The organism is Catenulispora subtropica (assembly GCF_039531675.1).
In the GTDB taxonomy this organism is placed as follows: domain Bacteria; phylum Actinomycetota; class Actinomycetes; order Streptomycetales; family Catenulisporaceae; genus Catenulispora; species Catenulispora subtropica.
In genome coordinates this window covers 1-55,459 of record NZ_BAAAQM010000060.1, presented here as the reverse complement: position 1 = coordinate 55,459, position 55,459 = coordinate 1, and the positions used below count along the sequence as shown (strand labels likewise).

General features: G+C 71.5%; 55 protein-coding genes and 3 tRNA genes (1 of these 58 cut by a window edge). 33 read left to right on the top strand and 25 right to left on the bottom strand.

All coding sequences use genetic code 11. The features are described 5' to 3' along the window. Positions 1-331: the beginning of an NAD(P)/FAD-dependent oxidoreductase gene (locus tag ABD466_RS36440; RefSeq protein WP_344661820.1), read on the bottom strand. The gene continues 935 nt to the left of window position 1, outside the view; 331 of the gene's 1,266 nt are visible here — the first part of the coding sequence; it begins with the start codon at positions 329-331; its stop codon lies off the left edge, out of view. A gap of 78 nt (positions 332-409) precedes the next feature. On the opposite strand from ABD466_RS36440, the gene mnmA reads away from it, so the two are divergent. Continuing rightward, a complete protein-coding gene (gene mnmA / locus ABD466_RS36435; RefSeq protein WP_344661819.1) occupies positions 410-1,486 on the top strand; it encodes a tRNA 2-thiouridine(34) synthase MnmA in 1,077 nt (358 codons plus the stop codon). Between the two features lie 151 nt (positions 1,487-1,637). Next, complete coding sequence (locus ABD466_RS36430) at positions 1,638-3,389, top strand: penicillin-binding transpeptidase domain-containing protein (RefSeq protein WP_344661818.1); 1,752 nt, start codon at positions 1,638-1,640, stop codon at positions 3,387-3,389. Between the two features lie 186 nt (positions 3,390-3,575). Here the strand turns inward: ABD466_RS36430 and ABD466_RS36425 are convergent, their stop codons facing one another. Together ABD466_RS36425 and ABD466_RS36420 are read right to left on the bottom strand one after the other, a co-directional pair. Next, positions 3,576-4,496 (bottom strand): GNAT family N-acetyltransferase, encoded by a 921-nt coding sequence (locus ABD466_RS36425; RefSeq protein WP_344661817.1) that lies wholly within the window; start codon positions 4,494-4,496, stop codon positions 3,576-3,578. Between the two features lie 80 nt (positions 4,497-4,576). Continuing rightward, positions 4,577-5,029 carry a hypothetical protein gene (locus ABD466_RS36420; RefSeq protein WP_344661816.1) on the bottom strand — a complete coding sequence of 151 codons (453 nt, stop codon included), beginning with the start codon at positions 5,027-5,029 and terminating at the stop codon, positions 4,577-4,579. Positions 5,030-5,270: 241 nt separating this feature from the next. Between ABD466_RS36420 and ABD466_RS36415 the strand changes: the two genes are divergently transcribed. The 10 genes from ABD466_RS36415 (at position 5,271) to ABD466_RS36370 (ending at position 17,483) form a co-directional block, all read left to right on the top strand. Beyond that, the gene (locus tag ABD466_RS36415) at positions 5,271-6,287 is read left to right on the top strand and encodes a methionine synthase (RefSeq protein ID WP_344661815.1); all 1,017 of its coding nucleotides are present in this window, start codon (positions 5,271-5,273) and stop codon (positions 6,285-6,287) included. Between the two features lie 79 nt (positions 6,288-6,366). Continuing rightward, the gene (gene ligA / locus ABD466_RS36410; RefSeq protein ID WP_344661814.1) at positions 6,367-8,538 is read left to right on the top strand and encodes an NAD-dependent DNA ligase LigA; all 2,172 of its coding nucleotides are present in this window, start codon (positions 6,367-6,369) and stop codon (positions 8,536-8,538) included. Positions 8,539-8,683: 145 nt separating this feature from the next. After that, a complete protein-coding gene (locus tag ABD466_RS36405) occupies positions 8,684-10,831 on the top strand; it encodes a putative bifunctional diguanylate cyclase/phosphodiesterase (RefSeq protein WP_344661813.1) in 2,148 nt (715 codons plus the stop codon). Between the two features lie 27 nt (positions 10,832-10,858). After that, a complete protein-coding gene (locus tag ABD466_RS36400; protein ID WP_344661812.1) occupies positions 10,859-11,701 on the top strand; it encodes a PhzF family phenazine biosynthesis protein in 843 nt (280 codons plus the stop codon). Positions 11,702-11,768: 67 nt separating this feature from the next. After that, complete coding sequence (locus ABD466_RS36395) at positions 11,769-13,328, top strand: serine/threonine-protein kinase (RefSeq protein ID WP_344661811.1); 1,560 nt, start codon at positions 11,769-11,771, stop codon at positions 13,326-13,328. Between the two features lie 65 nt (positions 13,329-13,393). After that, on the top strand, positions 13,394-13,705 hold the full coding sequence (gatC, locus tag ABD466_RS36390) for an Asp-tRNA(Asn)/Glu-tRNA(Gln) amidotransferase subunit GatC (protein WP_344661810.1): 312 nt from the start codon (positions 13,394-13,396) through the stop codon (positions 13,703-13,705). Between the two features lies 1 nt (position 13,706). Further along, positions 13,707-15,209: an Asp-tRNA(Asn)/Glu-tRNA(Gln) amidotransferase subunit GatA gene (gene gatA, locus ABD466_RS36385; RefSeq protein ID WP_344661809.1), complete on the top strand. Its 1,503-nt coding sequence runs from the start codon at positions 13,707-13,709 to the stop codon at positions 15,207-15,209. Further along, entirely contained in the window at positions 15,206-15,433 is a 228-nt protein-coding gene (locus ABD466_RS36380; RefSeq protein WP_344661808.1) for a hypothetical protein, read from the top strand. The genes gatA and ABD466_RS36380 overlap by 4 nt, the downstream gene beginning before the upstream one ends. Before the next feature lies 1 nt (position 15,434). Continuing rightward, positions 15,435-16,943 carry an Asp-tRNA(Asn)/Glu-tRNA(Gln) amidotransferase subunit GatB gene (gene gatB, locus ABD466_RS36375; protein ID WP_344661807.1) on the top strand — a complete coding sequence of 503 codons (1,509 nt, stop codon included), beginning with the start codon at positions 15,435-15,437 and terminating at the stop codon, positions 16,941-16,943. Between the two features lie 102 nt (positions 16,944-17,045). Beyond that, positions 17,046-17,483: a DUF5946 family protein gene (locus ABD466_RS36370; RefSeq protein WP_344661806.1), complete on the top strand. Its 438-nt coding sequence runs from the start codon at positions 17,046-17,048 to the stop codon at positions 17,481-17,483. On the opposite strand, the gene ABD466_RS36365 is transcribed toward ABD466_RS36370, so the two are convergent. The 4 genes from ABD466_RS36365 to ABD466_RS36350 all read right to left on the bottom strand — a co-directional run bounded on the left by ABD466_RS36365 (position 17,484) and on the right by ABD466_RS36350 (position 20,932). Further along, positions 17,484-18,626: a hypothetical protein gene (locus ABD466_RS36365; RefSeq protein WP_344661805.1), complete on the bottom strand. Its 1,143-nt coding sequence runs from the start codon at positions 18,624-18,626 to the stop codon at positions 17,484-17,486. Continuing rightward, positions 18,623-19,393 carry a hypothetical protein gene (locus ABD466_RS36360; RefSeq protein WP_344661804.1) on the bottom strand — a complete coding sequence of 257 codons (771 nt, stop codon included), beginning with the start codon at positions 19,391-19,393 and terminating at the stop codon, positions 18,623-18,625. The genes ABD466_RS36365 and ABD466_RS36360 overlap by 4 nt, the downstream gene beginning before the upstream one ends. A 347-nt stretch (positions 19,394-19,740) precedes the next feature. After that, positions 19,741-20,412, bottom strand: a complete 672-nt coding sequence (locus tag ABD466_RS36355; protein WP_344661803.1) for a hypothetical protein — start codon at positions 20,410-20,412, stop codon at positions 19,741-19,743. 4 nt (positions 20,413-20,416) lie between these two features. Next, a complete protein-coding gene (locus tag ABD466_RS36350) occupies positions 20,417-20,932 on the bottom strand; it encodes a hypothetical protein (RefSeq protein WP_344661802.1) in 516 nt (171 codons plus the stop codon). A 1-nt stretch (position 20,933) separates the two neighbouring features. On the opposite strand from ABD466_RS36350, the gene ABD466_RS36345 reads away from it, so the two are divergent. From ABD466_RS36345 to ABD466_RS36300, 10 genes are all read left to right on the top strand, one after another. Continuing rightward, positions 20,934-21,245 (top strand): hypothetical protein, encoded by a 312-nt coding sequence (locus tag ABD466_RS36345; protein WP_344661801.1) that lies wholly within the window; start codon positions 20,934-20,936, stop codon positions 21,243-21,245. Positions 21,246-21,491: 246 nt separating this feature from the next. Next, complete coding sequence (locus ABD466_RS36340; protein WP_344661800.1) at positions 21,492-22,532, top strand: NAD(P)-dependent alcohol dehydrogenase; 1,041 nt, start codon at positions 21,492-21,494, stop codon at positions 22,530-22,532. 102 nt (positions 22,533-22,634) lie between these two features. Beyond that, complete coding sequence (locus ABD466_RS36335; RefSeq protein ID WP_425558832.1) at positions 22,635-23,399, top strand: peptidyl-tRNA hydrolase; 765 nt, start codon at positions 22,635-22,637, stop codon at positions 23,397-23,399. 100 nt (positions 23,400-23,499) lie between these two features. Continuing rightward, positions 23,500-24,267, top strand: a complete 768-nt coding sequence (locus tag ABD466_RS36330) for a peptidylprolyl isomerase (RefSeq protein ID WP_344661798.1) — start codon at positions 23,500-23,502, stop codon at positions 24,265-24,267. Between the two features lie 184 nt (positions 24,268-24,451). Then, positions 24,452-24,535 carry a putative leader peptide gene (locus ABD466_RS36325; RefSeq protein WP_344661828.1) on the top strand — a complete coding sequence of 28 codons (84 nt, stop codon included), beginning with the start codon at positions 24,452-24,454 and terminating at the stop codon, positions 24,533-24,535. A 107-nt stretch (positions 24,536-24,642) separates the two neighbouring features. Then, positions 24,643-25,230 carry an NADPH-dependent FMN reductase gene (gene ssuE, locus ABD466_RS36320; protein WP_344661797.1) on the top strand — a complete coding sequence of 196 codons (588 nt, stop codon included), beginning with the start codon at positions 24,643-24,645 and terminating at the stop codon, positions 25,228-25,230. Then, positions 25,227-26,246 carry an ABC transporter substrate-binding protein gene (locus ABD466_RS36315; protein ID WP_344661796.1) on the top strand — a complete coding sequence of 340 codons (1,020 nt, stop codon included), beginning with the start codon at positions 25,227-25,229 and terminating at the stop codon, positions 26,244-26,246. Before ssuE ends, ABD466_RS36315 begins: the two co-directional genes overlap by 4 nt. Position 26,247: 1 nt before the next feature. Continuing rightward, entirely contained in the window at positions 26,248-27,063 is an 816-nt protein-coding gene (locus ABD466_RS36310; RefSeq protein ID WP_344661795.1) for an ABC transporter ATP-binding protein, read from the top strand. 73 nt (positions 27,064-27,136) lie between these two features. Then, a complete protein-coding gene (locus ABD466_RS36305) occupies positions 27,137-27,946 on the top strand; it encodes an ABC transporter permease (protein ID WP_425558831.1) in 810 nt (269 codons plus the stop codon). Between the two features lie 19 nt (positions 27,947-27,965). Next, complete coding sequence (locus ABD466_RS36300; RefSeq protein ID WP_344661794.1) at positions 27,966-29,318, top strand: LLM class flavin-dependent oxidoreductase; 1,353 nt, start codon at positions 27,966-27,968, stop codon at positions 29,316-29,318. Positions 29,319-29,396: 78 nt separating this feature from the next. Here ABD466_RS36300 and ABD466_RS36295 read toward each other — a convergent pair whose 3' ends face one another. Further along, complete coding sequence (locus tag ABD466_RS36295) at positions 29,397-29,810, bottom strand: MerR family transcriptional regulator (protein WP_344661793.1); 414 nt, start codon at positions 29,808-29,810, stop codon at positions 29,397-29,399. A 66-nt stretch (positions 29,811-29,876) separates the two neighbouring features. On the opposite strand from ABD466_RS36295, the gene ABD466_RS36290 reads away from it, so the two are divergent. Continuing rightward, on the top strand, positions 29,877-30,701 hold the full coding sequence (locus ABD466_RS36290) for an MBL fold metallo-hydrolase (protein ID WP_344661792.1): 825 nt from the start codon (positions 29,877-29,879) through the stop codon (positions 30,699-30,701). A gap of 58 nt (positions 30,702-30,759) precedes the next feature. On the opposite strand, the gene ABD466_RS36285 is transcribed toward ABD466_RS36290, so the two are convergent. After that, entirely contained in the window at positions 30,760-31,248 is a 489-nt protein-coding gene (locus tag ABD466_RS36285; RefSeq protein WP_344661791.1) for a MarR family winged helix-turn-helix transcriptional regulator, read from the bottom strand. 120 nt (positions 31,249-31,368) lie between these two features. Between ABD466_RS36285 and ABD466_RS36280 the strand changes: the two genes are divergently transcribed. Together ABD466_RS36280 and ABD466_RS36275 are read left to right on the top strand one after the other, a co-directional pair. Beyond that, entirely contained in the window at positions 31,369-32,301 is a 933-nt protein-coding gene (locus ABD466_RS36280; protein ID WP_344661790.1) for an NADP-dependent oxidoreductase, read from the top strand. Positions 32,302-32,433: 132 nt separating this feature from the next. Continuing rightward, positions 32,434-32,976, top strand: a complete 543-nt coding sequence (locus tag ABD466_RS36275) for a hypothetical protein (RefSeq protein WP_344661789.1) — start codon at positions 32,434-32,436, stop codon at positions 32,974-32,976. A 69-nt stretch (positions 32,977-33,045) separates the two neighbouring features. On the opposite strand, the gene ABD466_RS36270 is transcribed toward ABD466_RS36275, so the two are convergent. From ABD466_RS36270 to ABD466_RS36240, 7 genes are all read right to left on the bottom strand, one after another. Continuing rightward, positions 33,046-33,118: transfer RNA gene (locus tag ABD466_RS36270), tRNA-Glu, on the bottom strand. 353 nt (positions 33,119-33,471) lie between these two features. Further along, a tRNA-Glu gene (locus ABD466_RS36265) sits at positions 33,472-33,544 on the bottom strand. 149 nt (positions 33,545-33,693) lie between these two features. Then, positions 33,694-34,515 (bottom strand): hypothetical protein, encoded by an 822-nt coding sequence (locus tag ABD466_RS36260; RefSeq protein ID WP_344661788.1) that lies wholly within the window; start codon positions 34,513-34,515, stop codon positions 33,694-33,696. 122 nt (positions 34,516-34,637) lie between these two features. Next, a tRNA-Gln gene (locus ABD466_RS36255) sits at positions 34,638-34,709 on the bottom strand. 125 nt (positions 34,710-34,834) lie between these two features. After that, the gene (gltX, locus tag ABD466_RS36250; RefSeq protein WP_344661787.1) at positions 34,835-36,340 is read right to left on the bottom strand and encodes a glutamate--tRNA ligase; all 1,506 of its coding nucleotides are present in this window, start codon (positions 36,338-36,340) and stop codon (positions 34,835-34,837) included. Next, positions 36,333-37,127 carry a fumarylacetoacetate hydrolase family protein gene (locus ABD466_RS36245; protein WP_344661786.1) on the bottom strand — a complete coding sequence of 265 codons (795 nt, stop codon included), beginning with the start codon at positions 37,125-37,127 and terminating at the stop codon, positions 36,333-36,335. The genes gltX and ABD466_RS36245 overlap by 8 nt, the downstream gene beginning before the upstream one ends. A 16-nt stretch (positions 37,128-37,143) precedes the next feature. Beyond that, positions 37,144-38,355, bottom strand: a complete 1,212-nt coding sequence (locus ABD466_RS36240; RefSeq protein ID WP_344661785.1) for a YeiH family protein — start codon at positions 38,353-38,355, stop codon at positions 37,144-37,146. A gap of 72 nt (positions 38,356-38,427) precedes the next feature. On the opposite strand from ABD466_RS36240, the gene ABD466_RS36235 reads away from it, so the two are divergent. Continuing rightward, the gene (locus ABD466_RS36235) at positions 38,428-39,327 is read left to right on the top strand and encodes a LysR family transcriptional regulator (RefSeq protein WP_344661784.1); all 900 of its coding nucleotides are present in this window, start codon (positions 38,428-38,430) and stop codon (positions 39,325-39,327) included. Between the two features lie 174 nt (positions 39,328-39,501). On the opposite strand, the gene trxA is transcribed toward ABD466_RS36235, so the two are convergent. Genes trxA through ABD466_RS36220 form a run of 3 tightly spaced genes read right to left on the bottom strand, consistent with a single transcriptional unit; the run spans position 39,502 to position 41,368 of the window. Then, complete coding sequence (trxA, locus tag ABD466_RS36230) at positions 39,502-39,897, bottom strand: thioredoxin (RefSeq protein WP_344661783.1); 396 nt, start codon at positions 39,895-39,897, stop codon at positions 39,502-39,504. A 39-nt stretch (positions 39,898-39,936) separates the two neighbouring features. Then, a complete protein-coding gene (locus tag ABD466_RS36225) occupies positions 39,937-40,284 on the bottom strand; it encodes a nucleotide pyrophosphohydrolase (RefSeq protein WP_344661782.1) in 348 nt (115 codons plus the stop codon). Positions 40,285-40,288: 4 nt separating this feature from the next. Continuing rightward, positions 40,289-41,368 (bottom strand): LacI family DNA-binding transcriptional regulator, encoded by a 1,080-nt coding sequence (locus ABD466_RS36220; RefSeq protein ID WP_344661781.1) that lies wholly within the window; start codon positions 41,366-41,368, stop codon positions 40,289-40,291. A gap of 62 nt (positions 41,369-41,430) precedes the next feature. Between ABD466_RS36220 and ABD466_RS36215 the strand changes: the two genes are divergently transcribed. Together ABD466_RS36215 and ABD466_RS36210 are read left to right on the top strand one after the other, a co-directional pair. After that, a complete protein-coding gene (locus ABD466_RS36215; protein WP_344661780.1) occupies positions 41,431-45,813 on the top strand; it encodes a glycoside hydrolase family 38 N-terminal domain-containing protein in 4,383 nt (1,460 codons plus the stop codon). Beyond that, on the top strand, positions 45,810-46,532 hold the full coding sequence (locus tag ABD466_RS36210) for a DUF7158 domain-containing protein (RefSeq protein ID WP_344661779.1): 723 nt from the start codon (positions 45,810-45,812) through the stop codon (positions 46,530-46,532). The genes ABD466_RS36215 and ABD466_RS36210 overlap by 4 nt, the downstream gene beginning before the upstream one ends. Positions 46,533-46,614: 82 nt before the next feature. Here the strand turns inward: ABD466_RS36210 and ABD466_RS36205 are convergent, their stop codons facing one another. From ABD466_RS36205 to ABD466_RS36195, 3 genes are all read right to left on the bottom strand, one after another. Further along, positions 46,615-47,028 (bottom strand): DUF4234 domain-containing protein, encoded by a 414-nt coding sequence (locus ABD466_RS36205; RefSeq protein ID WP_344661778.1) that lies wholly within the window; start codon positions 47,026-47,028, stop codon positions 46,615-46,617. 174 nt (positions 47,029-47,202) lie between these two features. Next, a complete protein-coding gene (locus ABD466_RS36200; RefSeq protein WP_344661777.1) occupies positions 47,203-47,985 on the bottom strand; it encodes a DUF2127 domain-containing protein in 783 nt (260 codons plus the stop codon). A gap of 88 nt (positions 47,986-48,073) precedes the next feature. Continuing rightward, positions 48,074-48,742, bottom strand: coding sequence for a TetR/AcrR family transcriptional regulator (locus tag ABD466_RS36195; protein WP_344661776.1), 669 nt, complete (start codon positions 48,740-48,742; stop codon positions 48,074-48,076). Positions 48,743-48,812: 70 nt separating this feature from the next. Between ABD466_RS36195 and ABD466_RS36190 the strand changes: the two genes are divergently transcribed. Next, on the top strand, positions 48,813-50,168 hold the full coding sequence (locus ABD466_RS36190) for a GH1 family beta-glucosidase (RefSeq protein ID WP_344661775.1): 1,356 nt from the start codon (positions 48,813-48,815) through the stop codon (positions 50,166-50,168). An 80-nt stretch (positions 50,169-50,248) separates the two neighbouring features. Here ABD466_RS36190 and ABD466_RS36185 read toward each other — a convergent pair whose 3' ends face one another. Next, positions 50,249-50,623, bottom strand: coding sequence for a VOC family protein (locus ABD466_RS36185; RefSeq protein WP_344661774.1), 375 nt, complete (start codon positions 50,621-50,623; stop codon positions 50,249-50,251). A 90-nt stretch (positions 50,624-50,713) separates the two neighbouring features. On the opposite strand from ABD466_RS36185, the gene ABD466_RS36180 reads away from it, so the two are divergent. After that, positions 50,714-51,163: a hypothetical protein gene (locus ABD466_RS36180; RefSeq protein WP_344661773.1), complete on the top strand. Its 450-nt coding sequence runs from the start codon at positions 50,714-50,716 to the stop codon at positions 51,161-51,163. On the opposite strand, the gene ABD466_RS36175 is transcribed toward ABD466_RS36180, so the two are convergent. Together ABD466_RS36175 and ABD466_RS36170 are read right to left on the bottom strand one after the other, a co-directional pair. Continuing rightward, positions 51,133-52,008, bottom strand: a complete 876-nt coding sequence (locus ABD466_RS36175) for a TIGR02452 family protein (RefSeq protein ID WP_344661772.1) — start codon at positions 52,006-52,008, stop codon at positions 51,133-51,135. The two genes, ABD466_RS36180 and ABD466_RS36175, sit on opposite strands and share 31 nt — an antisense overlap. A gap of 8 nt (positions 52,009-52,016) precedes the next feature. Continuing rightward, the gene (locus ABD466_RS36170) at positions 52,017-52,703 is read right to left on the bottom strand and encodes a class I SAM-dependent methyltransferase family protein (protein ID WP_344661771.1); all 687 of its coding nucleotides are present in this window, start codon (positions 52,701-52,703) and stop codon (positions 52,017-52,019) included. 9 nt (positions 52,704-52,712) lie between these two features. Between ABD466_RS36170 and pip the strand changes: the two genes are divergently transcribed. From pip to ABD466_RS36155, 3 genes are all read left to right on the top strand, one after another. Continuing rightward, the gene (gene pip / locus ABD466_RS36165) at positions 52,713-53,660 is read left to right on the top strand and encodes a prolyl aminopeptidase (protein ID WP_344661770.1); all 948 of its coding nucleotides are present in this window, start codon (positions 52,713-52,715) and stop codon (positions 53,658-53,660) included. 88 nt (positions 53,661-53,748) lie between these two features. Then, a complete protein-coding gene (kynU, locus tag ABD466_RS36160; RefSeq protein WP_344661769.1) occupies positions 53,749-55,020 on the top strand; it encodes a kynureninase in 1,272 nt (423 codons plus the stop codon). 122 nt (positions 55,021-55,142) lie between these two features. Then, a partial coding sequence (locus tag ABD466_RS36155) for a hypothetical protein (RefSeq protein ID WP_344661768.1) occupies positions 55,143-55,459 on the top strand: 317 nt, incomplete at its 3' end.

Genomic DNA, 55,459 nt, shown 5'->3' with positions numbered 1-55,459 from the left:
GGAGCTTGCCGTACTCCACCTCGGTGCCGTCGTCGAGGCGCACCACGTGCCGCTCCCGGTCCACGGCCACCGCGGTGCGGCCCAGCCGCAGCCCGACGCGGTTCTCCACGTACCAGGCGCCGGACTCGTGGACGAAGACCTTGTCCCGCTCCTCTTTGCCGAGCAGATACCCCTTCGACAGCGGCGGCCGCTCGTAGGGCAGGTCCAGCTCGCTGCCGATCAGCTCGATCGGACCGTCCCAGCCGTCCTCCCGCAGCGCCTGCGCGGCCTTGGCCCCGGCCAGGCTCGCGCCGACGATGACCATGACATCCCTGTCCTCCGCGCCGCTCATGGCGTCCTCCGCTCCTGGTAGCGTTCCCCGCCCGATATGACCCACCTCACAGTCAACCATTGCACGTACCCTGGAGGCATGCGTGTCTTGGCGGCGATGTCCGGTGGTGTCGACTCGGCGGTGGCGGCCGCCCGGGTGCGGGACGCGGGTCACGAGGTGACCGGTGTCCACCTGGCGCTGTCCCGGAACCGCCAAGCCCTGCGCGACGGCGCGCGCGGCTGCTGCACGATCGAGGACTCGCACGACGCCCGCCGCGCCGCCGACATGCTCGGCATCCCCTTCTACATCTGGGACATGTCCGACCGGTTCCACGAGGACGTGATCGACGACTTCGTGGCCGAGTACCGGGCCGGCCGCACCCCGAACCCGTGCCTGCGCTGCAACGAGAAGATCAAGTTCGCGGCGGTGCTGGACAAGGCCCGCGCTCTGGGCTTCGACGCGGTGGCCACCGGCCACTACGCGCGGCTGCTCGACGGCCCGGACGGGCCGGAGCTGCACCGCGCCGCCGATCCGGCGAAGGACCAGTCCTACGTGCTCGGGGTGCTGGACGCCGAGCAGCTGGCGCACTCGATGTTCCCGCTGGGCGGCGACACGAAGACCGCGGTGCGCGCCGAGGCCGCCGAGCGCGGGCTGTACGTGGCCAAGAAGCCGGACAGCCACGACGTGTGCTTCATCCCCGACGGCGACACCAAGGCCTACTTGGCCAAGACCCTGGGCACGACCGCGGGCCCGATCGTCGACAGCGCCGGGCGCACGGTCGGCGAGCACGACGGCGCCTGGGGCTTCACCATCGGCCAGCGCCGCGGGCTGCGCATCGGCGACCCGGCCGGCGACGGCCGCCCGCGCTACGTCCTGGACATCTCGCCGGTGACCAACACGGTGACCGTGGGGACCGCCGAGGAGCTGGACGTCACCGGGCTGTCCGGGATCAAGCTGCGGTGGTGCGGCCCGGAGTTCACCGGGCGGATCACGTGCCACGCCCAGCTGCGGGCGCACGGCGAGGCGGTGCCGGCGACGGCCGAGCGGACCGGGCCCGACGCCGTCGAGGTGGTGCTGCACGAGCCGGTGCGGGGTCTGGCGCCGGGACAGGCGGCTGTTTTGTACGACGGTTCGCGGGTTATCGGGTCCGCGACCGTCGCGAGAACGTCGCGGTGAACCGCGGCCCCGGTGGACCCCACGAACCGCCGGACCGCGGTGAGCTGTGGCGGGAACCTCACCGTGCGTTTGTCAACCATCTGGCCCTCACGCGCGTCGGTTAGGGTCGTAGGCTGAAAAACCCGATCCGACAGAACTGGGGAGGGACCTTATGGGTTCTCGACGCGTGCTCCTGGCGATAGCCGCGACCGCCACTTCGCTCGCCGTGGTCACGGCCGGGTGTTCCGGCGGAGGCTCGAAGCCGAAGCCGGCGGCGAACGGGGCGCAGGGGTCCACGACCGCCGGCGACTCGGGCCCGACCCCGCAGTCGGTGGCCGAGGCGTTCCTGGCGGCCTGGCAGGCCGGCGACTACACGAAGGCCGGCTCCTACACCGACCTGCCGGACAAGGCCGGGCCGCGCCTGAAGCAGGTGATGACGTCGCTCGCGCCGAAGACCGTCGAGCTCAAGCTCGGGGCGCAGGTCAACGCGCCGGCCCCGGCGAACTCGTCGTCGGCGTCGGGCTCGGCCGGCTCCTCCGGCACGCCCGCCGGCGCCACGCCGGGCGCCCCGAGCAGCTCCTCGACGCCGAACCCGCTCGACAACGCGGCGCACTTCAACTTCAGCGTCACCGACACCTTCGACGGCGACCTGAAGTGGCAGTACACCTCGGCGATGGCGGTGCTGCCGGCCAACGGGAACACCCCGCCGCTGGTGCACTTCGCGTCGGCGATCATCAACCCGCAGCTGAGCGCGGCGTCGAACCTGAAGGCGGTGCCACCGTCGGTGCCGGTCGCCGACCGCAACGGCGTGGTCCTGACCGGGCAGGCGCACCCGAGCCTGAGCAGCATCCTGGCGAAGCTGGCGATCGCCAAGCCGGCGAACAGCACCGCGGCGTCCCTGCAGATCCAGTTCGTGGACAACAACACCGGGAACCAGATCCCGGGTTCCACCCCGATCCAGATCGGCGCGCAGAACTCCACCGGCGGCCTGCAGCTGTCCTCCAGCCTCGACGACAAGATCCAGACCCAGGCCGAGAAGGCGCTGCAGCCGTACCCGAACTCCGGCATGGTGGTGATCAAGCCCTCCACCGGTGAGATCCTGGCGATCGCCTCCAACGCCAAGGACAACCCGAAGCTGGCCACGATGGCCACCCGCGCCCCCGGCTCGACGTTCAAGACGGTCACCTCCACGGCGCTGCTGCTGGCCGGGATGAAGCTGACCGACCCGGCGGACTGCACGCCGACCGTGACGGTGGGCTCGCAGACGTACCACAACGACGAGGGGCTCGCGAACGGGCTCAGCGGGGCGAACCTGCTGACGGCCTACGAGATGTCCTGCAACACCTCCTTCGTCAACGCGGCCCTCGGCCACAACCTGGCCCTGGACACCCTGACGAAGACGGCGCACGACTACTACGGCATGAACCAGCCCTGGGACCTGGGCATCGGCGCCGCCACCTACGGCACCCCGGGCCAGCAGCAGGTGCCCGCCGCCGACGGCCGCGACCTCTTCGCCGCCGAGGCCTTCGGCCAGGGCCGCATCACCATGTCGCCCCTGACGATGGCCTCCGTCGCCGCCACCGTGGCCACCGGCCAGTTCCACCAGCCGATCCTCATCCCCGGCTTCCAGGCCCCCGCCAAGGCCCAGCCGCTGCCCGGGGACGTGAAGGAGAACCTGCAGACGATGATGAGGGGCGTCATTACCAACGGCACCGCGACCTCCCTGCAGGGGATCTCCCCGAGCCTCGGCGCCAAGACCGGTTCGGCCGAGCCGAACAACAAGGACAAGACCGACTCCTGGATGATCGCCATGGACCCTGACCACGACATCGCCGTCGCGGCCCTGGTGCTGAACGCCGGGTTCGGCAACTCGGCGGCGGGCCCGGCCATCGCCGCCATGATGAAGGGCGCCGGGCTGAGCTGAGGCCGGCCGTCCGCCACGACGCGCTGATGCCCCGGCCCTCTTGGGCCGGGGTTTTCCGCGTGTCGGCACTTTGCCCGCCGCGGGTGGTGGATCAGCGCCCTGACCGAGGTCACCCGGACGAGCGCCCCGCCAGGCCCAGGTAGCGCAGCAGACCTCACCGAGGACCGGATCGGAGCGATCCTTCGATCAACCGACTTCCCGCAGCATCGTCAACGAGCCGCCGTCATCGGTGCCGACGACGACGAACCCCTCGGATTCGTAGAGTCGCTGTGCGCCGTTGCCCGGTTCGACGCTCAGGCTGATCCGCGTGATACCACGACCGGCCGCATCGGTGAGAAGCCGTCGAAGGAGGGCTCGTCCGATACCGCGGCCACGCCAGGGCTGGTAGAGCCCGATCGTCATCTCAGGTGTGTCCGCGTCGATGAAGCCGTAGCCCGGATCATCCGCGGGCAGATAGCGCAGCCACGCGGCACCGACCGGAGAGCCCGGAGCGTCGTCAGCGGCAGGCGACCGGTCGGGCGACGGGTCGGCGACGGCGACGACACCGAAGTCGGTATCCCGCTTCCAGCCGGCGACGTAGTGCGCGTTGCGCGGATCATCAAGGATCTGTCGCCTCGTCAACGCCCTGTCCTCGGGCCAGTTGATCGCCTCGACGAGCATGTCGGCGAGGAGCTCCGCGTCGTCCGGCAGCGCCGTCCGCAAATAACCGCCCCTGACCTGCTCGAGGCCACGGGGCCAGACCTCCTCCTCGACCTGCGACTGCGGCGGCGTCAACTCGACCAGTCGGCCGGCGCGAAACATCCACAACCGGAAGAAGAACTCCTCCTGATCCTGGATGAGCAGTTGAAGGAACTCGGGGTGGGCCCACGGCATCCGCTCGACATGCCGCACGACGGCATCGAGGTCCGCGTGATTCAGCACGCCCGTGAACACGGCGCACTCCGGGTTCTTCCAGCCACCCCATGTCGTGGTCCGCGCGAGCCCGCCCACACCACGGCCCGCCCCGTGACGCGTCGGGGCCTGTTCGCGAAGCCACTGGCTCAGCTCATCGCCGCGCACCTCGTCTGCGAGGTCGGTCGTGAGGATCACGTTCGCCACCCAGCTCATGCTCGCAGGTTAGAACCCGTGATCGAGCAGCCGCGACAGGATTACGGCCCAGCCGCCGCCATCCGGCTCCCAAGCCCCGGTCAGCTCTCGAACCGCACGAACAACCCCCGCTGATCCGCCCCCGCCAACAGCGCCAGCAACGACAGCGACCGGATCAGCTGCCCGCACCGGTACGCGTCCCACCCGCCGTCCGCCGCCCCGTCCGCCGCCGCCCAGCGCTCGGCCAGCGCGTCGACGTCGTGGTCGCTCAGATGCGCCAGGCGCGAGCCCAGCGCCGGGCGCACCGGCAGCAGCACCGCGCCGCCGCTGTCGTCCGGGCCCTCGTGGGCGGGGGTCAGCACCGCCTCGCGGACCTCCGCCGGGTCGTTGCCGGTGACCAGCAGGTCCAGGTCGATCAACTGGGCGGGGTCCAGATCGCCGGCCGCGACGGTGTCGAGGGCGGCGAACGTCGCGGCCGGGTCCGCCCGGGTGGCGTGGGTGGCGGCGACCACCGCCAGTTCGTCGGGGCTCGCGGCGAAGAACACGGTCGGCACGGGCGGGCTCCAGGAGGTCACCGGTCACCGGGATGGCGCGCGGGGTGTGAACGTCGGGGAAGGCGAAGGGATGGCGAACGGGATGGTGAACGGGGATCGGCGGCGGGGCGTCTTCTCGGGGTCCGCACCGGGTGCGTACGGGGGTGGTGCTGGTCACAATATCGGCGGGACGGGCTCCTGGCCCGCGCATTCGCCACCCTGACGGGTGATGTCGACGCGGAGGGTTCGTTAGGGTCGTGCCATGCAGCAACCCCCGCGCGCCACCGGCATCGGCTCCCTGCCCGGCACCGACACCGGTGCGGCACACCGGCTGGTCTTCGACGAGCTTCCCGATCTGCCGTTCCTGCCCGAGCTCCCGGCGCGCGGCGTGGGCGCCGACATGACCGGGCGGGGGACCGCGCTGCTGGTCGAGCTCTTCGCGGAGGTGCAGCCGAGCGGGTGGCGCCTGACCGACCGGCCGGGGCGCGACGCCCGCCGGGCCGCCTCCTTCCTGCGCCAGGACCTGGACTACCTGGAGGAGAACGCGCAGGAGTTCACCCAGACCCTCAAGGTGCAGGCCGTCGGCCCCTGGACCCTCGCCTCCACCCTGGAGCTCCGGCACGGCGACCGCATGCTCTCCGACCTCGGCGCCGTCCGCGAGCTCTCCGAGTCCCTGACCGAGGGCCTCAAACAGCATCTCGCCGAGGTGCGGAAGCGGGCCCCGCGGGCCGGCGCGATCCTGCTCCAGCTCGACGAGCCGGCCCTGCCCGGGGTCCTGAAGGGCACCGTCCCCACCGCCAGCGGCTTCGGCAAGCTGCGGGCCGTGGAGGAGCCGGTCGCCCGGGAGACGCTCGCGAAGCTGATCGAGGCCGTGCACGCCGACGCCGGCGCAGACGTCGCCGTCCACTGCTGCGCCCCCGACGTCCCCGTCGATCTGCTGCGCAAGGCCGGTGCGAACTCCATCTCGTTCGACGCGAACGCCTCGGCCATCGATACCGAGTCCCGCCGGGACGAGCACCTCGGGGAGGCGATCGAGGCCGGGGTGGGACTGATGCTCGGCGTCGTCCCGGCCCTGGACCCGCCGCGCGCCCCCGGCGTCAACCAGCTCCTCGACAAGGTGTTGTCCTTGACCCGGCTGGGGTTCTCGCCGCGGCAGCTGGCCGAAGCGGTGACGATCACCCCGACCTGCGGTCTGGCGGGCGCGACTCCGCCATGGGCCCGCCAGGCCCTGATTCTGGCGCACCGCACCGCCGACGCGCTGGCGGACAAAGCGGCCTGAACTGCGGGAGTGTCAGTGGCTGGCAGTAGATTCTTCCTGTCAAAGACTCCCCGACCAGTGAGGTGACGCGTTGTCCGGCATGGATGAGACCATCGCTCTGACCCCCGCGCAGCAGCACGCGGCGCTGGCCGAGGTGATCGAGGAAGCGCGCTACCGGTACTACGTCCTCGACGCGCCGACCATGAGCGACGCCGAGTTCGACGTGAAGCTCCGGGAACTGGAGGCCATCGAGGAGCGCAACCCCGAGCTGCGCACCCCGGACTCGCCGACGCAGAAGGTCGCGGGCAACTACGAGACCGAGTTCACCTCCGTCCCGCACCTGGAGCGCATGCTCTCGCTGGACAACGCCTTTACCGCAGACGAACTCAAGACCTGGGCCGACCGCATCGAGAAGGAGCTCGGCGCGCTGCCGGACCTGCTGTGCGAGCTGAAGGTCGACGGCCTGGCGATCAACCTGCTCTACGAGAACGGCAAGCTGGTCCGGGCCCTGACCCGCGGCGACGGCCGCACCGGCGAGGACATCACGCCGAACGCCAGGACCATCCAGACCATCCCGCAGACCCTCACCGGGACCGCGGAGTTCCCGGTGCCGGAGCTGGTCGAGGTGCGCGGCGAGGTCTACTTCGCGGTCAAGGCCTTCGACGAGTGGAACGAGAAGATCCTCGCCGAGACCGGCCGGTCCTACGCCAACCCGCGCAACGCCGCGGCCGGCTCGCTGCGCCAGAAGGACCCGCGGGTCACCGCGCAGCGTCCGCTGTCGATGGTCGTGCACGGCATCGGCGCCCGGAAGGGCTTTATCCCGAAGTCGCAGTCGCATTCCTACGAGGCGCTCAAGGCCTGGGGCCTGCCCACCTCGGACCGGGTCAGGGTCGTCAGGACCCTGAAGGACGTCCAGAAGTACATCGACTACTACGGCAAGCACCGCCACGACGTGGAGCACGAGATCGACGGCGTCGTGGTGAAGGTCGACGAGCTGGCCATCCAGGGCCGCCTGGGCAGCACCTCGCGGGCCCCGCGCTGGGCCATCGCCTTCAAGTACCCGCCGGAAGAGGTCACCACCAAGCTGCTGGACATCCGGGTCCAGGTCGGCCGTACCGGGCGGGTGACCCCGTACGCGGTGATGGAGCCGGTCGTCGTCGCCGGCTCCACGGTCGAGTTCGCCACGCTCCACAACCAGGAGATCGTGGTGAAGAAGGGCCTGCTGATCGGCGACACGGTGGTGCTGCGCAAGGCCGGCGACGTGATCCCGGAGATCGTGGGCGCGGTGCAGGACCTGCGGGACGGCTCCGAGCGCGCCTTCGTCATGCCGGAGAACTGCCCGGACTGCGGCACCGAGCTGGCGCCGCAGAAGGAGGGCGACGTCGATCTGCGGTGCCCGAACGCGCAGTTCTGCCTGGGCCAGATCCGCGAGCGCATCGACTTCATGGGCAGCCGCAACGCCCTGGACATCGAGGCGCTGGGCTTCGAGTCGGCGGTGGCGCTGACCCAGCCCGACGGCGGCACCGCGCCGGTGCACGACGAGGGCGATCTGCTGAACCTGCGCATCGAGGACCTCGCCGGCCTGACGATGGCGCACGCCAAGCGGGGCGCGGACGCCAAGCCCGGCGAGACCGAGCTGGTGCCGTACTTCTACACCAAGGGCACGCCGAAGAAGCCCAGCGTCCCGACCAAGAACACCGAAGCCCTGATGCAGCAGCTGGAGCTGGTCAAGACCGGCCGGCAGCTGTGGCGGTTCCTGGTCTCCCTGTCCATCCGGCACGTCGGCCCGACCGCGGCCCGGGTGCTGGCCCGCGAGTTCCCGTCCTTCGAGGCGCTGGCGAACGCCACCGAGGAGGACCTGAAGGCGGCCGAGGGCATCGGCCCGACCATCGCCACCGCGATCGTGGAATGGTTCGCGGTCGACTGGCACCGGGAGATCATCCGCAAGTGGCAGGACGCCGGCGTGGTGCCTGTTGTGGAGTCCGCCCCCGAGGGACCGAGGCCTCTTGAGGGATTGAGTGTGGTCGTAACGGGCACATTGGCCGGATTCACCCGGGACGGCGCGGCCGAGGAACTGACCTCCCGCGGCGCCAAGGTGAGCGGGTCGGTGTCCAAGAAGACCTCGTTCGTGGTGGTCGGTGACAACCCCGGAAGCAAGTACGACAAGGCGTTGACGTTGGGGGTCAAGGTCCTCGATGAAGAGGGTTTCAAGGTCCTGCTGGAATCCGGTCCGGACGCGGCGGCGGCGACCGTGGCCGAAGCAGGAGCCTGACACCCCGGGCGGGTAAGGCGTCAAGTCCCAGGCGAAACCTTTACGGTCCGTCTCTGGTCGGCGACGTTCCGATACGGCAGTATTGCTGCGTCAGCCTGCTTGTGCGCGCGTGCACCGACGAGACCGGTACGGGAGGGTCCGCTCCATGCACCGACCGTTCGAGCCGGAGTACGGCCCGAAGGCCGATCCCGGACGCCTGTACGCGTTCGTCGCCGTCGTCGGCGCGGCCGGGATCACGATCCTGGCCGCGCTGCTGGCGCTGAACTGGAAGAGCTCGGGGCCGACCACCGAGTCGCTGCCGGCCCTGGTGATGACCATGTGCCTGGTCTTCCTCGGCGAACTCCGGCCCCTGATGCGCCTGCAGCACACCAACCGGGAGGCCGCCACCACGACGGTGTTCACCATCGCGCTGCTGATGCTGGCCGGCTGGCCGCTGGCGGCGATGGTGCAGGCCGCGGCCTCGGTGGTGGGCGGCGCGGCCGGGCGCAAGACCTGGTGGCGCACCCTGTTCAACGTCTCGCAGTTCACGCTGTCGCTGGGCGCGGCCTGTCTGGTGCTCCAGGTGTTCGGCATCGTCCCGACCCCGGGCCGGCCCTGGGCGCCCAGCGTGACCTACCTGGCGGCGATCCTGCTGGCCGGCGTCGCGTACTTCGCGGTCAACCTGTTCCTGGTCTGGCAGGCGGTGGCGATCTGGACCGGGGTGTCGCTGCGTGCCATCGCGCTGCGGGAGTGGAAGGTCGAGCTGCAGGTGGTCGGCGCCTCGGTGGTGCTGGCCCCGCTGATCACCGTGGTGATGAAGCACCAGCCGTACCTCATCATCCTGTTCGTCCCGGTCCTGCTGGTCTTCTACCGCAGCGCCCTGGCCTTCGACGAGAGCGAGTGGCAGTCGCTGCACGACCCGCTGACCGCGCTGCCGAACCGCAAGGCGCTGCGCCGCCAGGCCGAGCTGATGCTCGGCGCGCCGGGCGGCCCGGACGACGGCGGCATGTCCTCGCTCTACGGCAACGGCCGCGCCCCGGTCGCGATGTCGTTCCCGCCCGGCCGGATCGGGCTGTTCCTGCTGGACCTGGACCGGTTCAAGGAGGTCAACGACACCCTGGGGCACGCCGCCGGCGACGAGCTGATCCGCGAGGTGGCGGCCCGGCTGTCGGCCGCGGTGCGCGCCGAGGACATGGTGGCCCGGCTCGGCGGCGACGAGTTCGCGGTGCTGCTGCCCGGCCTGCCGGACGTGGAGGCCGCGCAGCAGCTGGCGCAGCGGCTGCTGGACGCGGTCGCGGTGCCGTTCCGGCTGCACGGCTTCACCCTGGACGTCGAGGCCTCGCTCGGGATCGCGCTGTACCCGGACGACGCCCGGCACTACGACGTGCTGCTGCGGCACGCGGACGTGGCGATGTACGAGGCCAAGCGCAGCAAGGCCGGCTACGTCCGCTACGACCCGGCCCGGGACCGCAACAGCCCGGACCGGCTGGCGCTGCTCAGCGATCTGCGCGGGGCGCTGGAGAACGGCCGGATCGAGGTGCACTACCAGCCGCAGGCCTCGTTCCGGGACCAGCGCGTGGTCGGCGTCGAGGCGCTGGCCCGCTGGCGGCACCACACGCGCGGCGCGATATCGCCGGAGACGTTCGTGAAGCTGGCCGAGTCCAGCGGCCTGATGCCCCGGCTGACCGAGTACATCCTCGACGTCTCGCTGCGGCAGGCGGCGGTGTGGTGGCGCTCCGGCTACGGCGTCCCGATCGCGGTGAACGTCTCCCTGCGGGACATCGAGACCCCCGGCTTCGTCGAGATGGTGGCGCGCAAACTGGCCCAGCACCGGGTCCGGCCCGAGGCGCTGCGGCTGGAGATCGCCGAGCGGGTGCTCGTCGGCGACGCCCAGACCGCCCGCACCACCCTGCTGGGCCTGTCGAAGCTCGGCGTGCGGCTGTCCCTGGACGACTTCGGCACCGGCTACGCCTCGCTGCTGACGCTGCGCCGGCTGCCCTTCGACGAGATCAAGATCGACCGCTCCTTCGTCAGCGGCATCGGCTACGACACCGACGACGCCGCGATCGTCCGCTCGACCATAGACCTGGCGCACTCCCTGGGGCTGCGGGTCGTCGCCGAGGGCGTCGAGGACCCGACGACCTGGTCCGCGCTGGAGGGCTACGGCTGCGACGAGGCCCAGGGCTGGCTGGTCTCCAAGGCGCTGCCGGCCGGCGAGATCTGCGTGCTGCTGGCCGAGCGGGTGCCGGCCCCGGCCCCGGCGCCGTCCGCCAAGCGCACCGCGGGGGGTCCGCCGGAGCAGCTCTCGGCGTAGATCTCCGCGCGGCGCTACCGTACGCGGGTGGACATCCTTCGCTACACGGCCTTCACTACCGATCCCTCCGGCGGCAACCCCGCGGGCGTCGTGCTCGACGCACAGGGTGTGGACGACGCGGCGATGCTCGCGGCGGCCGCCGAGGTGGGCTACTCCGAGACCGCGTTCGTGTTCCCGCCGGGGCCGGACGGGCGGCTCCCGCTGCGGTTCTTCAGCCCGCTGGCCGAGGTGTCGTTCTGCGGACACGCCACCATCGCCACCGCGGTCGCCTACGCCGAGCGGCACGGCACCGGGGACCTCACGTTCGAGACCATGGCCGGGACCGTTCCCGTGCGCACGGCCCGCGAGGAGGAGGGCGGCGCCGTCACCGCCACGCTCGTGAGCGTCCCGCCGCGCCAGGAGCTGCTGGCCCCCGCCACGCTCGCCGCGCTGCTGGACGCGCTCCGCTGGACGCCGGAGGACCTGGACCCGGCGTTCCCGCCGCTGGCGGCGTACGGCGGCGCGTGGCACCCGATCATCGCCGCCGCCGACCGCGAGCGCCTGGCCCGGCTCGACTACGCCATGGACGACCTCGGCCCGCTGATGGCCGAACACGGCTGGACGACCGTCGACCTGGTGTGGCGCGAGTCGCCGACGGTGTTCCACGCCCGCAACCCGTTCCCGCCCGGCGGCGTGTACGAGGACCCGGCGACCGGCGCCGCCGCGGCCGCGTTCGGGGGTTACCTGCGGACGCTCGGGCTCGTCGAGGCACCCGCGACGGTCACCGTCCATCAGGGCTTCGACATGGGGCGGCCCAGCACGCTGACGGTCGGCATCCCGGAGGGCCCCGGCGGGATCTCGGTCACCGGGACGGCGGTCGCACTGGGGTAAAGCCGGACCCGGAAACGCGCCCCCCGCGACTACGCTGGACACCAAGCCTGATGCCTGGGGGGACCACGTGAGCATCGGATCGACCGGCGGCGGCCACGCGCGCCCGGAAATGCTCGTCGGCGGACGCTACCGGCTGCTGCGGCGGCTCGGCTCCGGCGGCTACGGCCGGGTCTGGCAGGCCCACGACACCGCCCTCGGCGTCGACGTCGCGGTGAAGGAGGTGCTGCTGCCGCCCTCGCTCACCGCCGACGAACACGCCACCCGCCTGGCCCGCGCCGAACGCGAGGCCCGCAACGCCGCCCGCCTGCGCGGCCACCCGAACGTCGTCTCGGTCTACGACGTGGTGGTCGAGGACGGCGTGCCGTGGACCGTCATGGAGCTGGTCCACGGCCGCTCGCTGCAGGAGCGGCTGGAGACCGGCGGCCCGCTGACCCCCGACCAGGCCGGGCGCGTGGCCGGCGCCCTGCTCCGGGCCCTCGACGCGGCCCACCGCGCCGGCCTGCTGCATCGCGACGTGAAACCCGCGAACGTGATGCTCGCCGACGACGGCGCCGTCCTGCTGACCGACTTCGGCATCGCGGTCTCCAGCGGCGACCCGGGCCTCACCGCCGCGGGCGCGGTCGTCGGCTCTGCGGAGTACTTGGCCCCCGAACGCGTCCGCGGCCATGAAGCCGGACCCCCGTCGGACCTGTTCTCCCTCGGCGTGACGCTCTACGAGGCGGTCGAGGGTCTGTCCCCCTTCCGCCGCGCCGAGACCGCGGCGAGCTTCGGCGCCGTACTGCTCGACACGCCGCCGTCGCTGAACCGCGCGACGGGAGCGCTCGGAGAGGTGATACGAGGGCTGATGGAGAAGGAACCCGCTCAGCGGATGACGGCTCAGCAGGCGCTCGACTTGTTCGCCATCACACCGACACCAGGTCCGACACCGGTACCGCCACAAGTCCCGGCTACGGCACCGGGACCAGTACCGCCACAAACACCGGCTCTGGCCCCAAGGCCCGCATCGCCGCTCGCCGACGCACCGAACCAGGCGCCCGCACCTGCACCTGAGCCGACACAGTTCTGGCCGTCGCCACTCGCCGCCCCGCCCAGCCAGGTGCCCCCGCACACCTGGCCCGCAGCTCCCCCCACCCTGCCCCCCGCTCCCGGCTTCCGGTTCCAACCCCCGCCCGCCGGCTCCGACTCGGCCCGCACCCTCGTGCCCTTCCTCCTCACCGCCTACTTCGCGATCGTCGCCTTCCTCCCGGCCTTCACCATCCCCGCCGATGTCTCCGCCTCCGGCACCGACATCACCATCAGCACCTGGCAGCTCTTCCGCTGGTACCCCGGCGAGCCGGGCGGTGAGCAGGCCGCGACCTCCATCCAGGTCGTCGGCCTCGTCCTGACCGTCCTCACGCTCGCCGCCCTCACACCGCGCAGTGGCCCCGGCGTGCGCGCCCTCGCTTATCTCGCGATCATCGCGACCGCCGCGCTCGAGCTCTTCACCGCTGTGCACTACGGCGGGCCCTGGACCGTCGGCCTCCCCACCGGTCCCGGCTACTGGGGCTTCTGGCTCGGTCTCGCCGCGCTGGCCGTCGCGGTGCCGGGCCGTGACGCGGTCACCCGCCGGACACGGAAAGTCGCCTGACGTCCCGCGACTAGGATGGCTACGGTTGTCATAAACCCCAGACCACACCGTAGGGATCCGTGCATATGCCCGCTATCACCCGTGAAGAGGTCGCCCACCTGGCGCGGCTGTCACGGCTCGACCTGTCCGAAGACGAGCTCGTGCACTACGCCGAGCAGCTCGACGTCATCCTCGGCTCGGTGGCCCGTGTCAGCGAGGCCGTGCAGCAGCTCGGTCAAGGGCAGGACATCCCGCCGACCTCGCACGCGCTGCCGCTGGTCAACGTCACCCGGCCGGACGTGGAGCGGCCGTGCCTGGACCCGGCCGACGTGCTGAGCCAGGCGCCGGCGGCGCAGGACCAGCGCTTCCGGGTGCCGCGGATCCTGGGGGAGGACTGACATGGCCTTCGACGGTGACCTGATCAAGAGCACGGCGGCCGACCTGGCCGGCGCCATCAAGAACGGCGACGTCTCCGCGACCGAGGTGGCGCGGGCGCACCTGGACCGCATCGCCAAGGTCGACGAGAAGGTGCACGCCTTCCTGCACGTCGACACTGACGGCGCGCTGGCCAAGGCCGCCGAGGTGGACGCCAAGCGGGCCCGCGGCGAGGAGCTCGGCCCGCTGGCCGGCGTGCCGCTGGCGCTGAAGGACGTCTTCACCATGAAGGGCGTCCCCACCACCTGCGGCTCCAAGATCCTCGAGGGCTGGCGGCCCCCGTACGACGCCACGCTGACCCGCAAGCTGCGCGAGGCCGACGTCGTCATCCTCGGCAAGACCAACATGGACGAGTTCGCGATGGGCTCCTCCACCGAGAACTCCGCCTACGGCGTCACTCGCAACCCGTGGGACCTGACCCGCATCCCCGGCGGCTCCGGCGGCGGCTCCTCGGCGAGCCTGGCCGCCTTCGAGGCCCCGCTGGCCATCGGCACCGACACCGGCGGCTCCATCCGCCAGCCGGCCTCGGTCACCGGCACCGTCGGCGTGAAGCCCACCTACGGCGGCGTCTCCCGCTACGGTCTGGTCGCCTTCTCCTCCTCGCTGGACCAGGGCGGGCCCTGCGCCCGCACCGTGCTGGACGCCGCGCTGCTGCACGCCGCCATCGCCGGCCACGACCCGCTGGACTCGACCTCGATCGACCAGCCGGTGCCGGACGTCGTCGGCGCCGCGAAGCTGGCCGACGTCAAGGGCATGAAGGTCGGCGTGGTCAAGCAGTTCGACGGCGAGGGCTACCAGGACGGTGTCCGCAGCCGCTTCCACGAGGCCGTGGACCTGCTGCGCGAACTCGGCGCCACGGTCGTGGAGGTGGACTGCCCGTCCTTCGACTACGCGCTGCCGGCCTACTACCTCATCGCCCCGTCCGAGTGCTCCTCGAACCTGGCCCGGTTCGACGCCATGCGCTACGGCCTGCGGATCGGCGACGACGGCGTGAACGGCGTCGAGGAGGTCATGGCCCTGACCCGGGAGGCCGGCTTCGGCCCCGAGGTGAAGCGCCGGATCATGCTCGGCACCTACGCGCTGTCCTCCGGCTACTACGACGCCTACTACGGCTCGGCGCAGCAGGTCCGCACCCTGATCATGCGCGACTTCGACCGCGCCTTCGCCGACGTCGACGTGCTGGTCTCGCCGACCACCCCGACCACCGCCTTCAAGATCGGCGAGCGCGCCGACGACCCGATGGCGATGTACCTGGCCGACCTGTGCACCATCCCGACCAACCTGGCCGGCAACGCCGGCATGTCGGTCCCGGTCGGCCTGGCGCCCGAGGACGGCCTGCCGGTCGGCCTGCAGATCATCGCGCCGGCCATGGCCGACGACCGGCTCTACCGGGTCGGCGCGGCGGTCGAGGCCGCTCTGAACACCAAGTGGGGCCACCCGCTGATCGAGGAGGTGCCGTCGCTGTGAGCCCGAAGAAGGTCAAGTCGCGCGGCAAGGTCGGCACGCTGTTCGCGGTCGGCAGCTCGGTCACGCTGGCCCCGGTCCTGCTGCGCCGCTTCAAGGAGGCGCGCGCCAAGGGCGACAAGCTGGCGGTCGCCGACGCCGCGGTCTCCGCGGCCGCGCTGGCGGTCGGCGTGGCCCAGGTGCTGCGGGCCCGGAAGGGCCGCTCCGGAGAGAAGGGCGAGTCCTGAGATGAGTGGAACGAGCACTGTGAACCTGCCCTCCTACGAGGACGCCCTCGCCTCCTACGACCCGGTCATGGGCCTGGAGGTCCACGTCGAGCTGGGCACCGCCACCAAGATGTTCTGCGGCTGCCCCACCGCCTTCGGCGCCGACCCGAACACCCAGACCTGCCCGACCTGCCTCGGCCTGCCCGGCTCGCTGCCGGTGGTGAACGCCACGGCCATCGAGTCCGCGATCCGCATCGGCCTCGCGCTGAACTGCGAGATCGCCGAGTGGTGCCGCTTCGCCCGGAAGAACTACTTCTACCCGGACATGCCGAAGAACTTCCAGACGTCGCAGTACGACGAGCCGATCGCGTTCAACGGCTACCTGGACGTCGAGGCGGCCGGGAAGACCTGGCGCATCGAGATCGAGCGCGCGCACATGGAGGAGGACACCGGCAAGTCCACCCACGTCGGCGGCGCCACCGGTCGCATCCACGGCGCCGACTACTCGCTGGTCGACTACAACCGGGCCGGCATCCCGCTGATCGAGATCGTCACCAAGCCGATCACCGGCACCGGCGAGCACGCGCCGGAGGTCGCCAAGGCCTACGTCGCCGAACTCCGTGAGCTGATCAGGGCGCTCGGCGTCTCCGAGGCCCGCATGGAGCTCGGCCAGATGCGCTGCGACGCCAACCTGTCGCTGCGCCCGCTGGGCACTGAGAAGTTCGGTACCCGCTCGGAGACCAAGAACGTCAACTCCCTGCGCTCGGTGGAACGCGCGGTCACCTTCGAGATCCGCCGCCACGCCGCCGTCCTCGACGCCGGCGACAAGGTGGTCCAGGAGACCCGCCACTTCCACGAGAACGACGGCACCACCTCTCCGGGCCGCGTGAAGGAGGAGGCGGAGGACTACCGCTACTTCCCCGAGCCGGACCTGGTCCCGGTCGCCCCGGCCCGCACCTGGGTCGAGGAGCTGCGCGGCACGCTCCCCGAGCTGCCGGGCGCGCGCCGCAAGCGGCTGCAGGGCGAGTGGGAGGTGTCCGACCACGACATGCAGTCCATCCTCAACGCCGGTGCGGTCGACCTGATCGTCGAGACGGTGTCCCTGGGCGCCGCCGCCGACCAGGCGCGCAAGTGGTGGATGGGCGAGCTGGCGCGCCGCGCCAACGAGGACGGCGTCGACCTCGGCGCCCTGGCCATCACCCCGGCCCAGGTCGCCGAGGTGGTCGCCCTCACCTCCGCGGGCAAGCTGAACGACAAGCTGGCCCGCCAGGTGATCGAGGGCGTCCTGGCCGGCGAGGGCTCGCCGGAGGAGGTCGTGGCCAAGCGCGGCCTCGCGGTCGTCAGCGACGACGGCGCCCTGCTGACCGCGATCGACGACGCCGTCGCCGCTTTCCCGGACGCCGCCGAGAAGGTGCGCGGCGGCAACCTGGGACCGGCCGGACAGCTGATCGGCGCGGTCATGAAGGCCACGCGCGGGCAGGCGGACGCGGCGCGGGTGCGGGAGCTGCTGCTGGAGCGCCTGTCGGGCTGAGGCCGCTGTTCGCAGCAGGCAGTTCCGCAGGAGGTGGTGAGGCGGGCCGTCTTCCCGACGGGGAGGCGGCCCGGTCTCGTTCGGGGACGGAGGAGAGAAGTGGTGGAACCGTGTGCGGAGTGCGGTGCGGCGTCAGGATCCTGTGACGCGCTGTTCCACGGCCTACTGGCGCTGGACCACTCGCGGCAGGAGCCGTGGGGACCGCTGCACGGGGTCTCGGTCTCGTGCTACTTCCTGCAGCATCCCAGCCGTGCGACGGCGGGGCACCGGGGCCGTGAGTGGGAACTGGTGCGGGCTTACCTCGACGGTGGCCTGGCAGCCGTCGACTGGGTCGTCAGACGCGCGCGGAGCGAGAACTCGCACCGGAGTCCGGGACTGTCGGTCCCGGAGCCTCCACGCGTGCGCCAGGAGCCGCCGGCGCGGTTCGCCGTGACGATCGAGGACGTCGCCGTCGACGGGACCTTCCCCGCCGACGGCTTCGCCGATCGCGTCACGGCGTGGGCCGCGGCCACGGCCGAAGCGTGGCGGCCGGATGCGTGACTACCGCAGCATCTCCGCCTGAAGCAGGAGCACCTGGCCGATCGCCACGTCGCCGGCGTCCCCCTTCACCGCGGTGGTCGTGACGACCGCCACCACGTCCCCGGTCCGGAACGCCGCCCGCCGCTCGATCCGCCCCGGCGCACCCTCGACCACGTCGAACTTCCGCACCGCGACGTCCGCGGTGTCGTCCCCGAACCCCGGCACGGTGACCTTCGGCACGACGTCCTCGGCGTTCATGGCCTTCCGCGGCTCCGCCGACTCCAGATCACCCTCCATCGCGAACGCGCCGGCATGATCAGCGAACTGGAACAGCTCCACCACCGTGTGCTGCCCGTCCTTGGCGACCCACCCCCGCCACGCGATCCGCCGCAACCCGGCGTCGTTGAGCCGGCCGGCCAGCACCGCACCGTCCATCCCGGCCGCGAAGTCCTTGGCCGGCTCCCACCCGTCCTCCTTGAGCACGGCGCCCTTCGGCACCGGCAGCAGGTACCGCCGCAGATCGCCGTAGTGCACCTGCCCACCGTTGCTCTCATCGCCGGGCGCCGGCTTCCCGGCCGGCGGCGCGGGCTTGGTGATCACCGGGAACACGGCCCGGCCGTCGTTCGGCGTGGCGAGGAACGGCACGTCGGTCCGCTGGGGAAGCGTGACGGCGTAAGCGGTCCCCGCCCCGACGGCCCCCGCGAGGACGAGCGCCGACGCGTAGCGGAGGAGCAGACGCGGCCAACGGGGCTTCGGCTTCGGCGCCGACTCGGCCTGCAACTGGGTGAAGAAGGCTGACGGGTCGAGGTAGAGCTGTTCCGGTGCGGCCGCCACAGCCTGAACGGGCGCCGGCAGGACGGGCTCGGGTGAAGAATCAGCCTCTGTTCCTGGTTCTTCAGCCGGCTCGACTTCGCGCTCTAGCTTTTCGCTCTCGGCGGCGGCGTCCTCATAGGGAGTCGTCCCGACCCGCTGTTCTTCAGGCTGTTCCTCGGCGGCGACAGTCTCGGCGACCGCGGTCTCGGCGCCTTCAGCCTCCGTGACCCCAGCCTCGGTCACCGCCTCCTCGACCTCGGCCGCCGTCTCCTCAGCCGCCGTCTCCTCAGCCGCGACCACCCGCTTCCGCGGCTCGCCGAACGCCGCCAGCACGTCGTCCTGTGCGCTCACGTCCCCAGCCCGTTCTTCAGCAGGTCCAGCTGTCGGCCGAACATATCGGTCACGCCCTTCGCATCCAGGGGCACGACGCCCTCGGCGCGCGCGATGGCGAACGCGTCGCCGACCGTGGCCAGGCACGTCATGCTGTCCAGCGGGTCGCCGGGGCGGGTGGCCGGGAGGACGCAGAGGGCGTCCGGGTGGCCGGGGACCGCGGGACCGGTGCGGAAGCTCTTCGACTGCTTCACGATCTGGACGAAGTCACCCGTCGACTTGGCCGACAGGGCCGGGTCCAGTTGCAGCACCGTGAACGCGAGGTCCAGTGTCCCGGCCTCGTTCGCGTACGTCCGCACCGCGCCGCCGGTCATGTGCCCGGCCGCCACCGCTCCCTGCACGCCGCTCAGGTCCGAGGCGGGCAGCGATCCGAACAGCAGCGACACCGTCGGGTCGGCCTGGTCCGGACGCACCGCCGAGTCGTTGCCGAGTTCGCCCTCGTCCGGGCCCGGCTTGTAGCCGTCGGGCATCGGCAGCAGGAAGGCGAGCATGCTGCCGTAGTGCGAGCCGTCCGAGCGCACGCCGGAGGTGACGCTCGGGCTCGGCGTCGCCACCGGAGCCGGCGTCGGGCGCGCCCACGCCGCCGTCTGCTCGCCGTCGACCTTCGACGTCCCGGTCGCGGCCAGGATCCCGAACCCGACAGCCGCCCCTACAGCCAGTGCCGACGCGAGCCATCCGGTCAGGAGGAGGGCCCGCCGCCGGGTTCCGGACGCGGCCGGCTCAGCCATCGCAGGCTCGACCTGCCCGGGACCGGCTGGCCCGGGCTCAACCGGCGGGGCTTCAGCCGGCGCGGCTTCAGCCGGCGCGGCCTCAACCAGGGCGACCTCAGCCGGCAGGGCTTCCGTCGACCCGGTCTCAACCGGCACGCCTTCAGCAAGCTCCGTCCCAGGCTCAGCTTGTCCGGGCTCAGTCTTCTCAGGCTCGACCGCAGCCTCCGCCTCGACCAGCTCAGGCTGACCGGGTTCCGACTCGGCCTCGGCCGTGTCCGGCTCAGCGGTCACCACGTCGACCGCCGCGTCAGCGACCTCGGCAACCGGGGCGGCCTCGTTCTCCGCCCCCTCCGCCATCTCACCGCTCACAACCGGTCCGCCTGTTCCTTCGTGATCTTCGTCAGATCGGCGATCTCCGGCGGGTCCTGCTTCCGGTTCACGAAGACCTGCTCCACGACGTTCCCGTGCCGCACCAGCCCGTATCCGGTGTAGAACCCGTCCGGCCCCTTGGAGGTGTACCGGCCCACGTATCCGGTCCCCGTCCCGTCGACCGTCGGCGTGCTCACGTCCACCGGGAACCCGATCTCGCCGAAGAACGTCTGGGCGTCGTCGGTGGTCCGGAACTGGATCAGGTCGATCTCGACCTCGGTGCCGTCGGGCAGGTCCCAGTACGCGCGGGCGGCGCGCCGGAACCGCTCTCGGTTGAGCTTCTCGAACGCCTGGTCGGGGTGCGGCCAGTACTCGGCCAGGTCGCCGATCGTCGCCCAGCCGCGCGCGGGCAGACCGGCGGGATCGTGCGCCTCCGCCGGCGCGTCCACCAGCAGCGCGCGCAGATCGCCGTCCAGCTTCGCGCCGTCGTCGGTCGCCGGGTCCGGCGACTCCGCTGCCGCCGGTGCGGCCGCCGGCGCCAGCGTGTGCGGGATCGGCGGCAGCGGTGTCGCCGGCCGCCCGTGCTGGATGGCGAACCCGCTCGCCACCCCGCCCATCAGTCCCACGACGACCGCCGAGGAGAACAGCAGTCCGGTCCGTCGCTTCACGTCCTCAGCTCCCCGTGTCCAGCCGGGCGATCTGCTTGCGCACCCGGTCGATCAGCACGGCGTGGTCCACCGGCGGCTCGCCGAAGACGTCCACCTCGAAGAACACGTCGCCGCGGAAGCCCACCGCGCGCAGCCGGGCCTCGCCCAGCGCCGGGTCCATCGCGATGTCGTAGGCCTTCTCGTCCGGGTAGCCGGGCACGGCGAACGCCTTCCAGGCCGCGGCCGGCTTGTCGCCGCCCGCCCACGCCTTCGCGGAGTCCGCGGTGCTGAAGCGCAGCATCCGCACCATCACGTGGTATTTGCCGTCCCCGGTCTGGTACCGGCGGGTCGCGCCGGCCTGGAAGTGCAGCGCGTCCAGTTGCTTGAGCACCTGGGCGCCGTTGCCGTACCAGGCGGCGACGACCTGCTTGGTCACCGTGTCGCCGTCCGCGGCGCCGATCACCGAGGCGTCGGAGGGCACCGCCATGAGGAAGTACCGGAGGTCGCCGCTGTGCACGCCGTTCGCGACCTTCCCGGTCACCGTGGAGACCGGAGTCGGAGTCGGGGTCGGGGACGGTGACGACGAGCTGCTGGTCGTCGGAGTCGGGCTCGGCGTGGACGGAGAAGCCGACGCCGAGGCGTCCGTCGAGGCCGTCGAGGCCGTCGCCGAGACGGTCGCCCGCGCCGCCGCGGTGTCCGCGGAACCCGACGGCGACCCGTCCCGGCCGAACGCCACCACGGCCCCGGCCGTCCCGCCCGCGATCACCACCCACCCGACAGCGAGCGCCGCCACGGTCGCCCGTCCGCGGCCGGCGCCGGGAATCCCCAGTCCTGGCACTTTCACGCACCTCTGATTTACTTTTCCTGACGAGAGAGAGCGATCTTCCCACTCGCACGCCGAATCGCAGGACCGCTTTTCGGTCACGGTTGGGCCACGATCCCGGCCGGCCGGGTTTCGGGGCCGGATCCACCGTTCCGGGGCCGTCCGGCACCGGCTGCCCCACCCCGTTTGCGGTCCCGTCCGCACCGGGTCAAGGTGGGGAAGGCACAGCCCAGCTCTGTCCTGCCCTGGACCCCGGAACCGGAAGGCGGTGGCCGCGATGAAGGCCCTCCAGTACCCGGCGGTCGGCGCCGCCCCCGCGGTCGTCGACGTCCCGGACCCCGAACCCGGACCCGGCCAGGTGCTGCTGAAGGTGACCGCGGCCGGCGTCTGCCACTCCGACATCGCCGTGATGGGCATGCCCGCCTCCGCGCTGCGCTTCCCGCTGCCGCTGACGCTCGGCCACGAGGGCGCCGGCACGGTGGCGGCGCTCGGCGAGGGCGCCACCGGGTTCGCCGTCGGCGACAGCGTGGCCGTCTACGGGCCGTGGGGCTGCGGGATGTGCCACATGTGTTCGCAGGGCAAGGAGAACTACTGCCTGCGCGCCGCCGAGCTCAAGATCTTCCCGCCCGGGCTCGGCGCGCCCGGCGCCATCGCCCAGTACATGGTGGTCGACTCCACGCGGCACCTGGTCCCGCTCGGCGACCTGGACCCGGTGCGCAGCGTGCCGCTGACCGACGCCGGCCTGACGCCGTACCACGCCATCAAGACCTCGCTGCCGAAGCTGACCGGCGGCAGCACCGCGGTGGTGATCGGCACCGGCGGCCTGGGCCACGTCGCGATCCAGCTGCTGCGCGCCCTGAGCCCGGCCCGGGTGATAGCGCTGGACGTCGCGCCGGAGAAGCTCGAACTGGCCAAGGAGGTCGGCGCGCACGAGGCGCTGATGTCCGACGACCACGCCGCGCCGGCGGTGAAGGAGCTGACCGGCAACCGCGGCGCCGAGGCCGTCTTCGACTTCGTCGGCGCCCCGCCGACCGTGGCCATCGCCTCGGCCTGCGCCGGCGTGGAGTCCGACGTCACGATCGTCGGCATCGGCGGCGGCAGTGCGCAGGTCGGCTTCGGCGTGACGCCGTACGACGCGGCGTTCCGCGCCCCGTACTGGGGCACCCGCGCGGAGCTGATCGAGGTCCTGGACCTGGCCCGCGACGGCGCGGTCTCGGTGCACGTCGAGACCTACAGCCTGGACGAGGCGCCGAAGGCCTACGAGCGGCTGCACGCCGGGCAGGTGCGCGGCCGCGCCGTCATCCTGCCCGACGACTGACCCGTCCGGGGGTGCGGCTCCGTCCGGCGGCGGATCCGGCCCGGGCCGCTTGACCGTCCGGCACCACGGTTGGCGCATACTGCTGAGGTGAGTGGCCCGATCATGACCAACGGCGGCGACCCCTTCGCACCGCCTTCGAGCGAGAGGCCGCCGGCGGTGGCCGCGGCTTCCGAAGCCGAGACGGCGGACCGCGACGCCCACCCGCAATACGTCCTGCCGCTGGTGGTCCGCATCGAGCGCGCCACGCCGCCGCAACGCACCGACGCACTGGAGACCGCGGCCCGAGCCGTCCTCACCTTCCTGGCCGACCCGCGCTCCACCGAGCCCGACGGCGAGTGGACCCCGCTCGTCGAGGCCTGGACCGACGGCCGCATCCGCAAGGTCCTGCGCCGCGCCCGGGGCGCCGAGTGGACCCGCGCCGAGGCGCTGCCCGGCATCACCGTCACCGGTACCGCCGCAGACCCGGCCCAGGTGCGCGTCTTCCCGCCGGTCCCGCTCGACGGCTGGCCCAAGGACCTCGCCCGCCTCCAGGTCTCGGGGACCGACCTCTCCGACGCCGAGCCCCCGGCGCCGATCACGCCCGGGTCCCAGCCGGTGCTGTGGCTGAACCCGGACCTCGCCATGACCGCGGGCAAGGCCATGGCCCAGGTCGGCCACGCCGCCCAGATCGCGTGGTGGGAACTCGACGACGCGCAGCGCAAGGCGTGGCGGGACGCCGGCTTCCCCCTGGCCGTCCGCGTCGCGTCCCGCGCGGCCTGGCCGGCGCTCGTCGCCTCGGGCCGGCCCCTGGTCCGCGACGCGGGTTTCACCGAGATCGCTCCCGGATCCTGCACCGTGGTGGCGGATCTGCCGGTCCTCGACGCTTGACGGGCGGGCGGGTCCGGAACCGCTATCAGGGGTTTACCGCGCGGCTCCGCCTGGGAAGGGCACCAAGCGTCCTGACCAACCTCTCAGGGAGCTGAAAAACATGCGGATACCCCGCTTCACCAGTAGAACCGGCCGCCTCGCCGTGGCCGCCGCCCTGCTGTTCGGCCTCACGGTCACCGTCGCCGGCGGTGCGGGCGCGTCCGGCGGCGCCGCCCCGGTGCGCCCCGGCCCCGCGACCGTCGTCGCGGCCGACGACGCCGCGGCCCCCGCCCTGGCCGGCCACGCGGCCACCACCACCGCGACCGACCCCTGCGGCTTCGTGCCCGCCGTCCCGGCCGACCGCTTCAAGGGCATCCCGCAGTTCGACGCGAAGAAGGCCGCGGAGCCCTACTCGGTGACCTTCCACACCCCCGAGGGCGACATCACGGTCAAGGCCCTGACGGCGGCGGCCCCCTGCACCACCTACTCCTTCCGCTACCTGATCGAGCGCGGCTACTACGACCGGACCCACTGCCACCGCCTCACCACCCAGCGCCTGTGGGTGCTCCAGTGCGGCGATCCGACCGGCACCGGCAGCGGCGGCCCCGGCTACTCGTTCAACGACGAGAACCTGACCGGCGCCACCTACCCCGCGGGCACCGTCGCCATGGCCAACGCCGGCCCGAACACCAACGGCAGCCAGTTCTTCTTCACCTGGAAGGACACCAAGCTCCGCCCGAACTACACCCCCTTCGGCGTCGTCACCAGCGGCATGGACGTGCTGCAGAAGATCGCCGCCGACGGCGAGGACGACCAGAACTCGGCTGGCGACGGATATCCGAACGACTGGGTGCAGTTCCGCAACGTGCATCTCCACACGCATTGGTAAAGAAAGCCTTTCGGCAACGTATTAGTTCGGACGCCGTCGGTTCGGAGCGCCTATTCCGCGCTTCGGACCGGCGGCTTCTGTTTTCAGCTTCAACCTTCTCGGATTCCAGGCGCCGGTGTGCCGGAATGCGAGACGGCTCGGGGAATCATTGACGGCGTCCCTTTCCGCTGTCACTCTCAGAGCTATGAACCCGGGCCGGCTCCTTGTGGCTCGCCGTCACGTCGATCTGCGACGGACCGCGAGCGCCATCTGTCGCTGCGGCTTCTAGTCTTCGCCGGTTCCGGCTTTTCACCGCTCTTTGAGCACTCTTCACTTCTGCTGCGCATCGACCTGTAGCGGCATTTGGCTTTTTCATCATTCCTCGGGAGCTTCAGCATGCCCACCATCCTGGCTGTCTCCGGCAGTCCGTCCCCGACATCGCGAACGGCGGCTGCCGTCGATCGCGCACTCACCTTGTTGCGAAGGCAGGGCCATACGGCGTCGCATGTGGCGATCCGTGACCTGCCGCCGACCGATCTGCTCTCGGGATTCCGGGACACGCCGGCTCTGTGGAACGCGGCCGACGCGGTCGCGCAGGCCGACGGGATCGTCATCGCCACGCCGGTTTACAAGGCTTCTTACACCGGACTGCTGAAGGCGTTCCTCGACCTGCTTCCGGAGAACGCGTTGGCCGGCAAGGTCGTCCTGCCCTTGGTCACCGGTGGGACGATCGGACACCTGCTCGCGATCGACTACGCGTTGCGGCCCGTCCTGACCGCGCTCGGCGCCGATCATGTGGTGCAGGGCCGGTTCCTCCTCGACACGGACATCATCCGGGGCGAGGGTGCCCCGACCCGGTTGACCGCCGAGGCCGAGCGGCGGCTGGCCGAATCGCTCGTCGCCTTCACCGCGGCGGTGGACCGTCGTGCCGCCGCGCCGGTGCCCGCCCTCGCCCTCGTCGCGAGTGCCGGAGCCAGCCGATGAGCGCCACCACCAGACGCGGCTTCCTCGGGCTGGCCGGTGCGGCGGGTGTGGCGGCCTTCACCGCCGGATGCGGCGGGGCCGCCGCGGCCGCCAGCAAGACCACCAAGCTGCGGTACCAGGGCAGCGCGGGGTCGGTCACGCTGCCCGAACTCGCGGCCGATCTCGGATATCTGGGCCCGGTCACGCTCCAGTGGGTCGGCAACACCATCAGCGGACCGCAGGACATCCAGTCCGCGGCCACCGGTCAGACCGACTTCGGCGGGGCCTTCAACGGCGCGGTCGCCAAGCTCCACTCCGCCGGCGCCCCGATCACCGCGGTCATCAGCTACTACGGCGTCGACAAGGACGCCTACAACGGCTACTACACCCTCGCCGACAGCCCGATCGCGTCGGCCACCGACCTGTTCGGCAAGAAGGTCGGGATGAACACGCTCGGCGCGCACTACGAAGCCGTACTGGACATCTATCTCAACCGCAACGGCGTCACCGGCGACGCGGTGAAGAGGGTCGAGCCGCTCGTCGTGCCGCCGGTCAACACGGAACAGACGTTGCGCGCCCGCCAGATCGACGTCGGCACGCTGGGCGGCGTCCTGCGCGACAAGGCGCTGGCCACCGGCGGGATCAAGGCCCTGTTCACCGACTACGACCTGCTCGGGGCGTTCAGCGCCGGGACGTATGTCTTCCGGAACGACTTCGTGGCGAAGAACCCCGACACCGTCCGGGCGTTCACCACCGGAGTGGCGAAGGCTATCGAGTGGGCCCGGACCACGCCCCGGGACCAGGTGGTCGACCGCTTCACGAAGATCGTGAAGGCGCGCGGCCGCAACGAGGACACTTCCACGCTCCAGTACTTCAAGTCCTTCGGCGTCGCGGGGGCCGGCGGCGTGATCGCCGAGAAGGAGTTCGCCACCTGGATCTCCTGGCTGGAGCAGCAGGGCCAGATCCCGGCCGGCAAGGTCACCGCGTCCGCCGTCTACACGAACAAGTTCAACCCGTTCGCGAACGGAGGGTCCTGAGATGGCCGCCGAGCCGAAGATCCGGCTGGAGCGGCTGGGCAAGACGTTCGCGGTCCGCGGTGGGGACAGTTTCGCCGCCCTGGACGACATCTCGCTCGACGTGGCCGCGGGGGAGTTCCTCGTCGTCGTCGGGCCGAGCGGCTGCGGGAAGTCGACACTGCTGGACCTCATCAGCGGCCTGACGAAGCCCAGCAGCGGCCGGGTGCTGCTGGACGGTGTGCCGGTGACCGGTCCCGCGCTCGACCGCGCCGTCGTGTTCCAGCAGTACGCGCTGCTGCCGTGGCGCACCGCGCAGCGCAACGTCGAGTTCGCCCTGGAGGCCCGGCCCCGGCTGGACCGCCTGGGCCGCAGGGCCCGGGCCGAACGCGCCCGGGAGCATCTGGCCCTGGTCGGCCTGGCCGGGTTCGAGGACCGCTATCCGCACGAGCTGTCCGGTGGGATGCGCCAGCGCGTGGCCATCGCCCGCGCGCTGGCCTCCGACCCGAAGGTGCTGCTGATGGACGAGCCGTTCGCGGCCCTGGACGCGCAGACCCGCGACGGCCTGCAGGAGGAGCTGCTGCGCATCTGGCAGCGCACCGGCACGACGATCGTGTTCATCACGCACGGCATCGACGAGGCCGTCTTCCTCGGGCGGCGTGTGGCGGTCATGACCTCGCGGCCGGGCCGCGTCAAGGAGATCGTCGACGTGCGGCTCGGGGACCGCGGCCCCGACGACGACGTGCGGTCCAGCCCCGAGTTCGCCGCCTACCGGCACGAGGTCTGGAGCCTGCTGCGCGACGAGGTCACGGTGGCGAGGGAGGTCGTTTCAGTTGGCTGAGATACCGGTCCTCCATGTTCACGACCCTGCCGGGGTGAACCCCGGGACCGTGAGGGGGCTGACCTCGGCGGTCGTGCCGAGAGGGAAGGCGGGGCTCCCGGCCGCGGTCAGCGGAGCGGCCCGGCTGCTGACGGGTTTCGCCAAGCGCGGCGTCGCGATCGCCGCGTTCCTGGTGCTGTGGGAGGTCGCCCCGCGCGTCGGCCTGGTCGACCGCACCTTCCTGGTGCCGTTCTCCGAGGCCGTCAGGGCCCTGATCGACCTGGCCGCGAACGGACAGCTGTGGGACAACACCCGGGCCAGCCTGGTCCGCTCCCTGGCCGGCTTCGGCGTCGCGATCGGCGTCGGCGTCCCGCTGGGCCTGCTGATCGGCTGGTACCGGCCGGTCGCGGAGATCCTGGGGCCGCTGCTGGAGCTGTTCCGCAACACCGCCGCCCTGGCGCTGCTGCCGGTCTTCATCCTGCTGCTCGGCATCGGCGAGACGTCGAAGATCGCCATCGTCGTCTACGCCTGCACCTGGCCGATCCTGCTGAACACCGTCAGCGCGGTCCGCAGCGTCGATCCGGTGCTGGTGAAGTCCGCGCGGTCGATGGCGCTGCCCGCGCACCGGCTGTTCGCCAAGGTGATCCTGCCCGCCAGCGTGCCGACCATCTTCACCGGCATCCGGCTGGCCGGCTCCGGGTCGATCCTGGTGCTGATCGCCGCCGAGATGGTCGGCGCCAAGGCCGGGCTCGGCTACCTGGTCAACGTCTCCCAGCAGAACTTCGCCATCCCCGACATGTACGCGGCGATCATCGCCGTCTCCGTGATCGGGCTGGCCTTCAACCACCTCCTCGTCGCGCTCGAACGCCGCCTGACGCGCTGGCGTCCGTCCGCGGGCGCCTGAACCGTAAGGGATCCACCTGATGAGCACTCCGCCACGCCGGCTCCACCTGAACGCCTTCCTCATGACGCCCGGGCACCACGACGCCGCCTGGCGCCACCCGGACAGCCAGCCGCACCGCGCGACCGACGTCACCTACTTCCAGCAGCTCGCGCAGACCGCCGAGCGCGGCAAGCTCGACTCGATCTTCTTCGCCGACGGCCTGGCGGTGTGGGGACGACTGCGGAGCAACGTCTCCGGCGGCCTGGAGCCGTTGACGCTGCTGGCCGCCATCGCCGCCGTCACCAGCCGCGTCGGCCTGATCGCCACCGCCTCGACCACCTTCAACGAGCCCTTTCACCTGGCCCGCAAGTTCGCCTCGCTGGACCACATCTCGGGCGGCCGGGCCGGCTGGAACATCGTGACCTCCGGCAGCGTCAACGAGGCCAACAACTTCAACCTCGAGGAGCACATCGAGCACCGCGTCCGTTACGAGCGCGCCGCGGAGTTCCTGGAGGTCGCGACGCGACTGTGGGACAGCTGGGGCGACGACGCCGTCGTGCTGGACAAGGCGTCGGGCGTCTACGCCGACCCCGAGCGGGTCCGCGAGATCGGCCACGCCGGGCCGTTCTTCCAGGTGCGCGGACCGCTCAACGTCCAGCGCTCGCCGCAGGGCTGGCCGCTGCTGGTGCAGGCCGGTTCGTCGGAGGACGGCAAGGAGTTCGCCGCCCGTCACGCCGAGGCCGTGTTCACCGCGCAGCAGACCCTGGACGACGCCCTGGAGTTCGCCGGGGACGTCAGGGCCCGAGCCGCCGCCCACGGCCGCGCCGGCCTGCCGCTGATCCTGCCGGGCATCGTCCCGGTCATCGGCGCCACCGAGGCCGAGGCGCGGGCGCTGGAGGACCAGCTCACCGAGTTGCAGGTCATCGACTACGGGCTGGGTCAGCTCTCGGCCATGCTCGACGTCGACCTGGCCGGCTACCCGCTGGACGGCCAGCTGCCGGAGCACATCCTGCCGACCGAGGACCAGGTCAACGGCAACAAGAGCCGGTTCACGCTGGTCGCGGACCTGGCGCGGCGCGAGCGGCTCACCATCCGCCAGATCATCGCCCGGCTGGGCGGAGGACGCGGCCATCGCGTCGTCGCGGGCACACCCGAGCAGATCGCCGACGCCCTCGAGACCTGGTTCCGGGCCGGCGCCGCCGACGGCTTCAACATCATGCCGCCGATCCTGCCGACCGGCCTGGACGCCTTCGTGGACCACGTCGTGCCCGAGCTTCAGCGCCGTGGCCTGTTCCGCACCGAGTACACCGGCACGACGCTGCGTGAGCACTACGGCCTGCCGCGTCCCGCCGCCCAGTTCTCAGAACCCGTGCTCGCCTCCGCTTCGCGGTGAGTCCCGCCGTAGAAAGGAACCATCTCGGCGCGCCCTCGTGCGATGAGGGCGCGCCTTCGGTTCCGCGCCCCGGCGATGTCAGGCCTCTTTGACCGCGGCCATGAACTCCGGGCAGTCCACCAAGCGTTCCCGCGGACAGGTCGCGCCGTGCCGCAGGGCCGCCCGCATGCGGGTGAGGCGGGCGATCATCACGTCGAGCTCGTCGGCCTTGGCCGCCATCCGCTGCCGGAGTTCGGTGTCGCCGGGCCCGGCCATGAGGAACCGGCTGATCTCGGCGATGCCGAACCCGGCCTGCCGGGCGCACGCGATCAGCGACAGGCGGTCCAGCACCTCGGGCTGGTACGTGCGGCGCAAGCCGTTGCGGCCCGCGGGCTCGATGAGGCCGCGCTGCTCGTAGAAGCGCAGCGCCGAGGGAGCCAGGCCGGTGCGCGCCGCCACGTCCCCGATGTCCAGCAAGGCCGCGGTGGTGGTGGCGTCGATGGTCTCGGTCATGTCGGCTCCCCTCGGAGGATCGGCGAGCTTGACCTCAAGCGCGCTTCAAGTCGCAGTGTAAGCGTCATGCGAATCCACCACATCAACTGCGGCTCCATGCGCGAGATCACGGCCGACGGCTGCGACAGCCGCCACGCCGTGTGCCACTGTCTGCTGCTGGAGACCGACCGCGACGGCCTGATCCTCGTCGAGAGCGGTCTGGGCACCGCGGACGTCACCACTCCGGAGCGCACCCTCAGCGAGGAGTTCATCGGCCGCGCGCAGCCGGTGTGCGACCTCGACGAGACCGCGCTGCACCAGGTCAGGAAGCTGGGGTTCGACCCCGCCGACGTCCGCCACATCGTCCTGACGCACCTCGACCTCGACCACGCCGGCGGCCTCCCCGACTTCCCCGACGCCCGCGTCCACCTCATGGAGGCCGAACACCGTGCGGCGCTCAGCGCCCCGGGCGCCCACCCCGAGGACCGCGTCCGGTACCGGCCCGCCCACTGGGCCCACCGTCCGGACTGGGTCCCCTACAGCCCGCGTCTCGGCGAGTCGTGGTTCGGGTTCGACGCGGTCCGTCCCCTCGACGGTGTCGACGCCGAAGTGTTCCTGGTCCCGCTCGGCGGCCATACCGCCGGCCACAGCGCGGTGGCGGTCCGCGACGCGGACGCGGACCGCTGGCTGCTGCACTGCGGCGACGCCTACTACTTCCACGGCGAGATCGACCCGGACAACCCGCGGGTCCACCCCGAGATGAACATCCTGGCCCAGGTCGCCGAGGTCGACCGTCCGCTGCGCATCGCGAACCACGCGCGGCTGCGGGAGTTGGTGCGGCAGCACGGAGCGGAGGTCGAGGTGTTCTCGGCGCACGATCCGTGGGAGTTCGCGCGATACGGGGAGATGTAGAACCCATCGGAAGGCGAGAAGGGCTCCCGCACGCGGGAGCCCTTCTCGCGGTCTGCGATCACGATGGATCGTCTATGCCGATGACCGCGTCGGGATGCACCGTGTCCCGCACCACGCGCAGTCCTTCCAGCAGCCCTTCCAACTGCTTGTGCGTCAGCACGCCGGTGAACCAGCGGTCGAGTGCTTCCAGATAGCCGGGGAGGACGTCCCGAAGCGCCTCCGCTCCAGCCTCGGTCAGTTCCGCGAACGTGCCGCGCCGGTCCCCGGGCGCCGTTTGCCGCTCGACCAGCCCCGCCTTCTCCAAGCGGTCGACGAGGCGCGTCACGCCGCTCGTGGACAGCATCGTCTGCGCCGCGAGGTCCGACATGCGCAGCCGGCGTCCGGGGGAGCGGCTCAGGCGCATGAGGGCGTTGACATCCAGGCCGGACAGCCCCTTCGCCCGCCACGTCGGCGTCAGGCGCGCGACGAGGCCCTGGTGCGCCTCGAACAGCAGCCCGGCCGCGGTCAGGCGCGGATCGTCGAAGAGCGGGTCGTCGGTCTCGGTCACGAGGGGGAGCCTAGCAGATACTTGCAGAGCGGATAGTTGACACGCGGAAGATCCTCGCTACGATTATTTGCGCAAGCAACAGTCCGCACAGCAACTAAATTGCACTCCCTGGAGGCTCCCATGCGTGCCATCACCCTTGACTCCTTCGGCGGCCCCGAGGTCCTGGTCCCGGCCGACGTCGAGCGCCCGGTGCCCGGCGCCGCCGAGGTCCTGGTGCGGGTCCGGGCCGCCGGTGTGAACCCGGTCGACCTCGCGACCCGCGCCGGCTACTTCGGGCTGGTCGCCACTCCGCCGGCGGTGCCCGGCTGGGACCTGGCCGGCGTGGTCGAGGCGGTGGGCCCGGACGTCACCCGGTTCGCCGTCGGCGACGAGGTGTTCGGCCTCCCGCTGTTCCCCCGCCCGGCCGGCACCCACGCCGAGTACGCCGTCGTGCCCCAGAACCACCTCGCCCGCACGCCCGCCGCGCTGTCCGCGGCCGAGGCCGGCGCCCTGCCGCTGGCCGGCCTGACCGCCTGGCAGGCCGTGGTGGAGCTGGGGCGCGTCGACGCCGGCGACCGCGTCCTGATCCACGCCGCGGCCGGCGGCGTCGGCCACCTCGCCGTCCAGATCGCCAAGGCCCGCGAGGCCCATGTGACCGTGACCGCCCGCCCGGAGAACCACGCCTTCGTCCGCTCCCTCGGCGCCGACGAAGTCATCGACTACACCGAGCAGGACTTCGCCCAGACCCCCGCCGCCTTCGACGTGGCGATCGACCTGGTCGGCGGCGAGTACGGCTGGCGGACGCTCCGCACCGTGCGCCCCGGGGGCCGCCTGGTCACCGTGGTCGCCCACAACCCCGGCGTCACCGAGGAGGAGGCGGCCGAGCGCCAGGTCCGCCTGCTCACCGTCTCCGTTCGGCCGTCCGCGGCGAATCTGGCGGCTCTCGCGCACCTCGTCGAGACCGGCCGGCTGCGGGTCCACGTCGAGTGGGAGCTTCCGCTGGAGGAAGCGGCCAAGGCCCACGAACTCCTCGCCCTCGGCGGCGCCCGGGGCAAGGGCGTCCTGATCCCGTAAGCGGCTGATGCGGACAACGGTCTGTCCATCGAAGTCAATCGCCCGGAGATCACCCATCGATCACCACGCGGTGTCCTGGTCGCGGCGGGCACACACGGCGCCCGCCGCACCGATCAGAAAGGACTCCGCCCCATGCGGACCAAGCGCATCACCGCGGCCCTGGCGACGGCGGTCGCCGCTCTCGGCCTCGCGACCGGCACCGCGACGTCGGCGCACGCCGCCGACTCCCACGGCTGCAACAGTTACACCCAGGAGCTGAGCTACATCCCCACCGGCGGCTGCCTGGCCCCGTCCGACGACCAGTTCCACGTGGGCGGAATCTTCTTCCGCGAGGACATGCCGTCGAACGTGGTCACCAACGGCAGCGACAGCTTCCTGATACTCCAGAGCGACGGCAACCTCGTCGAATACCACTACGTCTACGGCGGCAACGACATGTTCGACGGGGTCTGGTACCGCATCGACCGCGTCGAGATGGCCACGAACCGCTTCGCCAAGCCCGGCTGGCTCGCCATGCAGTACGACGGCAACCTCGTCGCCTACGACGCCGACGGCCGCCCCTACTGGGCCTCCAACACCAAGGGCTGGTTCGACAACACGGTCACCCTGCGCCTGGAGAAGGGCGGTCTGCTGCACATGACCGACAGCCGGTACGACGTCGCGCTCGGCTGGTAGCCACCGATCCCGCGCCCGCGGGCACACAAAAAGACCAGGTCAGACAAAGTCTGTCCTGGTCTTCACAAGTAGCCCCGACGGGATTCGAACCCGCGCTACTGCCTTGAGAGGGCAGCGTGCTAGGCCGCTACACAACGGGGCCCCTAGCAGCCGCTTCAGCGCTCGGAGCGCCTGGCGACCTGGAAAGCATAGCGCACTTCGGGCACCGCTCATCCCGCATTAACCAGGGCGCGGGGCGGCCGTGATCAGCATCACGCGGCGCCGATCAGCGCCTCGGACAGGGCCGGTCGCGGAGCGCGGAGCGGACTTCCACGAGACGGCCGCGGCGCTCGCCACCAGACCGGGGCGTCGAGAAGGTCGATGCCCGCCGTGTAGTAGTTGAAGTTCCAGCTGATCCGCAACGGGCCGCGGCGGTGACATCGGTCCAGGCCAGTCAAGGTTCTGAGACAACAGAAACGAGGGCTCGCACGCGTACGTGCGAGCCCTCATCCTCGGTAGCCCCGACGGGATTCGAACCCGCGCTACTGCCTTGAGAGGGCAGCGTGCTAGGCCGCTACACAACGGGGCCCCTAGCAGTGCCGCCGGACAGCTCAGTGCGGTCGGCAGCGGGTCTCATCTTAGGCGATGGCCGGGGTTCGCCCAAATCGCGGGCGTGGCGGCCTGTGCGGAGACGGGGCTCGGCCCGGGTGGGGCCCGAGCGGAGCCCCGCCCCCGCGGTCAGTCGGCCGCGGCGGCGTCGGTGCGCACCAGGCGGACGAAGGCGCGGATGCCGCTGAGCAGTTCGCGCTGGTCGCTGAGGCCGTCGACGGCCTGGTCGAAGTGCCGCGCCACCGCGGCCATCCGGTGTTCGGCCTGCTCGACGCGGGCGCGCAGGTCCGTGCGATCGGCGTCGGCGGCCTCCCGGGCGGCCCTGATGTCGGTCCGCAGCCGGGCCTCGGCGCCCCGCTGGTCGTTCCGCACACTGTCCAGGTCCCGGAACATCTGCTCCTCGGTGTGGGCGGCGTGCGTGCGCAGCACCTCGACCTCGGCGCTGAGCGTGGCCAGCCTGGTGGTGAGGTCGATCACGTCGTCGCGCGGGTACTTCGTCTCCTTCAGCAGGCTGGCGATCCGCGCCCGCACGTAGCCCAGATACGCCGCCGCCGGCCGGATCGCGCAACTGAGCAGGTAGAACGCAGCGAAGTAGTAGCCCAGGACGTGGCCCGAAGCCCAGGTGATCACGGCCACCACGGCCGCGGACACCACGTGTCCGGCCAGCGCCAGCCACAGCAGCCGCCGCTCCCACCGCCGCACCTCGGCCTCCCGCTCGGCCGGCACCACGATGTGCCGCTCCCGCGAGGCGGCCATCTCATGCCGCACCTGCCGCGCCCTGAAGTACAGGTTCCACGGGACGGTGGTGATGATCAGCAGCCAGTAGAGGCTCAGGGCCCCGAGACCGACGTTCAGCAGCGTCCGGCCCGGAACATGCACGAAGGAGGCGATCAGGGCGATGAGGCCGGCGAACACGGCCAGGCCCAGGAACTGCTCCCAGTACTTCTTCATGCCTCCAGCCTGGGGCCCGGCGGCGCCGGCGAGGAGAGTACGGGTACTCAATGACCGGTGAGTAGCGTGGCAGGGCACTGGAAGCAGAAAAGCGGACCCCTTACGGGATCCGCTCTCACAAGCTGGGGTACCAGGACTCGAACCTAGAATAACTGAACCAGAATCAGTCGTGTTGCCAATTACACCATACCCCAACGGCCACCCGGTCGATCTTGTCCCGCGCGGCGTTGCGTCGACAACTATACGGGAGGCCCGCCCTTCGTCCAAAACGGCTTTCGAGCAGGCCTCCCGCTGGCGCCTCCGGCGTGGCGCGGCGGGCTCAGCCGGTCAGCGCCGCGCCCAGCCGTCGCAGGGTCTTCTCCCGGCCCAGCAGCTCGATCGACTCGAACAGCGGGGGCGACACGCGGCGACCGGTCACCGCGACGCGGACCGGGGTGAACGCGTTCTTCGGCTTCAGACCCAGGCCCTCGATCAGGGCCTCGCGCAGGGCCGTGTCGATCGCCTGCGTCGTCCACTCCGGCAGCGCCTCAAGCGCCTTGACGGCCGCCTCCAGGACCGGGTGGGCGTCCTCGCCGAGGGACTTGGCGGCGTCGGCGGGGTCGACCGTGAAGGCGTGCTCGGGCACGAACAGGAAGCCGATCATGTCCACCGACTCGCGGAGCACGACCATGCGCTCCTGGATCAGCGGCACGGCGGCGGCCAGGGTGGCGGCCTGCTCCGGCGTCGGCGGCTCGGTGACCAGGCCCTGTCCGGCCAGGAACGGCACGATGCGCCGGGCCAGGTCCTCCGGGGCCAGGGCGCGGACGTGGTCGCCGTTGATCGCCTGGCACTTCTTCAGGTCGAAGCGGGCCGCGTTGGCGTTGATGCGGTTGCCGTCGAACGCCGCGTACATCTCCTCCGGGGAGAAGAACTCCTTGTCGCCGCCCGGGGACCAGCCCAGCAGCGCCAGGTAGTTCAGCAGACCCTCGGGCAGGTAGCCCTCCTTCACGTAGAAGGAGAACGACGCCTCCGGGTCGCGCTTCGACAGCTTCTTGTTGCCCTCGCCCATGACGTACGGCAGGTGCCCGAACACCGGCACGGTCTCGGACAGGCCCAGCTCGATCAGCGCGGCGTGCAGCGGCAGCTGGCGCGGGGTGGAGGACAGCAGGTCCTCGCCGCGCAGCACGTGCGTGATCCGCATCAGCGCGTCGTCGACCGGGTTGACCAGCGTGTACAGCGGCGAGCCGTCGGCGCGGACCAGCACGTAGTCCGGCACGTTCGCGGTGTCGAAGGAGATCTCGCCGCGGACCAGGTCGTTCCAGGCCAGGGTGCCCTCGGGCATCCGGAAGCGGAGCACGCTGGTGCGGCCGGCGGCCTCGTGCGCCGCGATCTGCTCGGCGGTCAGGTTCCGGCAGGTCCCGGCGTAGCCCGGCGCCCGCTTCTCGGCCTTGGCCAGCTCGTTGGCGGCGTCCAGCTCCTCCTGCGTGCAGTAGCAGCGGTAGGCGTAGCCGCCGTCGTGCAGCTTCTTCGCGATGTCCGCGTAGACGTCCATCCGCTCGGACTGCCGGTACGGTCCGTACGGCCCGCCGACCTCCGGGCCCTCGTCCCACGCGAAGCCCATCCAGCGCATGGTGGCCAGCAGGGCGTTGTAGGACTCGTCGGTGTTGCGCGCGGCGTCGGTGTCCTCGATGCGGAACACGAAGGTGCCGCCGTAGTGGCGGGCGAACGCGTAGTTGAACAGCGCGGAGCGCACCATGCCGACGTGCGGGTCGCCGGTGGGCGACGGGGGGAAACGGACGCGGACCGGCTTGTCCACGTTGGGTACCGCTGTCGAGATGTCAGTCACGTGCCACCACCCGGTTCGTCAAGTTGCCAATGCCTTCGATGCCGACCGTCACCTGCTGCCCCACCGCGATCGGCCCGACGCCGGCCGGCGTCCCGGTGAGGATCACGTCGCCGGGCAGCAGGGTCATCGCCTCGGAGACGTAGGAGACCAGGTCGGCGACCGACCGGGTCATCTGCGCGGTGCGGCCGGCCTGCTTCAGCTCGCCGTCGACCGTGCAGGTGATCGCCAGGTCCGCCGGGTCCAGCTCGGTCTCGATCCACGGGCCGAGCGGGCAGAACGTGTCGAAGCCCTTCGCCCGGCCCCACTGGTTCTCCGCCCGCTGCAGGTCGCGCGCGGTCACGTCGTTGCCGCAGGTGTAGCCCAGCACCACCTCGGGCACCCGGGCCGCGGGCACCTGCCGGCACATCCGGCCGATCACCACCGCCAGCTCCGCCTCGTGCTGCACGTCGGCGGACACGCCGAGCGGGTACTGGATGGCGTCGGACGGCCCGACCACCGAGGTCGAGGGCTTGAGGAAGACCACGGCCGGGTCCCCCTTGCCGGGGGCCGCGTTGCCGAGCTCGGCGGCGTGCTCGGCGTAGTTGCGCCCGATGCCGATCACCTTCGACGGCAGCACCGGCGCCAGCAGCCGCACCCGCGGCACCGGCCACCGGCGTTGGGTGACCTGGACCGGTCCGAACGGATGGCCCAGGATCTCGGCCACCTCGAGGGACTCGGGCTGGTCGCCCTCGCCCTCGACGATGCCGAACCTCACCTCGTCGTCGACGGAGAATCTAGCGATGCGCATGCAGCGATTTTAGTGGTCACCCACTGAGCCGGACGCCGATATACGCCGCCCCGGCGATCAGCGCCCACGACGCCAGCCCCAACGCCAGCGGCCGCGGCCCGGTCCGCCCCAGCTCGCGCACCCGGACACCCGATCCGAGGCCGAACATGCCGGCGGCGAGGAGAAGGTCCTGGACCTGCTTGGCGGCGGAGAGGACGGAGGCGGGGAGGACACCGGTGGTGCGGAGGGCGATCATCGCGAGGAAGGCGGCGACGAAGAGGGGGAGGAGCGGGGGTGCGGCGGTGGGGGCTGTGTCGACCGGGCCGGTCGAGCCGGTCGGGCTGGTCGGGCCGACCGAAGCGGCCGCGCCGACCCCGCAGACCGAAGCGGTCGCGCCGGTCGAACCGCCCGACCCGATCGAGCCGGTCGAACCGCCCAACCTGCCCGACCCGCCCGCGGCGGACGCACCGACCAAAGCCGTTGCCGTCGCCCTCGCCGTCCCCGAACCGGCTCCCGGGTCCGGCGCGTCGCCGGCCCTGCGGCGCCACACCACCGCCGTCCCCGCGACGATCGGCGCCAGCATCGCCACCCGCATGAGCTTCACCACGACCGCGCCGTTCACCGCGGCCGGGCCGCCGGCGCCCGCCGTGGCGACGACCTGGCCGACGTCGTGGACCGAGGCGCCGACCCAGTGGCCGAAGGCGCCGGCGCCGGTCAGGCCCAGCGGGCCGCGCAGCAGGGGCAGCACCAGGATCGCCAGCGAGCCGCACAGCGTCACCAGCGCCACCGCCACCACCGGGTCCGGATCGTCCTCGTCGGCGCCGGGACGGCGGGTCACGCCCTCCATCGCCGCGACGGCGCTCGCGCCGCAGATGGCGAAGCCCGTGGCGATCAGCAGCGGCTGGCGGCCGGGGAGCCCGAGGCGGCGGCCGAGCCACTGGGTGCCGAAGAACGTGGCGAAGACCGCCGCGACCACGAAGGCCAGCGTGCGCCAGCCCAGGTGCAGCACGTCGCCGAGGGCCAGCTGCAAGCCCAGCAGCACGATGCCGAGCCGCATCACTCGTTTGGCGGCGACCTGCAACCCCGGCCGCGCCGCCGCCAGCACCGTGTCCGGCAGCACGTTCGCCGCCACGACCCCCAGCACCACCGCGGTGGTCAGCGGGGACACCGCCGGCCAGACCCGGTTCACCGCCCACGCGATCGCCACCGCACCGGCCGCAAGTGTCAGGCCGTGACCATGTTTCCCCACATCGGACAAGGCTCGCGGGACACCGCACCCCCGGCTAGCCGCCGATCGCCGAACACCTCATAGGCTTGCTCTATGCCCCGTCTCCCGGACCTGGACGCCCTGCAGCTGCTGGTCGCGGTCGCCGACACCGGCTCCCTCGGCAAAGCGGCCGCCCGCGCCGGGATCAGCCAGCCCTCGGCGTCGGCGCGGATGGCCACGTTGGAACGCCGTCTGGGCGTGAAACTGCTGGAGCGCACCCCTTCCGGATCGCGCCTGACCAGTGCGGGCGCCGTGGTGACCGACTGGGCCCGACGGGTCCTGGAGCAGGCCGAGGCGCTGATGGAGGGCGCCGAGGCGCTGCGGACGCACGCCGACGAGCGTCTCGCGGTCGCCGCCAGCCTCACCATCGCCGAGCACTTGGTCCCCAAATGGCTCATCGAGCTGCGGCAGCTGCGGCCCGCCACCCGCGTCGGACTCACCGTTGCCAACTCCCACCAGGTGGTGGCCGCCCTCCGCGCCTCCGAGGTCGACCTCGGCTTCGTGGAGGGCCCGTGGGTGCCGCGTGATCTGCACTCGGTGGCGGTGGGCCGCGACCGCCTGGCCGTGGTCGTGGCGCCCGCACACCCCTGGGCCCGCCTCCGCCAGCCCCTGACCGCGGCCCAGCTCGCCGCCGAGCCGCTCCTGCTGCGGGAACCGGGCTCGGGGACCCGCGACGTCCTCGAAGCGGCCCTGTCCGGCCACGACGGACCCGCCGTCCCCCTGCTCGAACTCGGCGCCACCGCGCCCCTCCGCTCGGCCGCCCTGTCCGGCACCGGTCCGGCGGTGCTGAGTGTGCTGGCGGTCGCCGAGGACGTCGCCGCCGGCCGGCTGGTCGAGGTCCCGGTCGCCGAGGAGGTCGCCCTGAAGCGGACGCTGCGCGCCGTGTGGCCGCGCGGCCGGGAGTTGAGCGACGCCGCCGGGTGGCTGGTGCAGGTGGCGCGTGGGCGGGCCTGAGGGCTGGCGGCGCTGAAGGAGCTGAAGGGGCCAAGCCCACCGGGCTTACCGCGCTGAGCGGAGTTGAGCCGGACCTAGCCGGACCTCCCGGTCCCGGGCCGCCGCCTGGCTCTCGCGGCCTCGAACCGCCGCCTAGCTCTCGCGGCCCCGGCCCGCCGCCTGGCCCTCCCGGCCCTACTCCTCCGAGTCAGTTCCCTTATGCCCGTCGGCGGCCTGGTGCTCCGCGATCTGCCGCCGCACCTCCTCCATGTCCAGCGCGCGCGCCTGGCCGATCAGGTCGACCAGCGGCGCCTCCGGCAGCGCGCCGGGCTGGCCGTAGACCATCACACCGTCGCGGAAGATCATCAGGGTGGGGATGGAGCGGATGTCGAAGGCGCCGGCGAGCTCGGGCTCCGCCTCGGTGTCCACCTTCGCGAACGTGATGTCCGGGTTGGCCTCGGACACCTTCTGGTAGATCGGGGCGAACTGCCGGCACGGCCCGCACCAGGCCGCCCAGAAGTCGACCAGCGTGATCCCGTCGGCGGTCACGGTCTTCTCGAACGTGTCCTTGGTCAGATCCACAGTGCTCATGCGCACAACCCTACGCGTGGACTGTCCAGACTGCCCGTTTCACCCCCGTGCCTTCCGCTCCTCACGTCCCATGGGGAACCGCAGTTCATTACGTTCGATCTTGTCCGCCAGGGCAGCCAGTACGTCGACCTCGCAGGCGCTCGCCAGCTGCAACAGATACGCCAGCACATCCGCCACCTCGTCCCGGACCCGAAAAGCCTTCTCAGGGTCCGACATCACATCAGCGGACTGCTCCGGCGTCAGCCACTGGAAGATCTCCGCGAGCTCGGACGCTTCCACCATCAGGGCCATAGCGAGGTTCTTCGGAGTGTGGAACCGCTCCCAGTCCCGCGCCGCCGCGAAGTCGACCAGCCGCTTCTGCAATGTGGCGATGTCGAGGTCTTCCATCAGTTCACCGTCCCGGCTTCGCCGTGCTCTCCCGCACCGTGAGCCGGGGTGTCGCCGCCTTGATGTCCGCCACCGTCCCCGGCTCCTCCACGATCCGCAGTAGCGCCTCGGCGACCTGTACTCCCAGCGCGTGGGTGTCCCGCGACAGCGCCGTGATCGCCGGGTGCACCACCCGGGTCAGCACCGAGTCGTCGAACGACACGATGGACAGCTCACCGGGGACCGGCACGCCCATCTCGGTCGCCACGCCGAGGCCGGCCACCGCCATCAGGTCGCTGTCGTACACGATCGCGGTCGGCGCGTCCGGCTGGGACAGCAGGCGCCGGGTCACGGCCGCGCCCTCGCTGTCGCTGAAGTCGGTCGGCACCGACTGGGTGTCGGCCAGGCCGAGCTGTCCGGCGGCGTCCTTCAGGGCCCTGATGCGGCGCTGGGTGTGCTGGAACGCCGGAGTGCCGGCGACGTGCGCGATCCGGGTGTGGCCGAGCGCGGCGAGGTAGCGGACCGTCTCCAGCATCGCCTCGCGGTCGTCGGCCCACACGGTCGGCAGGTCGCCGTGCTTGCCGTGACCGCCCAGCACTATGGCCGGCACGCCGAGCGCGGCCACCGCGGCGATGCGCGGGTCCTTGGTCTGCGGGTCCACGATCAGCAGCCCGTCCACCCGCTGCTCGCCGGCCCAGCGCCGGTACACCGCCAGTTCGGCCTCGGTGTCGTCGACGACCTGCAGCAGCAGGGCCACCGAGCGGGCCGAGAGGACCGACTGCATGCCGTAGATGAGCTGTGCGTAGAACGGTTCGGCGCCCAGGGTCCGGGTCGGCCGGGCCAGCACCAGGCCGACCGCGCCGGCCGGGGCACCGCCCAGGGCCCGGGCCGCGCTGTGCGGGTGCCAGTTCATCCGTTCGGCGGCCTGAAGGATCCGCGCCCGGGTAGCCTCGCTGACACCGGGACGTCCGTTGAGCGCGAAGGAGACCGCGCTCGGCGACACCCCGACCTCGCGCGCGATGTCGGCGATGGTGAGCCGGCCCTTGGCCTTTTCGTGGCCCGGTGCGGCACCAGGCTTGTTGACACCGCTGCCAGAGGTGGGCATTAATGACTCCCAGCTGCTTTAGCGCTTTAGTGGCTCGTTCGGGTGGGGTACAAGGAGGGGCCGTGGCCGTCCAGATCAAGTCCGTGGAGGCGACGGAGCTTTTCGTCGGCACCGAGGCGGAACCGCGTCAAGTCCTCCGGGCCGTGTTCCAGCGGGCCGTCACGGATGGTGCCGTGACTGTATCGCTTCTCGGTGAGCTGGTGCGAGGAACGCTCACGGTGCCGGCGGGCGACGGCGAGGCCGTCGTGGAGCTGCCGATGGCCGTCGACGCCTCCGTGCGGCCCGGTGACGCGCTCGACGCGGTGCTCCACCTGCTCGACGCCGGCGGCGCCGCGCTCGCCGTGCGGCCGGTGACGATCACCGCCGCCGAGCCCGGCTGGACCATGTACCTAGTCTCGCACTTCCACTACGACCCGGTCTGGTGGAACACCCAGGCCGGATACACCCAGACCTGGGAACTGCAGGGCAACGACGGCACCACCCGGCCGGTCTGGGAGAACAACGCCTTCCACCTGGTCAAGGCCCACCTCGATCTCGCCGCCGCCGACCCCGACTACAGCTTCGTGCTGGCCGAGGTCGACTACCTGAAGCCGTTCTGGGACGTCTACCCGCAGTACCGCGCGCTGCTGCGGGAGCTGATCGCCGCCGGCCGCGTCGAAGTGATGGGCGGTACCTACAACGAGCCCAACACCAACCTCACCGGCCTCGAGACGACCATCCGCAACCTGGTCTACGGCATCGGGTACCAGCGCGACATCATGGGCGCCGACCCGCGGACCGCCTGGCAGCTCGACGTCTTCGGCCACGACCCGCAGTTCCCGGGCCTGGTGGCCGACGCCGGCCTGTCCTCCACTTCCTGGGCCCGCGGACCGTACCACCAGTGGGGCCCGATGCTGACGAAGTTCGACGGCGTCCAGGGCGACGTGAAGAACATGCAGTTCCCCGCCGAATTCGAGTGGATCTCGCCGTCGGGGCAGGGCGTCGTCACGCACTACATGCCGAACCACTACTCGGCCGGCTGGTGGATGGACTCCTCGGTGACCTTGGAGGAGGCCGAGGAGAAGGTCTACGAGCTCTTCCTGGGCCTGAAGCAGGCCGCTGCGACCCGCAACACCCTGCTGCCGGTCGGCACCGACTACACGCCGCCGAACAAGTGGGTCACCGCGATCCACCGCGACTGGAACGCCCGCTACGTCTGGCCGCGCTTCGTCACCGGCCTGCCGCGCGACTTCTTCGCCGCGGTGCACGCCGAACTCGCCGAGCGCGGCGTCAAGCCGAGTCCGCAGACCCGCGACATGAACCCGGTCTACACCGGCAAGGACGTCTCGTACATCGACACCAAGCAGGCGCAGCGGGCCGCCGAGACCGCGGCCACCGACGCCGAGAAGCTGGCCACGTTCGCCTCCCTGCTCGGCTACGGCCGCTACCCGAGCGCCGCGCTCGACAAGGTGTGGCGGCAGCTGGCCTACGGCGCCCACCACGACGCCATCACCGGCTCCGAGTCCGACCAGGTCTACATCGATCTGGTGACCGGCTGGCGCGAGGCGCACGACCTGGCCGCCGAGGCCCGGGACGCGGCGCTGGCCGCGATCTTCCGGAACGTGCGCACGCTCGGCGGCGCCGCGGACGGCACGATCGCCGTGGCCAACACCCTCGCGTTCGAGCGCACGGATCTGGTGCGGGTGACGCTGGAGGTGCCGGCCGGCGAAGGCGTCGAGGGCGTGCGGCTGATCGACGACGAGGGCGCCCGGGTGCCGTTCGTCGTGGAAGCCCGGAACGGGACGGAGCTGGTCGTCGCCTTCGTGGCCGCCGGTGTGCCGGCGATGGGGTGGCGGATCTGGTACGTCGAATTCGTTCCCGTTCCCGACCCCGCTGCGGACCCCGTGTCCGGCTCCGGAGCGGAGGACCGGATCTGGCGGACGACGTCCGACCTCCCCGCCTCGATCGCCAACGAATACTTCGAGATCTCGGTCGACCCCGCGCGCGGCGGCGGCCTGACCGGCATCGTCGAACTCGGCACCGGCCGCCGCCTGCTCAAGCCCGGCGAGATCGGCAACGAACTGCGCGTCTCCGAGGAGTACCCGCAGCACCCCGAGTTCGGCGAGGGTCCCTGGCACCTGGTGCCGAACGGCACCGTTCTCGGTTCGGCGGCGGCGCCCGCGGCCTCGGTCCGCGCCGAGGAGTCGCCGATCGGGCGCCGGTACGTCGTCACCGGCAGCGTCGGCGAGGTCGCGTACGAACAGCACATCACCCTGTTCCACGGCCTGAACCGCGTCGACTTCCGCACCCGCGTCCTGGACTTCACCGGCGCCGACCGGCTGCTGCGGGTGAAGTTCCCGGTCGACCTCCCCGGGGCGCGTCCCGTCTCCGAGGTCGCCGGCGCCGTCATCGGCCGCGGCTTCGCGCTGCCGGACTCGGACGCGGCCGTGGCGCCGTGGACGCTCGACAACCCGGCCAACACCTTCTTCGCGCTCGGCAGCACCGCGACCCTGGACCTCCACGACCTCGAGGGCCGCGCCATCGGCAAGGTCGCGATCTCCGTCGCCGAGGTCGTGGTCGACGATCCGGACCGGTACCCCGACGAGGTGCGCGAGCTCGTGGTGGGCCTGGCCCGCGTCGGCGTCACCGCCACCACCACGACCGCCGAGGGCGCGCGCTACGGCTGGCTGCACGTGGACTCGAACCTTCCGGACATCCGTATCGTGATCGGCGGGCCGGACACCAATGTGCTCACCGCGGAGATCCTGGAACGCTGTGATGCGACGGTGCGGCAGAAGTTCGAGTGGCTGATGAAGAGCGACGGCCACGTGTGCTTCTTCATCCCCGCCGCGATCCCGCTGGAGCAGGCGTGGGTGCCGAACGCGGATCTGCGTGACGCGCGGGCGCTACCGGTGCTGATCATCGCCGGCGAGCGGCCGGAGGACACCGCGCACGGGGTGCGCGACACGGGTTCGGCGTTCGCCGCCGACGCCTCCCAGCGCGCCGTCACCGTCAGCGCCGCCGACACGGTGCTGCTGGACGACCACACCGTCGGCCTGGTCAACAACGGGCTGCCCGGATTCGCGGTCGACCCCTCCGGAGCGCTGCACCTGTCGCTGATGCGCTCGTGCACCGGGTGGCCGTCGGGCGTCTGGCTCGACCCGCCGCTGCGCCGTGCGCCGGACGGTTCGGCGTTCCAGCTCCAGCACTGGACCCACGACTTCGACTACGCGCTCGTCAGCGGTCCCGGAGACTGGCGCGCGGCCGGGCTGGTGGCGGCCGGGGCGGCGTTCTCGGCGCCGCTGCTGGCCCGGCCCGAGCCGGTGCACCAGGGCCCGCTGCCGCCGCGGCACTCGCTGCTCTCGGTCACGCCCGAGGGCGCGGCGCAGGTGACGGCGGTCAAGCCGGCCGGGAACCCGGAGGCGGTCGGCTCCGCGCTGGACGCCTCGCCGGAGCTGGGCTTCACGGTGCGCCTGGTGGAGGCGACGGGCACCGGCGCGACGGTCGCCGTGCGCAGCCCGCTCGGCACGCTCTCCAGCGACCGCGCCGATCTGCTCGAAGAGTGCGGCCTGCGGTGCGAGGTGCGGGCCGCGGGCTCGGTGGAGCTGGCCGGATCGCAGATCTCGACGGCGATCGTGGTGCCGCACCAGGGCTCCGGCTCGCCGGCGGCCGCCCCGGTCCTCGGCCGGGCGGACGAGCCGGCCCAGCCGGTGTACGCGCGGTACTGGCTGCACAACCGCGGCCCGGCGCCGATGGGCTTCCTGCCGGTGTCGGTGGCCGCCGACCCGGCGCTGCTCCCGGGCGCGGGCGAGGTGACGGTGGCCGTGGCGAGTCAGTACACCGACACGGTCTTCGAAGGGCTGCTCACGGTCGCCGGCCCCGACGGCTGGCAGGTCGAGCCCGAGTCGCGCCCGATCGCCCTGGAGCCCGGCGGCCACACGGTGTTCCCGCTGACGGTGACACCTCCGGACGGCGCGGTGGAGCCGGGCATGTACTTCGTGCGCGTGCAGCTGGCAGTGGGGGAGACGGTGGTGGAGGACGTCGTCAGCGTCCTGGTCGACGCCGACGAGTTCACCCCGCCGCCGCCCGGCGCCGAGATCGAACTCCACGTCCAGACCCAGGGCACCAAGAGCGAGACCGCTCGCCCGACCGGATTGGAGATCACCTCCATCACGCCGGGCGTCACCCTGGCGCCGGGGGAGCGGACGACACTGCGCGTGGGCTTGGCCAACCGCACGCGCGGCCGCATCGACGGCGAGGCGATGCCGGTCAGCCCATGGGGCACCTGGGACTTCATCGGCCCCTATGCGATCGGTTTCAGCCTCGACGCCGGGGCGGAGGACGAGATCGAGTTCGAGGTCGCCGTCCCCGCCGACACGGCTCCCGGCCACTGGTGGGCGATGGTGAAGCTGATGTGGTTCGGCCGCTCGCAGTACACGGCGGCGGTGCCCGTGGTGGTGCGATGACGGTCATAGGCCGGGTCGACGGCGCGCCGATCCCGCGCGAACGGCTGGACGAGCGCGTCGCGGAGCTGCGCGCCGGGCGGTTCGCCGGCCGGCTGCCGGCCGTCGGCAGTAAGGAGGACCGGCAGTTTCTGCGGTGGACCGCGCAGGTTCTGCTGACCGAGGAACTGTGTCGCGTGGAGCTGGCACGGCTGGGCGCCGGCCGATCCGCGCGAGAGCCGCGGGTCCTCAGCCAAGCCGAATCGCTGCATCTGGGGTCCATCAACGCGGCCGCCTGGTCCAGGGCGCCGGAGATGTCAGAGCTGTTCGATCTCGTCACGGCGCCGACCACGATGAGCGAGCCTCCCGCACCCCGCCGTACCTGGTACCGCGTCACCCACGCCGTCGGCGCGACCCCGCTGGCCGCCGAAGCCGCGCGTCCCCGCGCGCTCGGCTGGACCACCCTCGCCGACCTCCCGACCACGCTCGCCGCCGAACTGCGGGCGATGCCGACCGGCATCCGCGTCGGGCCGGTGCGCTCCGGCATCGGATGGCATTTCGCCACCGTCACCGCCACCGAGGTCCGGGCCGATCCGCGGCCGGGCCTCAGCGGCGGCGACCCGGCGCGCCTCGCCGCCTTCAACCGGTGGCTCGACCAGCGGCGGCGCGCGCTCGTCACCCACGTCGAGGGCTTCGAGCATCCCGGCGATCCGTCGCAGCCCGACAACACCCACCGGCACTAGCCGCGCGTTCCGCGGCCGAAGACACGTCGTCCCTCCCACCCGGTGTCGTAACCGGGGGGAGGGACGGGGCGATCAGGCCGGATCAGCCCGCGTAGGCCGGGGCGCCCGCGCCGCGGAGCGGAACGATGGTGCCCTCGGTCGCGCCGGGGTAGCTGTCCCAGATCTTGTTCAGCTGGCTCTGGTAGTAGGCGGAATGCGTGCCCAGAACGAACATCAGCAGAATGCCGATCCCACCGCTGCACGACGGCTGAATGCCGGCCGCCGCCTGCGCCCGGCTGATGCGCTTGCCGGTGTTGAAAACGGTGATGAAGGCGCCGATGTAGAACCCGAACAGCGCGAGGACGGCCAGACCCGGGTTCACCTGGATGCTGTTGTCGAAGTCATGCGTCTCGCGGTTGCCCTTGAACCACCACACGAGGCCGTAGATACCGAACGTGATAAGGGTCAGCCCCCACACGGCAAACGGACTGCGCTTCTTGCCGATCTTACCCTGCATATCGAAAAGGACCCCTCCCATGAAAACGCGCTGAGCTGCGCGCCGAGGGATCATCGCGCACTTCGACGTCACGTGTCCAGCGCTTCACGGAAATGTCCATGAGGTTGGGGGAACTCCCGCACCTCGCCGATCGTTGCTAGTAGTCTGATCCGTCCCTGAGCAACGGATGGACGGTCAGCCCGCCGCGGCCCGCTCCACCTCCAGCAGCGACTCGGCATGTCGCTGCGCCTCGTACGCCCGCTTCCCGCCGCGCAGGCCGAACAACCGCTTCGTCCACACCAGATACACGACCAGCAGCAGGTTCAGGGCGAACGTCACCAGCTTCAGCGGACTCACGCGGTGCGCCAGCTCGTACACCTCCAGCGGCAGGAACATCCCCGTGGCCACGAAAGCGAAGTACTCGCCCCACCGCTTCAGCAGCCACAGCCCGACACCCTCGACCACCTCGACCGCCGCGTAGGCGATCAGCGCCGTCACGATCCACGTCAGCGTGGTCGGTTTCGCGTCCACCGCCTTCTGCAGCAGCTCCAGTGTCTTCGAGTGCTGCAGGTCGAACCCGGCCTTGCCGAACACCTGCTTCACCACCGGCGCCGCCTGGTCGAACGCCTGCCGCAGCTCGTCCTGCCGGCCCTCGAACCGGTGCACCACGTACGCAGCCGCCAGCAGCAGCGCGCCGCGAACCCACCGCTCCACAGCGAAGAACCGCAGCAGGACCGCGTCACGCATCTCCGCGCCCCGCTTCACCAACGGCGCGTCCCGCGCCGGGCCCGAGGGCGGCTTCGTCCCGTCCGGCACCGGGACGAAGTCCGCGCACCGCAGACACCGCCACGTCGTCCCGCCGGGCGTCCGCGCCGTCAGCCGCCCCCGCAGCGCCGCCTCGTCCGGCGCGTAGAGCACGTGCCCGCTCAGCGCACAGCCCAGCAGGCTCCAGTCGAAGCGGTGCCGCTTTTCGTTCATATCCGTCACGATATACGCGAGGAATCAGAACACGAGCGAAGCGGGCGAACCGGGCGTACGCCGTCCGGCACAGACCATCAGCCTGACATCAGCCCACGTAGTACTGACCCAAGTAGGCGACCAGTAGCTTCTTGCACTCCGCGATCAGCCCCGCGTCCCCGTCCGGGTCGCTCCGGAACGCCAGTTGCAGCACCGCGTCCGCGGCCTCCATCGCCACCCGCAGCGCCAGCTCCACCTGGTCCTCGCCGGCGTCCGAGGAGGCCAGGAACGGCGTCAGCGTCCGCAGGCGCCGCGCCACCGCCGTGTTGTTCTCGACCGAGTCGTCCAGCAGATACAGGTCGCGCGGGTCGGCCTCGGACCACTTGCTGCCGGCCCCGAAGTCCAGCACCCCGAACCCGGGCAGGGTGCGCCGCATGTCCACGAACTCGTCGATGGCGATGTCCACGACGTCCTCGACCGAGCCCGGCGGCGTCTCCCCGTAGCGGCGCACCAGCCGGTCCAGAAAGTTCTGCAGGTTCCGGGCGGCCAGCGCGTGGACCAGCGCGCTCTTGTCGGCGAAGAACTGGTACACGGTCCCGATCGGCACCTCGGCGCGCTTCGCCACGGCCGTGGTGGTGAGCCCGGCGAACCCGACTTCGTCGAGCAGCTCGGCGCACACGTTGAGGATCCGTTCGTAGCGTTCGGCGCTGCGCCGCTGCATCGGCCGGCGCCGCAGGCCCGCCGCGCCGGACGCCGCGCTCTCGGTCGTGGTCTCCATTCCCCTATTCTCCTCCGCCCGCTAACCTGAGGATGACTCATGTTAAGCCCTGCCCGGAGGTGGCCCCGCAGTGACCGACCACACCCCGCTCCCGCCCTTCCCCGCCGACTTCCACTGGGGCACCTCGACCTCGGCCTACCAGATCGAGGGGGCGGCCGCCGAAGACGGCAAGGGCGTCTCGATCTGGGACACCTTCGTGCGGCGGCCCGGCGTCATCCGCGAGGGCCAGACCGGCGACGTGGCGTGCGACCACTACCACCGCTACGCCGAGGACATCGACTTGATGGCGGGCCTCGGCGCCAACGCCTACCGCTTCTCGATCGCCTGGACCCGGATCCAGCCCGACGGCTCCGGCCCGGCCAACGCGGCGGGCCTCGCCTTCTACGACCGCCTCGTGGACGCCTTGCTGGAGAAGGGGATCACGCCCTTCCCGACCCTGTTCCACTGGGACCTGCCGCAGGCCCTGGAGGACCGCGACGGCTGGCTCGCGCGCGACACCGCGTACCGCTTCGCCGAGTACGCGGCGCTCGTGGCCGACCGCCTCGCCGACCGCGTCGAGCACTGGATCACGCTCAACGAGCCCTTCATCCACCTGGCCTACGGCTACGCCTTCGGTGTCCACGCCCCGGGCCGCACCCTCATGACGGACGCCATCCCGGTCGCGCACCACCAGCTGCTCGCGCACGGTCTGGCCGTCAGCGCCCTGCGATCATCCGGCGCGGCGCGGGTGCTGATCGCCAACAACTGCACGCCGGTCTGGCCCGCCAGTTCCGCCCCGGAGGACCGCGTCGCCGCCGACGCCTACGACGCTCTCCACAACCGCTTGTTCAACGACCCCATCCTGTTGGGCCGCTACCCCGACCTGTCGGCGTATGGCGCCGGGCCGGACCTCGGTGGAGTGGTCCGCGACGGCGACCTGAAGGTCATCTCCGCGCCTCTGGACGGCCTCGGCGTCAACTACTACAACCCCACCCGGATCGCCGCGCCCGGCCCGGAGCACGGCCTGCCGTTCCAGGACGTGCCGATCGAGGGCGTGCCGCGCAGCGCCTTCGACTGGCCGGTGGTCCCGGACGGTCTGCGCGAGCTGCTGGTCGGTCTGGCCGGCCGCTACGGTTCGGCGCTGCCGCCGGTCTACATCACCGAGAACGGCACCTCGGTGGACGACAAGGCGGTCGACGGCCGGGTCGCGGACCCGGAACGGGTCGCGTTCCTGGACGGGCACATCAGGGCCCTGGCCCAGGCCATGGCCGCCGGGGTCGACGTGCGCGGCTACCTGACCTGGACCCTGATCGACAACTTCGAGTGGGCCGAGGGCTTCACCCAGCGTTTCGGCCTGGTCCATGTCGACCACCGGACGCAGGTCCGCACGCCCAAGGACTCCTACCACTGGCTCCGCGACCGCCTCGCCGAGCTCCGGCGAGGCTGAGGCGGACGGAGCGGACGGAAGCGGACGGACGCAGACGGGGGCGGACGGGGGCGGATGGAAGCGGACGGACGCAGGCCGCCTCACCGGCTCTGCAACGTCCAGGTGTTGCCGTCGGGGTCGGCGAACCGCGCGTAGAACACGTCGGGCCGGCCCTCGGCGGACATCTTCTCCACCGCGTCGACGGCGACGCCGCGCCCGACCAGCGCGTCGCGCGCGGCCTCGATGTCGTCGACCACCAGGTGCAGCATCTTGATCGAGCCGGGCGGGGTGTCGACCACGCCCTTGCCGAACGCGATCGAGCACGCGGACCCGGGCGGCGTCACCTGGACCACCCGGAAGTCGGTGCCGAACGAGACGTCGTGGTCGACGTGGAAGCCCATCTGGCGCTCGTAGAAGTCCTTGGCGCGGTCCACGTCGGTCACCGGCACCGGGACGAGCTCGAGTTTGAAGTCCATGCGGCCCACCCTGGCATGGGCCGCTGACCCGCGCCCACTCATGGGAACCCCCGTACGCCGGGCGGTGTATCGGCGGCGGAGGTGTTTCTGATGCGCAGATCGCTGCTGATCCTGTCCCTGGTCCCCCTGACGGCTTGTACGACCGATTCGGCCTCCCCGAAGCCGGTCGCGTGCACCGCTGAAACCATCCACTCCGACCAACCGCCGGCCTGGACCGGCGCGGCCAACCCACCTGCGGGCATGAGGTGGGTGGCGGGCGCGAACGGCTATGTGGTGGGCATGTTGTTCAGCGATCCACTGAAGTCGGGGGAGACCGACAAGATCCTGTGGATCGTGAGGACCCCGCGGGACGGGAACCCGCTCCAGATCCGGGCCGCGCTTGCCCAGCCCCAGTCCACGGTCACCTTCACGCCGGTACCGCCGGACTCCGGGCCCGGGGAGATCTACCCGTGGACCGTCTCGGTCCCGCAGCCCGGCTGCTGGCGTATGAACCTGACCTGGGGCGCCCTTCAGGACGTGGTCGCCGTGCCGTTCACCTGAGCCGCGAAGACGTCCCGGAACGCCCGCAACGTCGCCTGCTCCCGTGATCTGTCGTAGACCGCGAACACGACGCGGGGGAAGCGGCCCTCGAAGGCGCCGCCGCCCGTGAGATGCCCGCGGAACGCCCTGGCCACCATCGTCGGATCGTTGCGGAACACCCCGCAGCCCCATGCGCCGAGCACCAGGGCCCTGACCTCATGGTGCGCGGCGACGGCCAGCACACGGCCGGCGCGCTCCGTGATGAGCCCTTCTAGTTCGCCGGCCGCGCCCGGCTCGTGCCGGGCCAGGGCGCCGGCGTTCGGGGCCGGGGAGGTCAGGTACGAGACGTAGTACGGCTCGTCGAGCAGCCGTGTGTCGTTGTCGCGGTAGACCGGGACGTCGGGGGAGTAGATGACGCGGTGGCTGTAGCGGGTGTCGCGGTCCTGCCGATGGGCGTCGTAGTAGTCACGGGCCTCCAGCAGTGTCGTGTAGAGCGCGGAGCTGCGGCAGAGGTCCTCCTCCTGCGCCCGCGCGCCGCCGAGGTAGCCGCCGCCCGGGTTGCGCGCGGAGGCGAAGTTCAAGATGGCGACGTACTGCTCGCCCTCGTCGAGGACCAGGCGCTGCCCGGCCTGGGTGCTGGTCTCGTCCGTGACTTCGAACTCTGTGACGTGCCGCTCGGCGTCGCCGGCGTTGTACGCCTCGTCGTTGAACAGCCGCTGCGTCTGGCTCGGGTTGTAGGAACGCGTTCCCTGGCAGGATGCTGCGACATCCGCGCCCAGCTCGACGCGGTGGCCGCGTTGGTTGGTATAGAAGCCGGCGGCGATGATCGCCTCGTTGGACCGGCTGACGCCTTGGTGGATCCCCATGCTGCTCTCTACTTGATGAAGGTGAAAAGCTTGGCGTCGCCTCGGAGCGGTGCCGGATCGCGGTCCTGACGATGCCCGGCGACGTAGATCGACTCCGGCAGCGCCGGATCGGACTCCCACAGGCTGGTGAAACCGGCTTCAGCGAACCAGCCGTGGATCGACGGCACGAGGTTCGGTTCGCGACGGTGCCGGGTCCAGATCACGGTGCCGTGGCGCGCGGTCAGCCCGGCGGCGTTCGCGACCGTGTGCGCGATGTCGGCGTCGGAGATGTTGCCGAAGATCCCGCACAGCAGAAGCAGGTCGGCCGGGCCGAAGCCGGCGAAGCGCGCCGGGTCGGCCGCGTCGCCGGTGACGACGTCGAAGGCGTCCGCGAGCCCGGCTTCGGCCACCGCACGCCGCGCGACGTCGGCGATCTCCGGATCGAACTCCACGAGCCGCGCGGTGACGTCGGCGCGGCGCGGGTGCGCGGCGACGACGGGGATCACGTCCCGGCCCTCACCGGCACACAGGCTCAGGATCCTGATGGGCCCGGGCGCCGTTTCACGGAGTGCGCGGCTGATGCCGTCGCGCACCACGGCCAGGCGGCTGGCCAGCGGCGATGCCGGATCATCGTAGGCCGCGAACCACGGCTTCCAGTCTCTTAATCCCGTCATGATCGCCTTCCCCTGTCCTACGATCGCGTCATGGCTGATCAATACCCTCCCATGAGTCCATACGCCACCGGATTTCTCGACACCGGCGACGGGAACCGCATCTACTACGAGAAGCTCGGGAACCCGGACGGCAAGCCCGCGGTGAACCTGCACGGCGGTCCGGGCTCCGGTTCCGTCGTCGGCCCGACCAAGGCGTGGGATCCCGAGGCGTGGCACGTGATCCGTTTCGATCAGCGCGGCTGCGGCCAGAGCACACCGCACGCCAGCGACCCGAACACCGACATGTCGCTGAACACCACCGCGCATCTGCTCGCCGACATCGAGATGCTGCGCGAGCACCTCGGGATCGAGAAGTGGCTCGTGAAGGGCGGCTCATGGGGTGCCACCCTCGCCCTGGCCTACGCCGAGAAGCACCCCGAACGCGTCACGGAGATGATCATCCCGGCGGTCACGATGACGCGGCCGGAGGAGACGGAGTGGCTCTACCGCGGCGTCGGGCGCTTCTTCCCCGAGGCCCAGGACCGGTTCCGCAACCACGTGCCGGAGGAAGACCGCGACGGCGACGTGTTCCAGCTGCTGGCCGCCTACGGCCGGCTGCTCGCGAGCCCCGACCGCGCGGTCCAGGAGGCGGCCGCGGCCGAGTGGATGACGTGGGAGGACGCCGTGATCTCTCTGGAGTCCAACGGCACCCCCGGCGCGTACAGCGCTCGCGTCGACGACGCACGACTGGCGTTCGTCCGTATCTGTGCGCACTACTTCAGCAACAAGGCCTGGCTGGAGGACGGCCAGATCCTGCGCGACATCCACAAGCTGCACGGCATCCCCGCGGCGCTGGTCCACGGCCGCCACGACCTCGGCAGCCCGGTCTACACCGCGTGGCAGATCGCGCAGGCGTGGCCGGACGCGACGCTGTACGTCATCGAGGACTCGGGCCACACCGGCAGCCAGGAGATGGGCCGCATCCTGAACCAGGTGACGGCGGAGTTCGCGAAGCGGTAGCCGGCCCGTCGCGGACGGTGCCACGACCCGCCGGACCCGGTGCCCCGGCCCTCTGGGCACCGGGCCCGGCCTCGCCTACGCTGATCATGTGCCGAACACCCCCCTCACCCCACGTTCCGAAGCCGAACGCCGTGACGCCGCCGACCCGCTGGCCGCGCTCCGCTCCGAGTTCGTCATCCCCGACGACTCGCTGATCTACCTCGACGGCAACTCGCTGGGCCGGCTGTCCAAAGCCTCGCTCGCCCGCGTGGAGGAGGTGGTCGCCGGGGAGTGGGGAACCCGGCTGATCCGCTCGTGGAACGAGCGGTGGCAGACGCTGCCGCAAGTGGTCGGCGACTTCCTCGGCGAGCAGTTCCTCGGCGCGGCGCCCGGCCAGGTCGTGGTGTCCGACTCCACGTCGGTCAACCTCTACAAGCTCGCCTCGGCGGCCCTGGACGCGCGGCCCGGGCGCGACGTCATCGTCAGCGACCTCAACAACTTCCCGACCGACCGCTACGTCCTGGAGGGGCTGGCGGCCGCGCGCGGGCTGGAGCTGAAGCTGGTCGAGTTCGACGAGCTGCTCGGCCCGACCGCGGAGCAGGTGCGGGCGGTCGTGGACGAGCGCACGGCGCTGGTGTCGCTGTCGCAGGTCGACTACCGGTCGGCGGCACTGGCCGACCTCGGGGCCGTGAACCAGGTCGTGCACGAGGCCGGGGCGCTGGTGCTGTGGGACCTGTGCCACTCGGCGGGCGCGGTGCCGATCGAACTCGACGCCACCGGCACCGACCTGGCCGTCGGCTGCACCTACAAGTACCTGAACGGTGGACCCGGCTCGCCCGCGTTCCTCTACGTGAACCGGTCGCTCATCGAGGACCTGCGGCAGCCGATCTGGGGCTGGTACGGGCAGCGCGACCAGTTCGCGATGGGGCAGGGCTACGACCCGGTGCCCAGCGCCACCCGGTTCCTCGTCGGCACGCCGCAGGTGGTCGGGGTGTCGCTGGTGGACGCCGGCGCGCGCGTGCTGGCCTCGGCCGGCATCAAGCCGCTGCGCGACAAGGGCGTGGCGCTCACCGAGTTCGCCATCGGACTGTTCGACGCGTGGCTGGCGCCGCTCGGGTTCACGCTCGGCAGCCCGCGGGACGCCGCGGTGCGCGGCAGCCACGTCTCGGTGCGGCATCCGGAGGCGTACCGCATCTGCCGCGCGCTGATCGAGCAGCACGACGTCGTCCCCGACTTCCGGACGCCGGACCGGGTGCGGCTCGGCATGGCGCCGGCCACGACGCGGTTCGTGGACGTGTGGGACGCGTTCGACGCGATGCGGCGGATCGTGGAGACCAGGGCGTACGAGCAGGTGGACCCGACGCGGACCGACGTGACCTGATCTTCCGGCGCTGCCGGCTTGTGGGGCCATGGGTTGGCCTTGCAGCGTGCGGTTTGGGTTGTGAGCTGAAGATCAAAGGCTTATTACGACCTCCGGCATGGTGTTGACGCTCGGGGGTCTGGGTGGCGGGTGGCGGGGTCGGCTGCCGGTTGTGGTGTTCACGACCCCGCCGCCGGTCGGGCCTCTTCGGGTCCGGTCCGGATCGGATCGGCGAGAGCGAGAGCAAGAGCGAGAGCAAGAGCAAGGGCAAGAGCAACAGCAAGGCCAAGGGCAAGAGCAAGGCCAAGAGCAACAGCAAGGCCAAGGGCAAGAGCAAGGGCAAGAGCAACAGCAAGGCCAAGGGCAAGAGCAAGAGCTGTGATGAAGAGCCGGCGCCTCCGGCGGGGGCCTCGGCTCCCTCGGGGAACTGGCGCGGCTTCCCGGGGGTGGTCGGGTCGTG

Excerpts from the sequence above, each read along its gene's own strand:
- mnmA (WP_344661819.1), top strand. The coding sequence starts at position 410 with ATGCGTGTCTTGGCGGCGATGTCCGGTGGTGTCGACTCGGCGGTGGCG.
- ABD466_RS36430 (WP_344661818.1), top strand. The coding sequence starts at position 1,638 with ATGGGTTCTCGACGCGTGCTCCTGGCGATAGCCGCGACCGCCACTTCG.
- ABD466_RS36425 (WP_344661817.1), bottom strand. The coding sequence starts at position 4,496 with ATGAGCTGGGTGGCGAACGTGATCCTCACGACCGACCTCGCAGACGAG.
- ABD466_RS36415 (WP_344661815.1), top strand. The coding sequence starts at position 5,271 with ATGCAGCAACCCCCGCGCGCCACCGGCATCGGCTCCCTGCCCGGCACC.
- ligA (WP_344661814.1), top strand. The coding sequence starts at position 6,367 with ATGGATGAGACCATCGCTCTGACCCCCGCGCAGCAGCACGCGGCGCTG.
- ABD466_RS36405 (WP_344661813.1), top strand. The coding sequence starts at position 8,684 with ATGCACCGACCGTTCGAGCCGGAGTACGGCCCGAAGGCCGATCCCGGA.
- gatC (WP_344661810.1), top strand. The coding sequence starts at position 13,394 with ATGCCCGCTATCACCCGTGAAGAGGTCGCCCACCTGGCGCGGCTGTCA.
- gatA (WP_344661809.1), top strand. The coding sequence starts at position 13,707 with ATGGCCTTCGACGGTGACCTGATCAAGAGCACGGCGGCCGACCTGGCC.
- gatB (WP_344661807.1), top strand. The coding sequence starts at position 15,435 with ATGAGTGGAACGAGCACTGTGAACCTGCCCTCCTACGAGGACGCCCTC.
- ABD466_RS36360 (WP_344661804.1), bottom strand. The coding sequence starts at position 19,393 with ATGGCTGAGCCGGCCGCGTCCGGAACCCGGCGGCGGGCCCTCCTCCTG.
- ABD466_RS36340 (WP_344661800.1), top strand. The coding sequence starts at position 21,492 with ATGAAGGCCCTCCAGTACCCGGCGGTCGGCGCCGCCCCCGCGGTCGTC.
- ABD466_RS36335 (WP_425558832.1), top strand. The coding sequence starts at position 22,635 with ATGACCAACGGCGGCGACCCCTTCGCACCGCCTTCGAGCGAGAGGCCG.
- ABD466_RS36330 (WP_344661798.1), top strand. The coding sequence starts at position 23,500 with ATGCGGATACCCCGCTTCACCAGTAGAACCGGCCGCCTCGCCGTGGCC.
- ABD466_RS36325 (WP_344661828.1), top strand. The coding sequence starts at position 24,452 with ATGAACCCGGGCCGGCTCCTTGTGGCTCGCCGTCACGTCGATCTGCGA.
- ssuE (WP_344661797.1), top strand. The coding sequence starts at position 24,643 with ATGCCCACCATCCTGGCTGTCTCCGGCAGTCCGTCCCCGACATCGCGA.
- ABD466_RS36315 (WP_344661796.1), top strand. The coding sequence starts at position 25,227 with ATGAGCGCCACCACCAGACGCGGCTTCCTCGGGCTGGCCGGTGCGGCG.
- ABD466_RS36310 (WP_344661795.1), top strand. The coding sequence starts at position 26,248 with ATGGCCGCCGAGCCGAAGATCCGGCTGGAGCGGCTGGGCAAGACGTTC.
- ABD466_RS36300 (WP_344661794.1), top strand. The coding sequence starts at position 27,966 with ATGAGCACTCCGCCACGCCGGCTCCACCTGAACGCCTTCCTCATGACG.
- ABD466_RS36295 (WP_344661793.1), bottom strand. The coding sequence starts at position 29,810 with ATGACCGAGACCATCGACGCCACCACCACCGCGGCCTTGCTGGACATC.
- ABD466_RS36290 (WP_344661792.1), top strand. The coding sequence starts at position 29,877 with ATGCGAATCCACCACATCAACTGCGGCTCCATGCGCGAGATCACGGCC.
- ABD466_RS36280 (WP_344661790.1), top strand. The coding sequence starts at position 31,369 with ATGCGTGCCATCACCCTTGACTCCTTCGGCGGCCCCGAGGTCCTGGTC.
- ABD466_RS36275 (WP_344661789.1), top strand. The coding sequence starts at position 32,434 with ATGCGGACCAAGCGCATCACCGCGGCCCTGGCGACGGCGGTCGCCGCT.
- ABD466_RS36260 (WP_344661788.1), bottom strand. The coding sequence starts at position 34,515 with ATGAAGAAGTACTGGGAGCAGTTCCTGGGCCTGGCCGTGTTCGCCGGC.
- ABD466_RS36245 (WP_344661786.1), bottom strand. The coding sequence starts at position 37,127 with ATGCGCATCGCTAGATTCTCCGTCGACGACGAGGTGAGGTTCGGCATC.
- ABD466_RS36235 (WP_344661784.1), top strand. The coding sequence starts at position 38,428 with ATGCCCCGTCTCCCGGACCTGGACGCCCTGCAGCTGCTGGTCGCGGTC.
- trxA (WP_344661783.1), bottom strand. The coding sequence starts at position 39,897 with ATGAGCACTGTGGATCTGACCAAGGACACGTTCGAGAAGACCGTGACC.
- ABD466_RS36225 (WP_344661782.1), bottom strand. The coding sequence starts at position 40,284 with ATGGAAGACCTCGACATCGCCACATTGCAGAAGCGGCTGGTCGACTTC.
- ABD466_RS36220 (WP_344661781.1), bottom strand. The coding sequence starts at position 41,368 with ATGCCCACCTCTGGCAGCGGTGTCAACAAGCCTGGTGCCGCACCGGGC.
- ABD466_RS36210 (WP_344661779.1), top strand. The coding sequence starts at position 45,810 with ATGACGGTCATAGGCCGGGTCGACGGCGCGCCGATCCCGCGCGAACGG.
- ABD466_RS36205 (WP_344661778.1), bottom strand. The coding sequence starts at position 47,028 with ATGCAGGGTAAGATCGGCAAGAAGCGCAGTCCGTTTGCCGTGTGGGGG.
- ABD466_RS36200 (WP_344661777.1), bottom strand. The coding sequence starts at position 47,985 with ATGAACGAAAAGCGGCACCGCTTCGACTGGAGCCTGCTGGGCTGTGCG.
- ABD466_RS36195 (WP_344661776.1), bottom strand. The coding sequence starts at position 48,742 with ATGGAGACCACGACCGAGAGCGCGGCGTCCGGCGCGGCGGGCCTGCGG.
- ABD466_RS36185 (WP_344661774.1), bottom strand. The coding sequence starts at position 50,623 with ATGGACTTCAAACTCGAGCTCGTCCCGGTGCCGGTGACCGACGTGGAC.
- ABD466_RS36180 (WP_344661773.1), top strand. The coding sequence starts at position 50,714 with ATGCGCAGATCGCTGCTGATCCTGTCCCTGGTCCCCCTGACGGCTTGT.
- ABD466_RS36175 (WP_344661772.1), bottom strand. The coding sequence starts at position 52,008 with ATGGGGATCCACCAAGGCGTCAGCCGGTCCAACGAGGCGATCATCGCC.
- pip (WP_344661770.1), top strand. The coding sequence starts at position 52,713 with ATGAGTCCATACGCCACCGGATTTCTCGACACCGGCGACGGGAACCGC.